The 55,397-nt window shown below is 67.0% G+C and carries 55 protein-coding genes and 1 pseudogene (1 of these 56 cut by a window edge); 27 read left to right on the top strand and 29 right to left on the bottom strand.

What is annotated here, in order from left to right:
- The 4 genes in view from P7L68_RS01705 to P7L68_RS01690 are tightly spaced (at most 29 nt apart) and all read left to right on the top strand, a layout consistent with a single transcriptional unit that may run on beyond the window.
- Positions 1-454: the 3' portion of a TRAP transporter small permease subunit gene (locus tag P7L68_RS01705; protein WP_371998705.1), read on the top strand. 149 nt of this gene lie to the left of the window's left edge; 454 of the gene's 603 nt are visible here — the last part of the coding sequence; the start codon falls outside the window, past its left edge; the stop codon is at positions 452-454.
- 12 nt (positions 455-466) lie between these two features.
- Entirely contained in the window at positions 467-1,756 is a 1,290-nt protein-coding gene (locus P7L68_RS01700) for a TRAP transporter large permease (protein WP_371998704.1), read from the top strand.
- Between the two features lie 29 nt (positions 1,757-1,785).
- Positions 1,786-2,667: an SDR family oxidoreductase gene (locus P7L68_RS01695; RefSeq protein WP_371998703.1), complete on the top strand. Its 882-nt coding sequence runs from the start codon at positions 1,786-1,788 to the stop codon at positions 2,665-2,667.
- Positions 2,664-3,683: an aldo/keto reductase gene (locus tag P7L68_RS01690; protein ID WP_371998702.1), complete on the top strand. Its 1,020-nt coding sequence runs from the start codon at positions 2,664-2,666 to the stop codon at positions 3,681-3,683. Before P7L68_RS01695 ends, P7L68_RS01690 begins: the two co-directional genes overlap by 4 nt.
- Before the next feature lie 31 nt (positions 3,684-3,714).
- Here P7L68_RS01690 and P7L68_RS01685 read toward each other — a convergent pair whose 3' ends face one another.
- Genes P7L68_RS01685 through P7L68_RS01665 form a run of 5 tightly spaced genes read right to left on the bottom strand, consistent with a single transcriptional unit; the run spans position 3,715 to position 8,016 of the window.
- The gene (locus P7L68_RS01685) at positions 3,715-4,716 is read right to left on the bottom strand and encodes a class I SAM-dependent methyltransferase (protein ID WP_371998701.1); all 1,002 of its coding nucleotides are present in this window, start codon (positions 4,714-4,716) and stop codon (positions 3,715-3,717) included.
- A gap of 23 nt (positions 4,717-4,739) precedes the next feature.
- Entirely contained in the window at positions 4,740-5,813 is a 1,074-nt protein-coding gene (locus tag P7L68_RS01680) for an NAD(P)H-dependent flavin oxidoreductase (RefSeq protein WP_371998700.1), read from the bottom strand.
- Complete coding sequence (locus tag P7L68_RS01675; protein WP_371998699.1) at positions 5,810-6,814, bottom strand: aminoacyl--tRNA ligase-related protein; 1,005 nt, start codon at positions 6,812-6,814, stop codon at positions 5,810-5,812. The genes P7L68_RS01680 and P7L68_RS01675 overlap by 4 nt, the downstream gene beginning before the upstream one ends.
- 42 nt (positions 6,815-6,856) lie before the next feature.
- On the bottom strand, positions 6,857-7,108 hold the full coding sequence (locus tag P7L68_RS01670) for an acyl carrier protein (protein WP_371998698.1): 252 nt from the start codon (positions 7,106-7,108) through the stop codon (positions 6,857-6,859).
- The gene (locus tag P7L68_RS01665; RefSeq protein WP_371998697.1) at positions 7,108-8,016 is read right to left on the bottom strand and encodes a diiron oxygenase; all 909 of its coding nucleotides are present in this window, start codon (positions 8,014-8,016) and stop codon (positions 7,108-7,110) included. Before P7L68_RS01665 ends, P7L68_RS01670 begins: the two co-directional genes overlap by 1 nt.
- Positions 8,017-8,963: 947 nt before the next feature.
- Here P7L68_RS01665 and P7L68_RS01660 point away from each other — a divergent pair.
- The 3 genes from P7L68_RS01660 (at position 8,964) to P7L68_RS01650 (ending at position 11,252) form a co-directional block, all read left to right on the top strand.
- Positions 8,964-10,241 (top strand): MFS transporter, encoded by a 1,278-nt coding sequence (locus tag P7L68_RS01660; RefSeq protein WP_371998696.1) that lies wholly within the window; start codon positions 8,964-8,966, stop codon positions 10,239-10,241.
- A 16-nt stretch (positions 10,242-10,257) separates the two neighbouring features.
- The gene (locus P7L68_RS01655; protein WP_371998695.1) at positions 10,258-10,695 is read left to right on the top strand and encodes a thioesterase family protein; all 438 of its coding nucleotides are present in this window, start codon (positions 10,258-10,260) and stop codon (positions 10,693-10,695) included.
- Positions 10,696-10,796: 101 nt separating this feature from the next.
- Positions 10,797-11,252: a hypothetical protein gene (locus tag P7L68_RS01650; protein WP_062770049.1), complete on the top strand. Its 456-nt coding sequence runs from the start codon at positions 10,797-10,799 to the stop codon at positions 11,250-11,252.
- A gap of 86 nt (positions 11,253-11,338) precedes the next feature.
- Here the strand turns inward: P7L68_RS01650 and P7L68_RS01645 are convergent, their stop codons facing one another.
- Positions 11,339-12,559, bottom strand: coding sequence for a DUF2599 domain-containing protein (locus P7L68_RS01645; RefSeq protein WP_371998694.1), 1,221 nt, complete (start codon positions 12,557-12,559; stop codon positions 11,339-11,341).
- A gap of 294 nt (positions 12,560-12,853) precedes the next feature.
- On the bottom strand, positions 12,854-14,173 hold the full coding sequence (locus P7L68_RS01640; RefSeq protein WP_371998693.1) for an ATP-binding protein: 1,320 nt from the start codon (positions 14,171-14,173) through the stop codon (positions 12,854-12,856).
- A 168-nt stretch (positions 14,174-14,341) separates the two neighbouring features.
- On the opposite strand from P7L68_RS01640, the gene P7L68_RS01635 reads away from it, so the two are divergent.
- The 3 genes from P7L68_RS01635 (at position 14,342) to P7L68_RS01625 (ending at position 16,788) form a co-directional block, all read left to right on the top strand.
- Positions 14,342-15,112 carry a MipA/OmpV family protein gene (locus P7L68_RS01635; protein ID WP_371998692.1) on the top strand — a complete coding sequence of 257 codons (771 nt, stop codon included), beginning with the start codon at positions 14,342-14,344 and terminating at the stop codon, positions 15,110-15,112.
- Positions 15,113-15,229: 117 nt separating this feature from the next.
- Positions 15,230-15,967: a response regulator transcription factor gene (locus tag P7L68_RS01630; protein WP_371999237.1), complete on the top strand. Its 738-nt coding sequence runs from the start codon at positions 15,230-15,232 to the stop codon at positions 15,965-15,967.
- A gap of 314 nt (positions 15,968-16,281) precedes the next feature.
- On the top strand, positions 16,282-16,788 hold the full coding sequence (locus P7L68_RS01625) for a hypothetical protein (protein WP_371998691.1): 507 nt from the start codon (positions 16,282-16,284) through the stop codon (positions 16,786-16,788).
- On the opposite strand, the gene P7L68_RS01620 is transcribed toward P7L68_RS01625, so the two are convergent.
- Positions 16,779-17,534, bottom strand: a complete 756-nt coding sequence (locus tag P7L68_RS01620) for an SDR family NAD(P)-dependent oxidoreductase (RefSeq protein WP_371998690.1) — start codon at positions 17,532-17,534, stop codon at positions 16,779-16,781. The genes P7L68_RS01625 and P7L68_RS01620 overlap by 10 nt on opposite strands.
- A 134-nt stretch (positions 17,535-17,668) precedes the next feature.
- Here P7L68_RS01620 and P7L68_RS01615 point away from each other — a divergent pair, with 134 nt between their 5' ends.
- The 5 genes from P7L68_RS01615 (at position 17,669) to P7L68_RS01595 (ending at position 20,872) form a co-directional block, all read left to right on the top strand.
- Positions 17,669-18,256, top strand: a complete 588-nt coding sequence (locus P7L68_RS01615) for a TetR/AcrR family transcriptional regulator (protein ID WP_371998689.1) — start codon at positions 17,669-17,671, stop codon at positions 18,254-18,256.
- A gap of 147 nt (positions 18,257-18,403) precedes the next feature.
- The gene (locus tag P7L68_RS01610) at positions 18,404-19,423 is read left to right on the top strand and encodes an AraC family transcriptional regulator ligand-binding domain-containing protein (protein WP_371998688.1); all 1,020 of its coding nucleotides are present in this window, start codon (positions 18,404-18,406) and stop codon (positions 19,421-19,423) included.
- 472 nt (positions 19,424-19,895) lie between these two features.
- Positions 19,896-20,213 carry a hypothetical protein gene (locus P7L68_RS01605; RefSeq protein WP_371998687.1) on the top strand — a complete coding sequence of 106 codons (318 nt, stop codon included), beginning with the start codon at positions 19,896-19,898 and terminating at the stop codon, positions 20,211-20,213.
- A complete protein-coding gene (locus P7L68_RS01600; protein WP_371998686.1) occupies positions 20,206-20,550 on the top strand; it encodes a hypothetical protein in 345 nt (114 codons plus the stop codon). The genes P7L68_RS01605 and P7L68_RS01600 overlap by 8 nt, the downstream gene beginning before the upstream one ends.
- A 28-nt stretch (positions 20,551-20,578) precedes the next feature.
- Positions 20,579-20,872: a GIY-YIG nuclease family protein gene (locus P7L68_RS01595; RefSeq protein WP_082828848.1), complete on the top strand. Its 294-nt coding sequence runs from the start codon at positions 20,579-20,581 to the stop codon at positions 20,870-20,872.
- A gap of 92 nt (positions 20,873-20,964) precedes the next feature.
- Here the strand turns inward: P7L68_RS01595 and P7L68_RS01590 are convergent.
- From P7L68_RS01590 to P7L68_RS01580, 3 genes and pseudogenes are all read right to left on the bottom strand, one after another.
- Positions 20,965-21,138: pseudogene (locus P7L68_RS01590) on the bottom strand (VapC toxin family PIN domain ribonuclease); the annotation flags it as partial.
- Positions 21,139-21,199: 61 nt separating this feature from the next.
- Positions 21,200-21,403 carry a plasmid stabilization protein gene (locus P7L68_RS01585; RefSeq protein ID WP_371998685.1) on the bottom strand — a complete coding sequence of 68 codons (204 nt, stop codon included), beginning with the start codon at positions 21,401-21,403 and terminating at the stop codon, positions 21,200-21,202.
- Entirely contained in the window at positions 21,390-22,106 is a 717-nt protein-coding gene (locus tag P7L68_RS01580; RefSeq protein ID WP_371998684.1) for a Crp/Fnr family transcriptional regulator, read from the bottom strand. The genes P7L68_RS01585 and P7L68_RS01580 overlap by 14 nt, the downstream gene beginning before the upstream one ends.
- A 244-nt stretch (positions 22,107-22,350) precedes the next feature.
- Between P7L68_RS01580 and P7L68_RS01575 the strand changes: the two genes are divergently transcribed.
- The 3 genes from P7L68_RS01575 to P7L68_RS01565 all read left to right on the top strand — a co-directional run bounded on the left by P7L68_RS01575 (position 22,351) and on the right by P7L68_RS01565 (position 25,729).
- Positions 22,351-24,006 (top strand): adenylate/guanylate cyclase domain-containing protein, encoded by a 1,656-nt coding sequence (locus tag P7L68_RS01575; RefSeq protein WP_371998683.1) that lies wholly within the window; start codon positions 22,351-22,353, stop codon positions 24,004-24,006.
- 12 nt (positions 24,007-24,018) lie between these two features.
- Positions 24,019-24,858: a helix-turn-helix transcriptional regulator gene (locus P7L68_RS01570; protein ID WP_371998682.1), complete on the top strand. Its 840-nt coding sequence runs from the start codon at positions 24,019-24,021 to the stop codon at positions 24,856-24,858.
- A 106-nt stretch (positions 24,859-24,964) separates the two neighbouring features.
- The gene (locus P7L68_RS01565) at positions 24,965-25,729 is read left to right on the top strand and encodes a siderophore-interacting protein (protein ID WP_371998681.1); all 765 of its coding nucleotides are present in this window, start codon (positions 24,965-24,967) and stop codon (positions 25,727-25,729) included.
- Between the two features lie 18 nt (positions 25,730-25,747).
- Here P7L68_RS01565 and P7L68_RS01560 read toward each other — a convergent pair whose 3' ends face one another.
- Positions 25,748-26,767, bottom strand: coding sequence for an NADP-dependent oxidoreductase (locus tag P7L68_RS01560; protein ID WP_371998680.1), 1,020 nt, complete (start codon positions 26,765-26,767; stop codon positions 25,748-25,750).
- A gap of 89 nt (positions 26,768-26,856) precedes the next feature.
- Between P7L68_RS01560 and P7L68_RS01555 the strand changes: the two genes are divergently transcribed.
- From P7L68_RS01555 to P7L68_RS01545, 3 genes are all read left to right on the top strand, one after another.
- Positions 26,857-27,405, top strand: coding sequence for a TetR/AcrR family transcriptional regulator (locus P7L68_RS01555; protein WP_371998679.1), 549 nt, complete (start codon positions 26,857-26,859; stop codon positions 27,403-27,405).
- Between the two features lie 106 nt (positions 27,406-27,511).
- A complete protein-coding gene (locus P7L68_RS01550; RefSeq protein WP_371998678.1) occupies positions 27,512-27,901 on the top strand; it encodes a DoxX family protein in 390 nt (129 codons plus the stop codon).
- An 89-nt stretch (positions 27,902-27,990) separates the two neighbouring features.
- Positions 27,991-28,428: a VOC family protein gene (locus P7L68_RS01545; protein ID WP_371998677.1), complete on the top strand. Its 438-nt coding sequence runs from the start codon at positions 27,991-27,993 to the stop codon at positions 28,426-28,428.
- An 11-nt stretch (positions 28,429-28,439) separates the two neighbouring features.
- Here P7L68_RS01545 and P7L68_RS01540 read toward each other — a convergent pair whose 3' ends face one another.
- The 4 genes from P7L68_RS01540 to P7L68_RS01525 form a co-directional block, all read right to left on the bottom strand.
- Positions 28,440-29,174, bottom strand: a complete 735-nt coding sequence (locus P7L68_RS01540) for a sulfite exporter TauE/SafE family protein (protein ID WP_371999233.1) — start codon at positions 29,172-29,174, stop codon at positions 28,440-28,442.
- Between the two features lie 151 nt (positions 29,175-29,325).
- Positions 29,326-30,156 carry an ABC transporter permease gene (locus P7L68_RS01535; RefSeq protein ID WP_371999232.1) on the bottom strand — a complete coding sequence of 277 codons (831 nt, stop codon included), beginning with the start codon at positions 30,154-30,156 and terminating at the stop codon, positions 29,326-29,328.
- Positions 30,157-30,160: 4 nt separating this feature from the next.
- Complete coding sequence (locus P7L68_RS01530) at positions 30,161-30,985, bottom strand: ABC transporter ATP-binding protein (RefSeq protein WP_371999231.1); 825 nt, start codon at positions 30,983-30,985, stop codon at positions 30,161-30,163.
- A gap of 37 nt (positions 30,986-31,022) precedes the next feature.
- On the bottom strand, positions 31,023-32,075 hold the full coding sequence (locus tag P7L68_RS01525) for an ABC transporter substrate-binding protein (RefSeq protein WP_371999230.1): 1,053 nt from the start codon (positions 32,073-32,075) through the stop codon (positions 31,023-31,025).
- Between the two features lie 228 nt (positions 32,076-32,303).
- On the opposite strand from P7L68_RS01525, the gene P7L68_RS01520 reads away from it, so the two are divergent.
- Positions 32,304-32,960 (top strand): isochorismatase family protein, encoded by a 657-nt coding sequence (locus P7L68_RS01520; protein WP_371999229.1) that lies wholly within the window; start codon positions 32,304-32,306, stop codon positions 32,958-32,960.
- Between the two features lie 58 nt (positions 32,961-33,018).
- Here P7L68_RS01520 and P7L68_RS01515 read toward each other — a convergent pair whose 3' ends face one another.
- The 9 genes from P7L68_RS01515 to P7L68_RS01475 all read right to left on the bottom strand — a co-directional run bounded on the left by P7L68_RS01515 (position 33,019) and on the right by P7L68_RS01475 (position 45,810).
- Positions 33,019-33,561 (bottom strand): TetR/AcrR family transcriptional regulator, encoded by a 543-nt coding sequence (locus P7L68_RS01515; RefSeq protein ID WP_371999228.1) that lies wholly within the window; start codon positions 33,559-33,561, stop codon positions 33,019-33,021.
- A gap of 116 nt (positions 33,562-33,677) precedes the next feature.
- Positions 33,678-34,874, bottom strand: a complete 1,197-nt coding sequence (locus tag P7L68_RS01510; protein WP_371999227.1) for an MFS transporter — start codon at positions 34,872-34,874, stop codon at positions 33,678-33,680.
- Positions 34,875-35,035: 161 nt separating this feature from the next.
- Entirely contained in the window at positions 35,036-37,213 is a 2,178-nt protein-coding gene (locus P7L68_RS01505) for a molybdopterin cofactor-binding domain-containing protein (protein ID WP_371999226.1), read from the bottom strand.
- Positions 37,214-37,226: 13 nt separating this feature from the next.
- Complete coding sequence (locus P7L68_RS01500; RefSeq protein WP_371999225.1) at positions 37,227-37,685, bottom strand: (2Fe-2S)-binding protein; 459 nt, start codon at positions 37,683-37,685, stop codon at positions 37,227-37,229.
- A 287-nt stretch (positions 37,686-37,972) separates the two neighbouring features.
- Positions 37,973-39,370 carry a dihydrolipoyl dehydrogenase gene (lpdA, locus tag P7L68_RS01495; protein ID WP_371999224.1) on the bottom strand — a complete coding sequence of 466 codons (1,398 nt, stop codon included), beginning with the start codon at positions 39,368-39,370 and terminating at the stop codon, positions 37,973-37,975.
- Between the two features lie 4 nt (positions 39,371-39,374).
- On the bottom strand, positions 39,375-40,715 hold the full coding sequence (locus P7L68_RS01490) for a dihydrolipoamide acetyltransferase family protein (RefSeq protein WP_371999223.1): 1,341 nt from the start codon (positions 40,713-40,715) through the stop codon (positions 39,375-39,377).
- Between the two features lie 3 nt (positions 40,716-40,718).
- Complete coding sequence (locus P7L68_RS01485) at positions 40,719-41,732, bottom strand: alpha-ketoacid dehydrogenase subunit beta (protein WP_371999222.1); 1,014 nt, start codon at positions 41,730-41,732, stop codon at positions 40,719-40,721.
- Positions 41,733-41,736: 4 nt separating this feature from the next.
- Complete coding sequence (locus P7L68_RS01480) at positions 41,737-42,969, bottom strand: 3-methyl-2-oxobutanoate dehydrogenase (2-methylpropanoyl-transferring) subunit alpha (protein ID WP_371999221.1); 1,233 nt, start codon at positions 42,967-42,969, stop codon at positions 41,737-41,739.
- 429 nt (positions 42,970-43,398) lie between these two features.
- Complete coding sequence (locus tag P7L68_RS01475; protein ID WP_371999220.1) at positions 43,399-45,810, bottom strand: transketolase; 2,412 nt, start codon at positions 45,808-45,810, stop codon at positions 43,399-43,401.
- A 140-nt stretch (positions 45,811-45,950) separates the two neighbouring features.
- Between P7L68_RS01475 and P7L68_RS01470 the strand changes: the two genes are divergently transcribed.
- The gene (locus tag P7L68_RS01470; protein WP_371999219.1) at positions 45,951-46,436 is read left to right on the top strand and encodes an Lrp/AsnC family transcriptional regulator; all 486 of its coding nucleotides are present in this window, start codon (positions 45,951-45,953) and stop codon (positions 46,434-46,436) included.
- A gap of 10 nt (positions 46,437-46,446) precedes the next feature.
- Here P7L68_RS01470 and P7L68_RS01465 read toward each other — a convergent pair whose 3' ends face one another.
- The 4 genes from P7L68_RS01465 to P7L68_RS01450 form a co-directional block, all read right to left on the bottom strand.
- Positions 46,447-47,139: an RNA ligase family protein gene (locus tag P7L68_RS01465; protein WP_371999218.1), complete on the bottom strand. Its 693-nt coding sequence runs from the start codon at positions 47,137-47,139 to the stop codon at positions 46,447-46,449.
- The gene (locus tag P7L68_RS01460) at positions 47,136-47,666 is read right to left on the bottom strand and encodes a hypothetical protein (protein WP_371999217.1); all 531 of its coding nucleotides are present in this window, start codon (positions 47,664-47,666) and stop codon (positions 47,136-47,138) included. The genes P7L68_RS01465 and P7L68_RS01460 overlap by 4 nt, the downstream gene beginning before the upstream one ends.
- Entirely contained in the window at positions 47,663-48,898 is a 1,236-nt protein-coding gene (locus P7L68_RS01455; RefSeq protein ID WP_371999216.1) for a DUF3696 domain-containing protein, read from the bottom strand. The genes P7L68_RS01460 and P7L68_RS01455 overlap by 4 nt, the downstream gene beginning before the upstream one ends.
- Before the next feature lie 107 nt (positions 48,899-49,005).
- Positions 49,006-49,737, bottom strand: coding sequence for a Crp/Fnr family transcriptional regulator (locus tag P7L68_RS01450; protein WP_371999215.1), 732 nt, complete (start codon positions 49,735-49,737; stop codon positions 49,006-49,008).
- 297 nt (positions 49,738-50,034) lie between these two features.
- Between P7L68_RS01450 and P7L68_RS01445 the strand changes: the two genes are divergently transcribed.
- From P7L68_RS01445 to drt3b, 4 genes are all read left to right on the top strand, one after another.
- Entirely contained in the window at positions 50,035-50,406 is a 372-nt protein-coding gene (locus P7L68_RS01445; protein ID WP_371999214.1) for a PRC-barrel domain-containing protein, read from the top strand.
- Positions 50,407-50,584: 178 nt separating this feature from the next.
- The gene (locus tag P7L68_RS01440) at positions 50,585-50,770 is read left to right on the top strand and encodes a transcriptional regulator (protein ID WP_371999213.1); all 186 of its coding nucleotides are present in this window, start codon (positions 50,585-50,587) and stop codon (positions 50,768-50,770) included.
- Between the two features lie 852 nt (positions 50,771-51,622).
- Positions 51,623-52,969: an antiviral reverse transcriptase Drt3a gene (drt3a, locus tag P7L68_RS01435; RefSeq protein WP_371999212.1), complete on the top strand. Its 1,347-nt coding sequence runs from the start codon at positions 51,623-51,625 to the stop codon at positions 52,967-52,969.
- Positions 52,962-55,031 carry an antiviral reverse transcriptase Drt3b gene (gene drt3b / locus P7L68_RS01430; RefSeq protein WP_371999211.1) on the top strand — a complete coding sequence of 690 codons (2,070 nt, stop codon included), beginning with the start codon at positions 52,962-52,964 and terminating at the stop codon, positions 55,029-55,031. Before drt3a ends, drt3b begins: the two co-directional genes overlap by 8 nt.
- The last annotated feature ends 366 nt before the right edge of the window (positions 55,032-55,397 follow it).

The raw sequence follows: 55,397 nt of genomic DNA, 5'->3' as shown, positions 1-55,397 counted from the left end.
CACCGAATTCTATCTGATGATGGCCGTGGTGTTCTTCGGCCTGGCCGGCACCGAACGGGTCGACGGCCATGTCCGGGTCGACATCCTGCTGAACCTGATGCCGGTGCGGCTGCGGCTCGGCCTGGACGTGATCTACATGATCGCGGCCGCCCTGCTGTTCGGCGCCATCGCCTGGAAGGCCGGCGACACCGCCTGGATGAACTTCAAGGCCAATCGCTGGACGGGCGGCGCCATGCCGCTGCCGACGGCGCCCAGCTGGGCGCTGGTGGCGATCGGCTCGGCGCTGCTGGCGCTGCGCCTGACACTGCGCGGGATCGCGCTGGTGCCGCATGTGGTGGACGGGCGTATGCCGGTGCTGCCCCATGACGCGCCGGCCGACGAGGCGATGCCCCAGGCCCCGGCAGATGCCGGGCCGACGGTGCCGGCGGGCGACCACCTGCCCCGGACGAATTGAGGAGACGCCCCGATGGAAGTCGCCCTCCCCATGATGGCGCTGGTGGTGCTGATCTGTATCGGCATGCCCATCGCCTATGCGCTGGGTGTGACCGGCGCGGTCGGTGCCGCGATGGCGATCGGCTGGATCCCGACCCTCGGCGTGCTGCAGACCACGCCCTATCGCACCGCCGCCAATTTCCTGCTCTCGACCATCCCGCTGTTCATCCTGATGGCGGAGCTGCTGGCCCGGTCGTCGATCGTGGCCAATCTCTACCGGATGTGCTTCCTGTGGATCGGCCATGTCCGCGGCGGGCTGGCGCTGGCCGCCGTGGTCGCCTCCACCGGTTTTGCGGCGCTTGCCGGCTCCAGCACCGCGGCCGCGGCGGCGATGGCGCGGATCTCGGTGCCCGAGATGCGCAAATACGGCTATGACGACCGGCTGGCGGTCGGCACGGTCGCGGTGGCGGGCACGCTGTCGATCATGATCCCGCCCTCGATGGGGCTGATCATGTATGGCGTGCTGACCGAAACCTCGATCGGCAGCCTGTTCATGGCCGGCGTCATCCCCGGCGTCCTGACCGCCATCGCCTATGCCACCGTCATCCTGGTCTGGGTGAAGCGCCGGCCCGAAATTGCCCCCGCGGCGCCCAAGGCCAGCCGGCAGGAGCGCATGGCCTCGATCCTGCCGGTCTGGCCGGCGGCGATCCTGGTCTGCCTGGTGCTGGGCGGGATCTATTCGGGCGCCATCACCGCGACCGAAGCTGCCGCCGTGGGGGCGGCCGGCGCGCTGGTCATCGGCCTCGGCTGGGGCGGCCTGGGGCGGAAGGAATTCGGCGTGGCGCTGCGCCACACGCTACGCTCCACCGCCATGATCTTCGCGATCATCATCGGCGCGATGATCTTCGGCTATTTCCTGGCCGCCACCCGCGCGCCCCAGAACCTGATCGACTGGGTCGGCACCCTGCCGCTGCCGCCCTGGGGCATTCTGCTGGTGATCATCGGCATCTATCTGCTGCTCGGCTTCTTCATCGACCAGCTGGCGATCATCATCCTGACCCTGCCGCTGACCTTCCCGCTGGTCATGTCGCTGGGTTACGACCCGATCTGGTTTGGCATCATCGTGACCAAGACCGCCGAAATCGGGCTGGTGACGCCACCGCTGGGCATGAACGTCTTCGTGGCCTCGGCCGCCGCCAATACCAAGGTCGAGGTGGGCTTCAAGGGGGTGATGCCCTTCCTGGTGGGCGAGGTGATCGTGCTGGGGCTGCTGATCGCGCTGCCGGAGCTGAGCCTGTATCTGCCGGGGCTGGTGGCGTATTGAGCCGTTATAAGAACTCAAGGAGCTGATCCATGTTCGCATCCGGGCTTCTTCAGGGCCGTCGGGCGCTGATCACCGGTGGCGGGTCGGGGCTGGGGCTCGCCATTGCGCGGCGCTATGCCGAACTCGGCGCCGATCTGGTGCTGGTGGGACGGCGGGCCGCCGTGCTGGAGGCGGCGGCAGAGGGTATCCGCGCCGATCACGGCGTGGCGGTCGACTGCCATTCCTGTGATGTCCGCCATGCCGATGCGGTCGAGGCGATGATGGACCAGGCCTTCCGGAGCCGGCCGGTCGACATCCTGGTCAATTCGGCCGCCGGCAATTTCCTGGCCCGGTCGGAGACGCTGTCGCCGCGGGCGATCGATGCGGTGGTCGATATCGTGCTCAAGGGCGGGGCCAATGTGACCCTCGCGGCCGGCCGGCGCTGGATCGCGGCCGGCATGCCGGCCGCGGTGCTGTGCATCCTGACCCAGTCGGCCCTGACCGGCGCGCCCTACAAACTGCCCTCGGCCATGGCCAAGGCGGGGGTGCTGGCGATGATCCGCTCGCTGGCGGTGGAATGGGGTCCGGCGGGGATCAGGCTGAACGGCATCGCCCCCGGCCCCTTCCCCACAGAAGGCGCCTTCGGCAGGTTGCGGCCCGCGGGCACCGACCTGCCGCCGGCCGAGGCCGGCGTCGCGCTGGGCCGCACCGGCAGGCCGCAGGAACTGGCGGATCTGGCCGCCTTCCTGGTTTCCGACGGCGCCGGCTATATTACCGGCGAGGTGCTGGCGATCGATGGCGGCCGGCGCCTGGAAGGTGCCGCCGGCCCCGATCTTCCCGCCCTGCGCAGCTGGACGCCCGACACCTGGGCGGCGCTGCGCAATCTTGGACGACAGCCCGCCACGCCGGCCGGCGAAAAGGAGACGGCATGATGCCCACCCCCCTGCCCACAGTCCCGCTCGGCCGCGGTGGCCCGGCCGTGCCGGTGCTGGGCCTGGGCTGCATGGCGATGACCGGCAGCTATGGCGCGCGCGACGGGCAAGAGGCCCTGCGCACCATCCACCATGCCGCAGACCGGGGCGTGACCCTGATCGACACGGCCGACATGTATGGCTGGGGCGCGAACGAGGAACTGGTCGGCCGGGCGCTCGCCGCCCGCCCCGGCCTGCGCGCAGAGGTGCAGATCGCGACCAAATTCGGCTTCGTACAGCCCGAGGGCGGCGGCAATCTCCGCGGCATCGACGGCCGGCCGGAACGGGTGCCGGCGGCGCTGGAGGCAAGCCTCCGCCGGCTGGGCACCGAGGTCGTCGACCTCTGGTATCTGCACCGGCTGGACCCGGATGTGCCGGTGGAAGAGACGGTCGGCGCCATGGCCGAAGAGGTCCGGAAGGGGCGGGTGAAACAGATCGGACTGAGTGAGGTTTCAGCCGCAACCCTTAGAAAAGCCTCAGGAATTCACCCGATCGCCGCGGTGCAGAGCGAGTTTTCCTTGGTCTCTCGCGAGCCCGAAAACGGCCTGCTCGCCGCCTGCGCCGAAACCGGCACCAGCTTCGTCGCCTATGGCGCGCTGGGCCGCGGCCTGCTCGCCGGGGCCGTCGGCGGCGGCGGGCTTGCGGCCGATGACGGCCGGAAGATCTACCCCCGCTTCGCGCCCGAAAACCTTGCCCGCAATGCCGATCTCGCCGGCCGGCTGGCGGCGCTGGCCGCGGAACGCAACACCACCCCCGCCGCCCTGGCGCTCGCCTGGGTGTTCTCTGCCGGCACCCCTGCCGCCCCGGTGATCGCCCTCTTCGGCGCCTCGCGGCCGTCGCGGGTCGACGACAATCTGGCGGCGCTGGCCCTGCAGCTGACGGAAGAGGACCGGGCGGCGATCAGTGCCGCTGTGCCGCCCGGCCTCGTTGCCGGGGAACGGTATGCCCCCGACCGTATGGCAGCCATTGATCGCTGACCCTCAGGCTCGGCTCTTCAGCCACGGGCCATCAGGGCCGGACCGCGGTCACCATCGACAGGCCGGACTTGCCGACCGGACCGGTGGTGATCCCGGTGAAGCCTGAGCGTTCGGCGAGTGCCGCCATCTCTTCCAACGTCCGGCTGTGGCCGCCGCTCCACAGCGCGAGCGCCGAAAGATTGTGCAGGGTGGCAAAGAGCGGCCCCGTCCGGTCGGGCTGGACGAAATGCCCCTGCACCACCACCCGCCCGCCGGGCCGGAGCGCATCGCGGGCGCGGCCGAGCATCGACAGGCAGACCATGTCGCTTTCCTGATGCAGCACATTCGACATCAGCACCAGGTCCAGATCCTCGCCGAAACGATCCAGGCGGTAGTCGATCACCCCGGTATCGATCCGGCCGGTAAGGCCGTGGGCATCGACCATCGCCCGGGTGATGTCGAGCACCGGGGCCAGGTCGAGGACGGTCAGCTTCAGCGCCGGCGCCGCATTGGCGAGCGCGATCGCATAGGTTCCGGCGCCACCGCCGACATCGACCCCACGCCGCAGCCCTTCAAGCGGAAGGGCGGACGGCAGTTCCGCCGCTCCGCGGCGGGCATATTCATGCATGCCCAGGATGAAGTCGCGCATATAGGCGGGATCGTCGCCCAGTCGCAGGCCCTGATCCTCGACCGTGGCACCGCTGCGCACGGCATCGGCCAGCCGGCTCCAGGGCCGGGACCAGCGGCCCATCACCCGCACCCAATGGATGAGGGTATCGGGCGAACCGGAGGTCAGCAGCTTCGTCGCCATCTCGGTATTGCGATAGCGGCCATCGGTCTCGGGGTCACGGGTCAGCAGCCGGAGCGCCACCCCGGCATCGAGCAGCCGGACCATGCCGTCGGTCGAGGCGGCAAGCCGGTCGGCGAGCGTCGCCGCCCGCGCCGGCCCTTCGGCCAGGGCGTCGAAGACGCCAAGCTCGGCCATGGCATAAAGCGGCTGTCCCTCCCAATAGCCGAAGGCGAGCCGGCTGAGGGTCATGAAGGCGATGTCCATCAGATATCTCCCGGAGGATCTTTTCAGCCGGCCCGCATCGTGACGGGTGCAGCCGCAACGGTCAGGTCCGTCGCCGCCGCGTTGCGGCCGGCCGCGAAACCTGTGGCCAGACGGGCGACGATGGCAGCGGCGGGCTCGATCCGGGTAACGGCATCGCACCCCGTGCCGCAATAGAGCGCCATTTCCTCGATCCGGCCCGAGCTGTGGATGGTCGGCACGGCCGCAGAGCCGCGCGGTACCGGATAGGGCCGGCCGAACAGGACCGTGCGGCCGATGAAGGCAGGCTCGGGTGGCACTGCCGCCTCGGTCACCGCATTGCGCAGCACCCGGTGCGGCCGGCCGGGCCAGCCGATTTCGAAGCGGTCGCTGACGACGGTATCTGCCGCGCGAGCCGCCATCACCTTTGCGCGGTAGACATCATGCGCCGCACTTTCCGCCGCGCAGATGAAGGCCGTGCCGGCAAGCACCGCATCGGCGCCGGCCGCGGCGGCGGCCGCCGCCGCGTCACCCGAGGAGATGCCACCTGCCGCAATCACCGGGATCGCGGGCAGGCGTTCGACCAGGGCTGCGACCAGATCGGTCATCGGCCGGCGCGACAGATGGTGGCCGCCCGCCTCGTGACCCTGGATGATCAGCTGGGTGGCGCCGCGGTTCACCGCCTCCACCGCATCGAACACGCTGCCGATCTGCACGATCACCTCGCGCCCGACATCGCGTGCGGGTGTGATCGCCGCCCGGGGCGGCAGGCCATAGAAGCTGACGAAGGGCGGCGTCTCTGCCGGTGCCGCCAGCACTGCCCGTACCTGATCGACCAGCACCGCTTCCGAGACGACCTCGGGCACCAGATTGATACCGAAGGCACGCCCGGTCAGCCCGGCCGTCTCGGCGATCAGGGCCGTGATCTCCTGCGGCGGATGCTTGTAGAGCCCGACGATGCCGGCGCCGCCGGCCTCGGCTACGGCTGCAACCAGCCGCGGCCCGGCGATACCGCCCATCCCCGCCTGGAAGACCGGCAGGGCTGCCCCGACCCTGCCGGCTGCCCGTCCGGCCGCCCCCTCACCGGGGGCGGACCGGAGGGCCGGAGCATCGGCGTTCACGCCTCCGCTCCGGCGGGGGTGCGCTTGCGCGGCGCCTGGGCGACATCGGCCGTGGGCGGCGACACCATCGAGCCGGCGTCGAGGCCGAGCGCGGCATCCTCGGCCGCCTCGTCGGCGATCGCGACCTCGAACGCTGCCCGGGCGCGTCGGGCATCGCCACCATGCTGATCCAGCAGGGCATGCATCCAGCGCTCCAGACCGAAGGCGACACAGCCGCTGAAGGCATGTTCACCATCGGCCGTGCGGATGTCGCACCGCTCGCCGAAGAAGTTGCGATGGAAGTTGACCGAGGCGATGGCGAGCGAGCCGCCATAGACGAACTCTTCCTTCACCGGGAACAGCTTCTGCATGGCGGTACGCGCCGCATCTGCCGAGAAGAACGGATCGGTCGCCGCCTCGATCCCGAGCGGCAGATCCAGCCGGTCGGCGAAGGCGCGGATCTTCGCCCGGAAGGTCTTCAGATGCGCCTTGACCGCATCCTGCGGACCGATGCAGACGATCTCGCGCATGCTGAAGCCCATCAGGCGGCGCAGACCGTCGTAATGGGTCTCGCGGCGGAAGCAGCGACCAATGGTGGTGGTGAAACGGGGGCCGTCGAGCCGGCTGCCGCGCAGGTCAAGATAGATGTTGTAGCAGGCGGCGGTGGGCAGCAGATGGGTGGCATCGGTCAGTCGATCGCCCGCGATCACGCCGACCGGGCCGGCCTTGGCCTCTGCCGCCACCGCCGCCTGATGCGGTTCGGCGATGCCGGCGGTCATCACGCCCAGATGCGGAAAGTTGTGGAAGAAGTCGAGCGTGTCGAGATCGGCCGCACGCATCAGCGGCGGATAGATCATCGGTCGGGCCGGAATCCTCCGGGCCCAGGACCGGATATGGTCGTCGAGCGCGGTCATCAGTTCGGTGACGTCGGGGCCGAGCGTCACCAGCCCGTCTTCGGCCGCACGATAAAGGGGGGTATCCGCCGCAGCCTGGCCGTGGCCGCAATCATGTTCGGTGCACATCGGGGGAACTCCTCAGGATCGTCCTCAAGAGGGTGCTGCAGATCAGCCGGCAAGGAAGGTGCTGCGGATGGCTGCCAGACTGCGAAAGGCATCGACCGAGACGCCGTCGAGCAGGTTCGACCGTCCGGTGACCTCTTCGAGCAGAAAGACGAATTCCATGAAGTCCAGGCTGTCGATCACCCGATTCTCGATCAGGTCCATGTCGTCGGGGATGGCCTGGAGTTCGGGATTGCGGGCCAGAAGCCAGTCGAGGATACGGGCCTCGGCATCGGCGGCGGGGGTGAGGTCGGTCATCATGCGGCCTCCCGTACGGGGCGAAGGATACCGGTGGCGGTCATGAAGTCGGTGGTCCGACGCAGCACCTTCGCATCGAATGCGGCGCGGGCCGGATCGGCCATCAGGCGACGGCGCAGCGCCAGCGGTTCGGCGATACCGGCATCGCGATAGACGTCGGGCGAATAGAAGCCGCGCACGCTGGCGGTCATGTAGCGGCGCAGATATTCCGACACCTTGTCGAGCAGGGCTTCGTCACCCTTGGCGCGCAGCTCGTCATGCAGCAGCACCATCAGCTTGCGGCCGAAAGCGATGTGGCGGCTTTCATCGACATGGTGGACGTGGTTGATCTTGCGAATGGCCGGGTCGAGCCGCTCGTCAGAGCCCATCGCCGTGTTGTAGAAGTCGACGATCTCTTCGAAGATCGTGATTCGGGCGAAGGTGAGGAAATTTTCGATCGCCGGATCAGTCGCGGTCTCGATCCGCACCTGACGATCGGGGTAGAGCTTGCCGGCATAGCGCATGCAGAACTCGGCGAAGAACCACATGTGGTCGTTCTCTTCGCCGACGAAATGGTGGAAGAACTTCGATGCCACTTCATAGCCGGGCTCGTGCAGGCGGGCGATGACCGCTTGAAGCAGCTCGCGGATGCCGTGCACGTTCAGGCTGTAGAAGTTGATGCTCTCCCACTTGGCGAGCCTGCGGAGGGTGTCCTCGTCCAGCTCGGCCCCCGCCTCGGTTCCCGAAACCGAGAGCAGTTCGGGCGACATCCACCAGCTGTCCGCGTCGATGGCGTCCGGCCAGTCGAAGCTGCGATAGGGGTTGTAGTAGCCGTCGACGGACAGCTGCGACAGCCGGTCGATGGCCCGGGCGAAGGCGGGTTGGGCGAGCACGCCCGGCGATGCTGGCACGGTGCTGGTCTGAAGCATGATGATCCCCTTGGCCGGCAGCACGGTCCAGGCCCGCTACCGGTTCGATCGATTCCAGATGTTCAGGGTGAAATGTCGATCTGCCTGCCGGGCCGGCAGCGGCACCTCCCGAATGCGCTCAGGAGGCACGGGCCTGGCCGGACCGTGGCAGCCGGCTCAGCGTCTCGTGAAGGCGAGCGGGAACATGATCATATCTTGCGTCTCCCCGTTCAGCCTGGAAATCGACCCGTTTTTTATTATGAGGCACAGTTTGCGACTTTGTGTCGCCCACAGCCGTTCGAGCGATCGTACCAGGCATTACCCTTTTCATAAATACAACCACAGGACGGGCGATTCAATCCGTCATCTCAAAATAATTGACGCATGGTCCATATAATGGACAATGTAAAGGCATGTCACAACAACCGCGGGTGACTCCGGTTTCCAGGGAAGCGGACACCGCCCTGACGGCAAATCCCGGGCATTTTCGCAAAAAAGGCCAGCATTTCTGTCCAATTCTCCAGGAATGGCGTCGATGTGCAGCTGAAATTGCTGGCCATGTTCACGTGCATGGCGGCGCCGAGGCCCTCTCATCCTCCGAATTCCCTCGTCGATCGAATTTTTTATTCCATATTATGGACTTTTTAGTGTGCGGCGCAATGTGCCCGGAGGTTATGTCGTGGCGTGGATATACGAGCAGGCCGCAGGATGTCTCGGGCATGCAGGCGACCCAGATTTCAGCCCGGCACACCACAGCATGAATACCGAACTTATTTGCAATGCAGCAAATATACATTCCGTAATGATGCTTACATTAAATCATATTTTTGACATGCCAGATTCTCGCCCCTAATCTTCGAGTCGAGGCTGGAATGAATATTCTCCCGGATCGGGTCCGAGGATCTCTGCGCCTGCCTCTCCTCCCGTCCATCCGCCCTCTCCCCCCTCCCAACAGGGATCACCGCCCGATGTCCACCCCTCCCGCCATCCCCGAGACGAGCCGACGGACCGCAGAGGTACCGCGCGCCGTAACGGTGATGCTCGGCATGCTTGTGGCCGGCTTCGCCCTCAGCCATCTCTACCGCACCCTTCCGGCGGTGATGGCGGGCCCGCTTCAGGCCGGATTCGGCATCGGGGCGGAAGGGCTGGGCGTTTTCGCGGCGGCCTTCCATCTGGCCTTCGCACTGGTCCAGCTTCCGGTCGGTCTGGCGGTGGACCGGTTGGGCGTGCGGCGCACGGCCACGCTGCTGCTGCTGATCACCGCCGCCGGTGCCGCGGCATCGGCTGTGGCGCCGGCTTTCGGCTGGCTGGTCGCCGCGCAGGCGGTGATCGGCATCGGCTGTTCCGGTCTGCTGATGGCGCCGCTGGTATTCGCCAGCCATGCCTGGCCGACCGAGCGTTTCGCGGCGGTCTCGGGTGCCGTGGTTTCCATTGGCGGTGCGGGGATGCTGCTTTCCGGCACGCCGCTCTCGCTTGCGATCGAGCTTGGCGGCTGGCGGGGCGCCTTCGCTGCCTGTTCGGTTCTGACGCTGGTCGTCGCCGCGGCCATTCATCTGGGCCTCGCCCGGGCGCCGGTTCCGGCACGGCGGCCGGTTGCGGCGGGGACCACCGGCACCCGGCTGGTGGAAGACATCCGCGGCACGCTGGCGATCCTGATCTCGCCGGCGATGCGCGGCACGGCGGCGCTCGCCCTCATCTCGTATCCGGCGCTGATCACGCTACGCGGCCTCTGGCTCGGCCCCTTCCTCGATGCCGCCTATGGGCTCGATGCGGTGACGATCGGCAATATCGTGCTGGTGGTTTCGGCAGTGATGGTGGTGGCCCCGCTGGGCTTCGGCCGCGCCGACCACCCCGGCGGCCGCCGACGGCTGCTGATGACCGGCGGCGGCCTGCTCGCCGCGACCGCGCTGGCGGCACTGGGCCTGGCCGGCGGCCGCATGCTGGCTCTCGATCTGGCGCTGACCGGCATCGCAGTCGCAGCCGGCTCGTTTTATGTGCTCCAGTTCGCCGTGGTGAGGGCCGGTTTCCCGCCTGAAACCATGGGCCGGGCGCTGGCCGGGCTGATCTTCTGTTTCTTTGCCGGCGTCGCTGTCTGGCAGGTCGCAACCGGCGTGATCGCGGGCGCTTCCGGCGCCGGCGCGGCCGATCTGGAGGGCATCCGCCGGGTCTTTCTGGTGCTGGGTCTGGCACTCGGCATCGTTTCGGTTGTAACTGGCCGGGGCCGCCCTGCGGCTGCCGCCCTCTGATCCGGAGGATCCAGACATGAGCGAGATCGGCGATCTGATCGCCACACTGCCCGGACTGACGCCCGGGCTCGAAGGCCGCATGACCCATCTGGTACGGCCACAGGATCTGGCGGATGCCTGGCAGGGAGAGGTCTCCGCCCTGGCCTCGGCACCGGTGATCTGGCTGGCCGAACTGGCCTGCATGCGCGCCGTGGCCGCCGCCCTGCCACCCGGCCACACAACCGTCGGGGTCGGCTTCGACCTGCGTCATCTGGCCCCCACCCCGGCGGGCGTCACCATAGAGATCACCGCCCGGCTGAACCGGGCGATCGGCCGTTCCCTGCTGTTCGAGGTCCGCGGGACCGATGGGGCGGGCATCATCCTTGATGGCCGCATGACCCGCCATATCGCCGAACCGGCCGTGGTGCTGCAGCAGATGACGCGACGGCATGGTGCAACCCGTCCGTCGGTATGACAGCCCCCCGCCCCCCGCATGCCCCACAGGGTGACATTCGCCCCCGCGATCGCTACATATTCCCGGTTCCGCAACCGGCGAGATGAAGGAGACGCGATCGCATGACCGCCATCGACCGCCTGCCTGCCACCGACCCCCGCGCTGCGCTGAAGCTGTTGTCGGCGGCGTTGATCAAGGTTCACAAGGCGATGCTCGATACCGAGCTGGAGCGGTTCGGCGCGGCCGCGGATCCGTATCAGCGGCTGTCGCTGGTGACCGGGCATCCGGATTTCGCCTGGCTGAAGGCGATTTCGGATCTGATCGTCGCGATCGACGAAACCCGCAGCCCGCGGCGCCTGCCGCCGCCGGGGCCCGGGGATGTGGCGCGGCATGCAGGCGAGGTTGCGGCCCTGGTGCGGCCGGGACCCGACAGCCTTGCGACCGCAGAGGCCGGCGAGGCTGCGGGCGCGCAGGCGCGCTATCATGCCCTGGTCGGCGAGGTCACCGAGGTGGCCGTGGCCCATGGCGTGCTGCGCAAGGTGCTGGACCAGCTGCACCCGCCGGCACAGGCGCATTGATCGGGGCCGACGACCGAAAGACCGGACAATCAAGACCGCCGGGGGCGATACGGCCCCGGCGGTTTTTCATGGGGGACGGGCAAGGCTCAGACGAAGGGCGGGTTGCAGTCTTCCTTACGGGTCAGCTCGGGGCTGTCGGCGCGGCGATCGGGTTCCAGGTTCCATTCATCCTTGTGGCGGGCAATCTCGATATGGCAGGTCAGCTGGGCCTGCATGCCGGCCGGGTTGTGCCACTGGGGCGTGTTGCCGAACCTGGCCTGGATCTCGGCGAAGACCGCAGGTGCCGCCTGGACCGCGATGTTGCGGGCGCAATCGGTCGGCACCAGGCTGAGGCTCAGATGCGGCGAGCCGGGATGGGTGGTCCAGCTGCCGCGCTCGATATATTGCGGGCAGGACGCCGCCGCCGCCGGCTTGATCGCCTGATCGGCATCGACATAGTGGAAGGTGGCGTTCTTGTTCGCCGTGGGCAGGGTCATCCGGATCACCGGCACGAAACGGCCGGTGGTGCGGTAATAGTCGGCCTGGTCGCCGCGCGCATCCAGCAGGGCCTGATCGCCGGCATCGGCCAGATAGAAGAAGGATTCGATCGGCAGCTTGTCGCCGATGCCCTGCGCCCAGGTGGCGGCGCGCATCTCGTTCTGCTGGCCCAGCGAGACCGCACCCAGCTGATTCATCGCCCGGATGACCTGCTGGAAGGCATAGGCCGTGCCCTGGGGCGGGCTGGTGTGATCGGCGACGGTGAAGCCGCAGGCGCGGAAACCGGTGCTGGAATTATGCGGCTGATAGCTGCTCAGCCACTGCTCGGCGCTCAGGATGCCGATCGACTGGCAGGGCGCGCTGCGATTGGTGGTGTCGTCGGTCCGCCTGCCGCAGCCCTGATCGGTGCGCGCATCGGTGGCGCCATCCAGCGGAAACGCGCAGACGAAGTTGAAATCCATCGCCCAGGACGGCGCGCCGAAAATCGGATAAACGGTGTAGCCGTTATGGTAGTTGAAGGCGAGGTTCTGGAACCGCGCATCGGCCCGCAGATAAGAGAAGGAAACGCCCCCCGTCCGCACCGAGGTCGGGCTGGGATCCCAGGAATGATAGGCGGTGGAATAGCGCGTGCCGCGGAAGATGACGCCGGAGCACAGGAAGGCCGGGCGCGACGGCCCGCCGCAATCGGCCGCGGTGTTGTAGTAACGGTCGGTCAGATCGGACGCCGTATGGGTGCTCTGCGCGCCCGCCGGCAGCGCCGCGGCCACGGCCAGCAGCAGCGCCAGCCCGATCCTTCGCCCAAAAGTGATCGTTTGCTGTAAAGAACTCATCGAAACCTCTCTATCCGAAGCGGGCATTACCCTCTTCGCCGTCTGATGCGCATCGATCCCTGGGGATGCCTGAAGCATCCACAGCAAATGAACCCGCGCCGGAGCACGGACGATACGGGCAGTGGCACAGGGTCACCCAGCCGAGGGGACAGGCTACCAGTTACCAAAGATGCACAGACAGCCACATGACATATGGATTGTTATCACTGCGTTTAATGTTATCAATCAATAATTGATTGATGCTTTAAATTTAAACCTCCGGGATTCCGATGAACGGACAGTCCGGAACGCCCGTCAACCCGTTGGGATCGTCAGGCGCACCGTCAGCCCGTGCAGAGGGCTGTCGAGCAGATCCAGCCGGCCGCGATGGGCCAGGACCACTTCGGCCACGATGGCGAGGCCCAGGCCGAAGCCGGTGCCGCCATCCCGGCGGGCGTTGTCGAGCTTGAAGAAGGGGTCGAGCACCCGGGCGCGCTGGTCCTGCGGGATGCCGGGGCCGTTGTCCGCCACCTCGATCACGAAGACGCCGTCGCCGGCGGTGAGGGTGAGGTCGGTGCGGGTGGCGAAACGGGTGGCGTTTTCGCAGAGATTGGCCACCGCCCGGCCCAGCGCCAGCGGCCGGCAGCGGGCGACCAGGCGGTTGGGGCCGTGGAAGCGGATGTCGTGGCCGATGTCGGCGAAATCGCTGCAGATGGTCTGCAACGTGCTGGCCACATCCACCCGCTCCACCGCCTCATGCGCATGGTCGTCGCGCAGATAGGCCAGGCTTTCATCCAGCAGCGCCTCCAGCCGGTGGACATCCGCCAGCAGGGCCATGCGCAGATCGGGGTCGGCGACGCGGTCGGCGCGCAGCCGGATGCGGGTCAGCGGCGTGCGCAGATCGTGGCTGATGCCGCGCAGCATGCGGGTGCGGCTCTCGACCATGGTCACGATCCGCCGGCGCATGCGGTTCAGCGCCCGGGCCAGCATCACGATTTCGATGCTGCCGCGTTCCTCGAAAATCTCGGGCCCGCCCGTCAGATCCGCCCCGGCCGCGGCGGCGGCGATGCGCCGCAGCGGCCGGGTGATCACCCGGCCCGAGAACACCGCAAACAGCAGGCACAGAATGACCAGGGCCAGAAGATAATTCGGCAGGGGCCCCGTCACCTCGCGCAGTTGCATCTGCGGCGATGCGAAATCCGCGATCAGCAGCGTGCGGTCGTCGACCTCGACCGCCATCACCCGCCGGCCGTCGAGAAAGGTCCGCCAGCCGCCGACCGGCGCCAGGACGTCGTCCGGCACCAGCAGACGGGCGCCGAAGCGATCGAGCAGACCGTCATCGGGCGCAGCGGTCGCAAAATCCGCGGCAAGCTCGCGCGCTGCCAGGTCGAGCCGCCATCCCGCCATCCCGGCCATCTCCAGCACCGCCGCGCGTCCCTCCGGCGGCGCATGCCCGACCAGACCGGCGAGGGTCCGCACCCGCTCGACGGCCTGCTTCAGGTCAGGCCGCACAGCGGACTGGCCGACCCAGCGATCCAGAGCCGGTTCCAGCGTGTCGAAAAGAAACAGGCCGGCCATGACGACGGCGATGATCTGCACCTGAAGGGTCAGCCGGGGAATGGTGAGGCGCGTCATCTCGGCTCCGGAGAGAGATGGTGGATGATGGATCGGGAACCGGGGCCATCTTCGCATATCGCGGGCCACGGCGGTTGCGCCGCAACAAAACGTAACAAATCGACACCCTCAAACCCGGCGCGATATGGGAAGCAGGGGCATCGGTCCTCATCGTCGCACGGAGCCGTCATGCGTCGTCTCACTTCACGGAACAGATCTCTTCTGCTGACTGCACCCGCCCTGGCCCTGCTCAGCCTGGCGCCCCGGGGCGCCGACGCCCGCGACTGGAGCCTGGTGCTGGGCGCCGGGGCCGGGCTCGTACCCGAATACGAAGGCGGCGAGGATCTGGAGGTCTCCCCCCTGCCGCTGGTGCTCTTCACCTGGCAGGACTGGCTGACCGTCTCGCCCGGCGGGGCCGAGGCGCGCGTCGCCCGCTGGGGGCAGCTGTCGGTCTCGGGCCGGCTCGGCTATGAACGCGGCCGCGACCAGGATGATGCCGACCGGCTGAGGGGGCTTGGCGATGTCGATGGCGCCGCCACCGCCGGGCTGAAACTCGCCTGGACCTCAGAGCCTTTCGAGGTGTATCTGACGGTCGACCGGGCGCTGGGCGGTAGCGACGGGCTGACGGGCAAACTCGGCCTCGACTACACGGCCAGGGTTTCCGACCGGCTGACGCTGACCGCCGGCATCGCCGCCGTGATGGCCGATGACGAGCATATGCAGAGTTATTTCGGCATCGATCCCCGCCAGTCCGCGGCATCGGGCCTGGCACGCTACGATGCCGAAGCCGGGTTGAAGCGGGTGGATTTCGAAACCACCGCCACCTGGATGATGGGGGGCAACTGGCTGCTGCGCGGCGCGGCCGGGGTGGGCGTGCTGACCGGCGATGCCGCCGACAGCCCGGTGGTGGAAGAAAAGGTCCAGCCAAAACTGTCGCTGGCGCTGGGCTACCGCTTCTGATCTGGTTGGGGAGGATCGGAGGATCGGAGGATCGGAGGATCGGCGGGGCCGTGCCTTGCGTCTGCGGCCCCGCTGACATGTTGCATCTGACCGGCGGATCGATGCGAGGTGACGACCATGCAGCCATGCGGGGGCATACAATCGGGCGGGGGCCCCCATATCCTGATCGTCGAGGATGATGCCGGGATCGGCGGGCTGCTGGCCCTGACGCTTCAGGAAAACGGCATGCAGGCGACCCTGGTCGGCGATGGTCGCGGCATGGCCGCAGCCCTGGCGCGCCGGGGGTTCGACCTGATCGTGCTGGACGTGATGCTGCCCGACGAAGACGGGATCAGCCTCTGCCGGCGCATCCGTGCCGGGATGACCATCCCGATCATCATGCTGACGGCACTGGGCGAGGAGATCGACCGGATCGTCGGGCTGGAGGTGGGCGCGGACGACTATGTCACCAAGCCGTTCAGCCCGCGGGAACTGGTCGCCAGGATCCGCAGCCTGCTGCGCCGCGCCTCTTACGGCGCGACATTGCCCGACGGCCGCCGCCGGCTGCGCTTCGACGGCTGGGAGATCGACCCGCTGCGCCGCCAGCTGCACGACCCGTCCCGCGCCCGCATCGCGCTGACAACCACCGAGTTTGATCTGCTGCTCGCCTTCTGCCGCAATCCCGGCCGGGTGATCGCGCGCGAAGAGCTGCTGTCGCTGACCCATGCCGGGCTGGCGGGGCCGATCGAGCGCAGCATCGACGTGCATATCAGCCGGCTGCGCCAGAAGATCGAAGCCGACCCGAAAGAACCCGCCCTGCTGCGCACGGTGCGCCTGGGCGGCTATGTCTTTACGGCGGTGGTGGACGAGATCTGATTGCCCGGCTTGCGCGCCGGCGGGCGGACGGTCAGGATCGACTGACGGATCACCTGCCGCTCCGGACGACACCGCCTTGCCGTCCGACGCCCCACGCTGCCCGCTGGAGGCCACCGGCGACGAACTGGTCACGATCTTCCGCCGCACCTTTCAGCTGCCGCGCCCTGACGGATCGCTGCCGCGCACCTTCCACGACCTGGAACATGGCTGCCTGGACGGCGTGTTCACCGTGCCCCCGCCCGCGGATCCGGCGCTGGCGCAGGGGCTGTTCGCCCGGCCAGCAGGACGGCCATCTGAAGCCGACGCCTGGCCGCATGCTGCTGCCCGGCGCGGTGGTGCCACGGGGACGGCCGCGCCTGCACTATCTGCAGATGATGGCCGATACGCTGCGCAGCCATCTGAAAGGCCGCGACCTGGCCGGGCGGATCTATTATTCGGTGGCGCCCTTCGCGCTGGGCGCGGGGGAGATGAAGTTTCAGTGCCGGCCGGATGCCGCCTGGCGGAATGTGCGGGGCGGCAGCTTCGCCGAACGGCTGCGCAAGGCCTTCGCCCGCGGGCCGATCGGCTTCGACTTCCTGATCCAGCCCCGCCAGGGCGAGCACGAGCTGCTCGACGACGGCATCGCCCGCTGGACCGGGCCGTTCACCGCCGTGGCCCGGCTGGAGCTGCCACCCCAGCCGGTGGTGGCGGGGCGCGGCCGCGACACCGCCTTCACGCCCTGGAACGCCCTTGCCGCCCACCGGCCGCTGGGAGAGCTGAACCGGCTGCGGCGGGTGACCTATGCCGCATCGGCAGCAAGGCGGGGGGCGTCTCAGACCTGAACGCCGCCGGCGATGTCGACGACGCCGCCGGTCATGTAGCCGCCATGGGGTCCGGCCAGGAAGCAGACCAGCCCCGCCACCTCGTCCAGCGTCGCGATCCGGCGGATGGGATGCAGATCCATCACCGCATCGGGCACGCTGTCGCCCACCTCCGCCGCCATGTCGGTGGGCATGATGCCCGGCTGGACGACATTGACCGTGATGTTGCGCGGCCCCAGATCACGCGCCGCCCCGCGGGCATAGCCGGCGATCGCCGCCTTGCTGCCGGCATAATCGGCGACGCCCGGAAAGGGCACGCGGCTGCCGAGCGCCGAGCCGATGAAGATGATCCGGCCGCCATCCGACAGCACCGGCGCGGCCGCGCGCGTGGTCGCCACGGCCCCCGCGACATTGGTCTGCCACAGCCGGTCGAGCCGGGCCGTGTCGGCGGCCGGATCGTCCACCATCCGGCCCAGCACCGAAATGGCGGCATTGTTGACCAGAATGTCGAGCCGGCCGAATTCGGCCATCACCCGGCCGATCAGCGGTGCCGCCGCGGCGGTATCGGCCTGATCGCTGCGAAACGCGGCCGCGCGCACCCCCCTTGCCTTGAGATCCGCGACCACCGCCGCCGCCTTGTCGGCCGAGGCGACATAGCTGATCGCCACATCCGCCCCCCGATCGGCCAGCGCCCCCGCCACCGCGGCACCAAGCCCGCGGGACCCGCCGGTGACCAGTGCCACCCTGCCCGTCAGCATCTTCGACATGAGACCTCCGTTTTCGACGCTCCAGAGAGCGTTTCATTTCGTACTGATCATTATAGTAATGATTGGTATGAAATATGGACAGGGGTTGTCAAGCGGCATAGGATGCAAGCCGTGATCAATTCCGGGCGGGACTGATGGGGCGCCATCGCGAATTCGACGTAGATCAGGCACTCGACGCCGTGATGTGCGTGTTCTGGCGCAAGGGCTTTGAAGGCGCGTCCTATACCGATCTCACCCGGGCGGCCGGGGTGGAGCGGCCGGCGCTGTATTCCGCCTTCGGCAACAAGGAAGCGATGTTCCGCAAGGCGCTCGCCCGCTATTACGAGCGCCATCTGGACTACATCCCGGCGGCGCTGGAGCTGAAGACGGCGCGGGAGGTGGCGGCCCATATCCTGTTCAGCGCGATCGACCTCAACACCCGATATCCCGACCATACCGGCTGCCTGGGCATCAACGGCGTGCTGGCCGGATCGGACGAGGCGGAGCCGGTACGGCAGATGCTGATCGAGGCCCGCGCCGCCGGCGAGGCGCAGCTCGCCGCCCGGTTCGAGCGGGCGAAGCGCGAGGGCGATCTGCCGGCTGCCGCCCGCCCCGAGGTGCTTGCGGCCTTCCTTCTGACCACCCTGCACGGCCTGGCGGTGCAGGCCAAGGCCGGATTCAGCCGCGAGAAGCTGACGGCGATCGCCGAACAGGCCCTGGCCGCCTGGCCCGCGGCCGGGTGATCCGGCGCGGCATTCCGCACTGGCCGCTTTACGCCGGCCGACTTCCGGTTTATCCCCTGACCGCAGGGACAAGGGGTGGGGGAAAGGCCGGCGGAACGTATGACAACGGAGAACGGATCCGGATCACGGAACACGGGCGAGGGAGACGTGCCGGCCGGCACGATTTCGGCCCATCTGGTGGCCGAAGCCCTGGAAGGCGCCCATCGGCTGCGGCTGGATACCGGGCCGGTGCTGCGATCGGCCGGCATCGACCCGGTCGCCCTGACCCGGCCGGGGGCGCGGGTGGATGCAGAGACCTATGCCCGGCTGTGGCGCGGGCTGACCCGGCTGCTGGATGACGAATTCTTCGCGATGAACCGGCGGCGGATGAAGCGCGGCAGCTTCGGCTTCATGTGCGCCACCGCCCGCGAGGCGCCGGATCTGGGGGCGGCGATCCGGATCATGACCCGGTTCATGATGCTGGTCTTCGACGATATCGATCTGCGGCTGCTGCGCAGCGGCGACCATGCCCAGCTGGTGATGCGGGGCCGCCGCCCGACCGGCGGGGCGCCCCTGCCCCCGCCGCGGGCCTTCGCCGATTTCACCATATGGCTGATGCTGCACGGGGCCGCCTGCTGGCTGGTGGGCCGGCGGATCCCGATCCGCTGGATCGACGTCCGCGCACGGGTGCCGGCCTATACCGACGATTACCGCCGGTTGTTCTGCAACGATCTGCGCTTCGGCCAGGCCGACAGCCGGCTGGTCTTCGATGCCGAGCTGCTGGACCTGCCGATCGACCGCTCGCGCCGCTCCCTGACCCGCTTTCTGAAACAGGCCCCGGGCAATATTCTGGTGCGCTATCGCAATGCCGATGCCTGGCTGGTGCGGGTGCGCCACCATCTGCGCGGCCTGCACCCCGACGACTGGCCGGATATCGACAGCCTGGCCGCCGCCTTCGGCATCTCCACCGCCACCCTGCACCGCCGCCTGGCGGCCGAGGGCCAGAGCTACCGGGCGATCAAGGACGCGCTGCGCCTGGACATCGCCATCGACGTCCTCCGCGACCCCACCGCCTCGGTCGCCGACGCCGCCGCCGCGGCCGGCTTCGCCGACCCCAGCTCCTTCCACCGCGCCTTCCGCAAATGGACCGGCCAGAGCCCGGGGCGGTATCGGGCGGAGGGGGGGTAGGAACAGAGGGGGCGATATGGCAGAGCCTGACGACACGCTCGCTGCGGGACCTGGTGCAGGGCCTGGCTGACGGTGGAGATGTTTGTGCGCAAGATGGCCGGGGCGGAGCCGGACACAGGCGTTACCTGACCGGCCAGCGAGGGGTTGTCCGCGGCACCCTCGATGTCTGACTCCGGCAGTTCCGGCGCACGCCCGGAAGAGACCACCGTCATCCCGGCGAAGGCCGGGATCCAGGTTGGCTGCCACGAAAATGAATGCCGGATATCCGGAGAGACCGAACTGTCGGGCATCGGACTGGATGCGGTCATCAGGGCCGGCACGCGTAAGTCCGGCAGCCGTCACGCGGCGGCAAACCTGGATCCCGGCCTGCGCCGGGATGACGGTGGAGGTGTTTGTGCGCAAGATGGCCGGGGCGGAGCCGGACACAGGCGTTACCTGACCGGCCAGCGAGGGGTTGTCCGCGGCACCCTCGATGTCTGATCCCGGCAGTTCCAGCGCACGCCCGGAAGAGACCACCGTCATCCCGGCGAAGGCCGGGATCCAGGTTGGCTGCCACGAAAATGAATGCCGGATATCCGGAGAGACCGAACTGTCGGGCATCGGACTGGATGCGGTCATCAGGGCCGGCACGCGTAAGTCCGGCAGCCGTCACGCGGCGGCAAACCTGGATCCCGGCCTGCGCCGGGATGACGGTGGAGGTGTTTGTGCGCAAGATGGCCAGGGCGGAGCCGGACACAGGCGTTACCTGACCGGCCGGCAAGGGGTTGTCCGCGGCACCCTCGATGTCTGACTCCGGCAGTTCCGGCGCACGCCCGGAAGAGACCACCGTCATCCCGGCGAAGGCCGGGATCCAGGTTGGCTGCCACGAAAATGAATGCCGGATATCCGGAGAGACCGAACTGTCGGGCATCGGACTGGATGCGGTCATCAGGGCCGGCACGCGTAAGTCCGGCAGCCGTCACGCGGCGGCAAACCTGGATCCCGGCCTGCGCCGGGATGACGGTGGAGATGTTTGTGCGCAAGATGGCCAGGGCGGAGCCGGACACAGGCATCACCTGACCGGTGGTCCTGCGCATCCCAAGGAATTTTCGCAGAGTGACGATGGCCTCTTGAAGGTTAAACAATAATACACAGGCCCAAGCAACAGAGATACGAATGACCTCACGTCAACCCTGTGTCTACATTCTTGCCAACGGTTATCATGGCACGCTCTATGTGGGCGTGACTACAGACCTTGCTCGCCGAATATTCGAACATCGAGAATCAACGGGGGATAGCTTTGTAGGACGGTACGATGTCCGGCGGCTGGTCTATGTTGAATTTCATGACAGGATCGATGATGCGATTCAGCGGGAGAAACGGCTTAAAGACTGGAAACGCTCGTGGAAAATTCGACTGATCGAAGAGCAGAATCCAGAATGGCGTGACTTATTTGACAATATCATTTGACCACATGCTTATTCCATAGGGATGACTGCCCCCTCACCCCCCGCATAAGCCTCTTCCACCAGTTCCCTTCCCGCGCGAGACGTCGCGCTGCCTCAGCGCCAGGGATCTATCACCGTCAAGCCTGCGGCATCGAATGCAGCCGTATCGCACGATGCGACGGCGAATCCGCGTGCAGCGGCGATCGCGGCGATATAGCCGTCGGGGGTAAGGAAACCCTTTCCGGCTGCACGTGCCTTGACGGTGAGATCGGCATGGGACCGTGCGGCCGGGTCTCCGGGTCGCAGGTCACCTTTCGAAGACGGCACCGGCACCCGGCAGGATCACGCGTCAATCGAACGCCATGGGTTCGGCAGGCCGCTTATCCCGCGCCCCTTCGATGGCGTCGATGTCGTCACGGGTGATGCCGTGCCTTTGCCCGATGTCCTGCAAAACCGTGCCGAGCCGCAGGCGACCTTCGGGACGCATGGCGGCGTCGAGACCGGCGCGCGTCTCCGCTTTGGTGTTGCGGCTATCCCCCTCACCCCCCCGCATAAGCCTCTTCCACCAGCTGGCGCAGGCGGGCCGGGTCGAGCAGGACCAGGGCGCCGCGGCGGCGGTCGAGCAGGCCGGCGCGGGTGAGGGCCGCCAGTTCGCGGGACACGGCTTCGCGGTGCGAGCTGATCCGCGCGGCGAGGTCGGCCTGGATCGGCGGGGGCGAGATGATCGCATGGGCGGGGTCGCGCGGGTCGGGGCGGGAGAGGCGGAGCAGTTCGGCATAGAGCCGGTGGCGGACATTGAGGGTGGAGAATTCGGTGACCCGGGTCGCCAGCATCCGCACCTGGCCCGCCAGAAGGCCCAGAACCTGATCCGAGACCGAGGGGTGGTCGTGGATCGCGCGGCGGAAGATGGCGGCGGGCATGCGCGCGACGGTGGCGGCCGTGACCGCCTGGATGCCGGCGGAACGCGGCTGGCCGTCGATCGCCGCGAGTTCGCCGAAGAATTCGCCGTCGCCAATATCGCGCAGAATGACGCTCTGCCCGCCGGGCTGGCGGATCATCACCCGCACATGGCCACGGACCACGAAGAAAACATCGGTCCCGTCGTCCTGATGATCTATGATCGCCGCGCCGGCCTCTACCCGCCGCCAGCTGCAGGCGGCATCGAGGGCGGCGATCTCGTCGGGCGACAGCGCCCCGAACAGAGGAATACGTGCCAGGCTGTCCCTGGCGGAACGAGGGTCGGTGCGTCTGACCATGCTGGGTCGCATATCTTTCCGGTGGTCGTTCGGCGCCCGGCGTCCGGCGCAGGGCCGGCGGTCGCCTGGCGGCGCGGATGCGGCGGAGACCGGCTCAGCCCGAACCGGCTCAGCCCGAACCGGCGCAGCCCGGCCGCCCGCGCCGGTTCTGGCCCGGCTGCGCATCATATCGGGCCTCATCCTCTTCCTCTATGCAAGCTGTCACTTTCTCACCCACGCCTCGGGCATCCTGACCGCACCGGCCATGGAGGCAACCAGCCGGGTGCTGCTGGCGCCGTGGAAGGGCTGGATCGGCCATACCGCGCTCTATGGTGCCTTCACCATCCATGCGGCGCTGGGGCTGCACGCCCTGTGGCGGCGGCGGCATCTGCGCATGTCGGCCGTGGAGGCCTGGCAGCTGGGGCTGGGGCTGCTGATCCCGCTGATCGTGATCCGCCATGCGGTGAGCGTGCGGCTGGGCGAGATGCTCTACGGGCTGGACGACAGCTACTGGCGGCTGCTCGCCGGCTACTGGCTGCCCGAGGCGGGCATCAACCTGTTCCTGCAACTGCTGCTATTGGTCGTGGTCTGGGTGCATGGCTGCATCGGCCTCTACCGCTGGTTGCGGTTCAAGACCTGGTTCATGGCCCGGTCGCATCTGCTGCTGGTCGCCGCCTGCCTGGTGCCGGTGCTGGCGGTGATCGGCATCGCCATCGCCGGGGCGGATATCCAGGCGCGGGCGGCCGCCGGCGATCCGGAGCTGGCCCGCATGACCGCGATCGCCCCCGAGGTGGCGGCCGCAGCCCGCGCGGGCCTTGGCCCCTGGGTCGAATGCCTGACCGGCGCCTGGGTGCTGCTGGTGGCGACGGTGCTGACCGGGCGGCTGCTGCGCGACGGCCATGCCCGGCGTTTCCGGGCGGTCCGGATCCGCTATGCCGGCCCGGCGGCCGCCGATGGCGGCGACACCACCGTCACGGTGCCGCGGGGCTGGAGCGTGCTGGAAGCGAGCCTCAGCGCCCGCATCCCCCATGCCTCGATCTGCGGCGGCCAGGGGCGCTGCTCCACCTGCCGGGTGCGGGTGCTGGACGGCGGGGACAGGCAGCCGCCGCCCCAGGCGGTGGAGGCCGGGATGCTGCGCCGGATCCGGGCCCCCGCGGATGTGCGCCTTGCCTGCCAGCTCCGGCCGCTCACCGATCTGACCGTGCAGCCGCTGATCCCCCCCGGCGCCCGCTTCACCGGCACGATGGTCGAGGATCGCACCGGCGCCGCCGGGCTGGTCGGCCATGCCCGCGAGGCGATGGTGGTGGCGCTGTTCACCGATCTGCGCGCCTCCACCCGGCTTGCCGCCGAACGCACGGCCTATGACGCGCTCTATCTGATCGAACGCTATGTCGATGTGGTGACCGAAGCGGTCACCGCCGCCGGCGGCCGGGTCACCGGCATCGCCGGCGACGGGGTGATGAGCGTGTTCGGCGGCACCGGACCGGTCGACGACGTGCCCGCCACCTGCCGGGCGGCACTGGCCGCGGCGGCGGCGATCTGGGACGGGGTGGATGCCCTGTCGGCCGAACTCCGCCACGAACTGGACGAGCCGCTGCGGATCGGTATCGGCGTGCATCTGGGGCAATCGGTGGTGGGCACCACCGGCATGATCGCCCCCAGGCCGATCCAGTTCCTGGGCGATACCGGCAATGTCGCGGCACGGCTGGAAGAGGCGACCAAGGCCGAACGCTGCACGGTGATCCTGTCGGAGGCGACGGTGGCCGGCGTGGTGGCCGGCGGGCGCGGCCCGGGGCCGGCCGATCTGGGGCGGATCGGGCATCGGGTGCTGGACATCCGCGGCCGCGGCGGCGCCATCGCGGTCCGGATCGTGACGACACGGGCCGAGCTGGACGTGATCCGCGGCCACCGGCCCGGTTGAGCGGAGGCGGCGATGCCCTTCTACCGTTTCGATCATGCGCCCGACCCGATGGAAAAGGCCGGATTTTCCCCCGAAGAGGTGCCGCGTGCCATCACCGCCATCGGCGCCGATCTGGCGGCCGGCATGGGGCTGACGGAAATGGGCGTCCATTTTCATCGCAAGGCCCAGCTGATCTTCACCCTGAAAGGCATCGTGCGGTGCGAGGCCGATGACGGGGTATGGATCGTGCCGCCGCACTGCGCGGTGTGGATCCCCGGCGGCGTTCCGCATACCGCAACCATCGCGGGCGCGGTGGAGGTCTACTGCCTGTTCGTCGCGCCCGATGCCGCCCCCGCCCTGCCCGCCGGCTGCTGCACGGTGGCGGTCTCGCCACTGCTGGAACAGCTGCTGCTGCATGCCGCCCGCATGCCGGTGCTTTACGACGAAGACGGGCCCGACGGCCGGATTGCCGCGGTGCTGCTGGACCAGCTGGCACGGGCACCGGTGGAGCAGCTGAACTTTCCGATGCCGAAGGATCCGCGGCTGCGCCGGATCGCCGCCGCGCTGATGGCCGATCCGTCGGATCGTGCGACGATCGAGACCTGGGGCAAGCGCATGGCCGCCGCCCCGCGCACGCTGACCCGGGCCCTGACGCGCGAAACCGGGCTCAGCTTCGGCCGCTGGCGCCAGCAGCTGCATATCCTGATCGCCCTGCAACGGCTGGATCAGGGCGCCGCCGTGCAGAGCGTGGCACTGGATCTCGGCTATGAAAGCGCCGGCGCCTTCGTGACCATGTTCCGCAAGGCCCTGGGCAAGCCGCCGGCGCGCTATCTGGCCGAGCGGCGGCGGCAGGATGGCAGCGGCGCGGATTGACCGGATATCGTAATATTTTGTCTGGTTGAACGAATGTGGTCAGCGCCGGGGCTACCTATCTTGCCCCTGACGCCAAGATTCGACGCCCGACCACAGGAGCGCTGCCATGACCTCGACCTTCGAACCGCGCACTGATGCCGCACCGCAGCCCGGCCGGATCGCCCGCACCTTGCAGAGCTGGTTCATGCGCCCGGCACGGGTCGCGGCGGTGGAGACGCTGTCGCCGCATTTCCGGCTGATCACGCTGGAGGGGGCGGCGCTCAAGGATGTCGCCTGGACCATCGGCCAGAAGCTGCAGGTGGCGATGGGAACCGGCATGACCGCCCGGACCTACACGCCGATTTTCTGGGATGCCGCCGCCGGGCGGACGCAGCTGCTGGCCTACTTGCACGACCGGGACGCAGGGCCGGATGCGACACCCGGCAGCCGCTGGGCCGCCGGGCTGACGGTTGGTGCGGAATACCGTGTCTTCGGGCCGCGCCGGTCGCTGGATCTCTCCGATCCCGGCAGCGGATGGCCGGTCGTGGTGTTCGGCGACGAAACCTCGTTCGCCCTCGCGGCCTCGCTCGGGCCCCGGAGCGACGAGAGCGCACATCTGTTCGAGGTGTCGGATGTTGCCGAGGCACGGCTGGTGCTGGCGCGGATAGGGCTGGACCGTGCGCGGGTGATCGGCCGGCAGGCGGGGGATGCACATCTGGCGGCGGCCGAGGCCGAGCTGATCCGCCTTGCCGCCCGGGGCGCCCGCTTCGCCCTGACCGGCAAGGCCGGATCGATCCAGCGGATAAGCCGGGCCCTGAAGGCGATCGGCGTGCCGGCGGCACGGATCCGGGCCAAGGCCTATTGGGCGCCGGGCAAGACCGGGCTGGATTGAGCCGCCGGCGCCCGACCGTCAATCGACGGTGAGCACGATCTTGCCCTGGATATGCCCGGCTTCGGCCCGCTCATGCGCCGCACGGGCCCGGGCCAGCGGATATGTGCTGTCGATCACCACCCGGATACGGCCGTCGCTCAACAGCGGCGCCAGCTGCCGCAGCTGCGCGCCGCTGGAACGAACCTGGGTGGTGGAGACGACGACACCCTGCCGCGCGGCATCGGCAGCGCCGGTGAAACCGAGCGGAAAGATCGGGAACAGGGCGCCGCCGGGCTTCAGGGTCTTCAGGAAACGGCCGGTCGCCGCACCGCCCACAGCATCGACCACCAGATCGAGATCGCGGACGACATCTTCCGGCGGGGTCTCGCGATAGTCGATGACCCGGTCGGCGCCCAGATCATGCAGCAGCGCCCGGTGCCGGCCAGAGGCGGCCGCGACCACCCGGGCGCCTTTCAGCTTCGCGATCTGAAGCGCCAGATGCCCCACGCCACCGGCGGCGCCGTTGATCAGCACCGTCCGGCCATCGAGCGGTACCGGTCGGTGGGGGGCCGGCTGAAGCGGGTTCGGCACGTCGTGGCCCGGATCGACCAGGAATTGCCAGGCGGTGAGCAGCGACATCGGCGCGGCGGCGGCATGGACATGATCGATGCCGGCCGGCTTCGGCGCCAGCTGCGCGGCCGGCACGCTGACATAGCCGGCATAACCGTTGCTGCCGCCGAAGACGCCTTCGGGGAAGCGGACCAGCGCATAGACCGCATCGCCTGCGGCAAAACCGCCGACGCCTTCGCCGAGGCCCGCGACCACGCCCGAAACATCCGTGCCGGGGATGATCGGCAAGCCGCCATCGGGCCGCCATGCGGGCGGCAGGCTGCGATAGCCGTCGCGCAGATACCAGTCGGGCGGGTTCAGCCCCGCCGCATGCACCCGCACCAGCACCTCGCCCGGGGCAGGCCGGGGGCGCGGCACCTCTTCGTAAACCAGAACCTCAGGGCCGCCGAAACGGTGGATCCTGACCGCCTTCATCATCGCGCCCGACATGGCTTTCTCCATCATGGCATCTGTGCTATCAAATACGGAGCAGTGCACCGGTTATATCCGGATCGGTGCTCCGTTTTTCAAGAGGCCGGATGAGAGCGGACGCACAGAAAAACTACGAACAGCTGCTGGCCGTGGCGCGCCAGGTGATCGCTGACGAGGGCGCCGAGGCGTCGCTGCGCGACATCGCCCGCCGGGCGGGTGTGGGGCTCGGCACGCTGTATCGCCATTTCCCGACCCGCGAGGCCCTGCTCGACGCCCTGCTGCGCAACGGTTTCGACGCGCTGGCCGGGCGGGCGGCAGAGCTTGAAGCCCGGGAAGATCGCGGCGCCGCCCTGGTCGCCTGGCTGCGCGAGGCGGTGGCGATGACCCATGAATACCGGGGCGCGATCGCCCTGATGGTGGCGGCGATCGCCGACGAAGAGTCGGCGCTGCACGGGTCCTGCACGGGGCTGCGCGCCGCCGGCACGCAGCTGCTGCACCGCGCCCAGGAAACCGGCGCCGCCCGGGCCGATATGGACGGCAACGACCTGTTCGCCCTGATCAGCGCCCTGGCCTGGCTGGCCGATCAGCCGCCTCTGGTGCCGCGGGCGGATCATCTGTTCGACATCATCACCGGGGCGATCCTGACACGCGGATGAGCGGGGCTGTGGCGAAGGCCACTGCGGCGGACCCCTGCCGGGCGCAGGATGCGGGCGACGCGGCAGATTGCCGCACCACGCGCCCCTCCCTCCCCGGAGACATCCGATGGACAAACTGCTCAGGCCCTTCCAGCCCCAGGCCTATGCGCTGCTGCGCATCGTGACCGGCTTCCTGTTTCTGTGGCACGGCACCCAGAAACTGTTCGGCCTGCCGCCGGCGGGCTTCACCCCGCCCGCCTGGATCGTCTACACCGCCGGGCCGATCGAGCTGATCGGCGGCGCGCTGGTGATGATCGGCCTGTTCGCCACCCCGGCCGCCTTCCTGTGCAGCGGCATGGCGGCGGCGGCCTATTGGGTGGGCCATGCCAATGGCGGGCTGCTGCCGATCGTGAACAAGGGCGAGCTGGCGGCGCTTTACGCCTTCGTCTTCCTGTTCATCGCCACCGCCGGCCCGGGCATCTGGAGCCTGGACCGGCTGCGCGGCAAGGCCGGCTGACGCCGGGCGGCCGAAGGTCTATGGTGAAGGCGGGCGCCCCCCTGGCGCCCGCCTGCACCCGTTCAAGACTGCCGGAAGGACTGTTTCCCGTGCGCTATCTGCACAGCATGATCCGCGTCCGCGACCTCGACGCCGCCCTCACCTTCTTCTGCGACCAGCTGGGGCTGAAGGAGGTGCGGCGGAAAGAGTCCGAGGCGGGGCGCTTCACCCTGGTCTTCCTTGCCGCCCCGGACGACGTGACCGGCCCCGATCAGACCGCGCCGCTGATCGAGCTGACCTGGAACTGGGATCCGGAAGATTATGGCACCGCGCGCAATTTCGGCCACCTGGCCTTCGCGGTGGACGACATCTATGCCACCTGCCATAGGCTGATGGAGGCGGGCGTGACCATCAACCGCCCGCCCCGCGACGGCTATATGGCCTTCGTGCGCTCCCCCGATCTGATCTCGGTGGAGCTGTTGCAGAAGGGCGAGCCGCTGCCCAAGGCCGAGCCCTGGGCGTCGATGCCCAATACGGGGGTCTGGTAGGGACAGGGTCTTCAGATCACCTGCTTCACCAGCAGCAGCCCGGCCGCCGCCGCCGACAGCGCCAGCACCAGCCAGCGCATGGCATCGCGCGGCAGCCGGGCCGCCAGCGGGCCCGAGATCCAGAACCCCACCGCCAGCGGCAGGGCCAGCCAGGCACCCAGCGCCAGATCATGCAGGCCGAACCGGCCGACGGCCGCAAGGGCCCCGATCGAGATCAGCGTGCCGGCGACCAGATAGGCACCGATGGTGGCGCGCAGCGCCGCCGCATCGGCGTTCTGATAGACCAGCGCGATCGGCGGCGTGCCGACCGAGGTGATCGTGCCCATGAAGCCCGAGACCAGGCCGGCGGCGAAAAGCTTCGCCGGCGAGGGCACGATCTGCCGGCCGCGCAGCGACACCGCGACACTGATCGCCACCCCGCCCAGGATCACCAGCGCAAAGACGATCGAGAGTTCCCGGACCGGCAGGATGCCGATGAGCGTGGCGGCGGCGATGGAGGTGGGCAGCCGCCCGGCCAGCGCAAAGCCCAGCCCCTTCGGATCCAGCGCCGCCCTCTCCCGCCTGACCGCGAGCACGGCGACCAGCAACCCCAGCAGCAGCATCGGCCCCGGCAGCAGTTCGGGCATCAGGATCGCCATCACCGGCGCCGCGATCATGCCGAAACCGATCCCGCCGGTGCCTTGCAGGCAGGCCGCCACGGCGATCACCGCGCCCGCGATCAGCCAGTCCTGCGTGAAGAACGGCATCGATGCCTCCGTCTGTTTCTGGTTTTTCCATACTGTATACGATTTTGACGACAAGACGAGGGGCTTGTCCGGCCCGCCGGAGCACAGCCCCGCCAATCCCCCGTCACTGTCCGCTCAATGCCCCGGCCCGCTGCGCATCAGCCGCGCCGCATCAGCCGCCCCGCGTCAACCGGGTCTCGGCCAGCTGGATGGCCAGGTAGATCAGCAGCGACAGCAGGGCCAGGATGACGATCGCGGCCATCACCATGTCCATGCGGAAGATCTGGCTGCCATAGACGATCAGATAGCCGAGCCCGGCCTTGGCCGACTGGAACTCGCCCACGATCACGCCCACCAGGGCCAGGCCGGCATTGGCCTTCAGCGTGGCGATGAAGGTGGCGAGATTGGCCGGCAGCACCACCTTGCGCAGGATCTGCGCGCGGCTGGCCCCCAGCGTGCGGACCAGCTTGATCTTGTTGGGGTCGGTCTGCACGAAGCCGGTATACATCATCAGGATGGTGATGAAGACCGCGACCGCGACGGCCACCGCATAGATCGACTGGGTGGGGCCCAGCCAGATGTAGAAGATCGGCACCAGCGCGATCTTGGGCAGGGCGTTGGCGACCACCAGGAAGGGATCCAGCACCTTCTGCACCATCGGCCAGGACCAGAGCGCAAGTGCGGCGGCGGTGCCGATGATCATCGACAGCGCGAAAGCGGCAATGGTTTCCATCACCGTGACGCCGATGTGAAGGCCCAGATCGCCCTCGTCGATCAGCAGCAGGAAACCCTGCCAGACCGCACTCGGATGGCTGGTCAGCATCGGGTTGACCAGGCCGAGGCGGGGTGCCGCTTCCCAGAGCGCCAGCACCGCCGCCACCAGCAGCACCCGCCAGCCCAGCACGGCGACCCGCTCCCGCCGCCGTGCCGCCACCCAGGCGCGGTATTCGGGGCTGGCCGCCGGTGCGGCGGCCGGGCTGCCCTTCACGGCGTCACTCTGCATGGCCTCACTCCGCATGAACTTCAAGCTCCTCCCAGACCAGGTTGAAGAGATGGGGAAATTCCGGGGTCTCGCGCACCGCCATCGCCCGCGGGCGCATGCCGCCGGCGCTGGGGAAGGCGATGTCGTGGATGGCGCGGATCCGCCCCGGGCGCCGGCTCAACACCACCACCCGGTCGGCCATCGAGATGGCCTCGGGGATGTCGTGGGTGACCAGGATCGCGGTCTTGCCCTCGCGCCGGATGATGTCGGCGATCTCGTCGGCCAGCATCAGCCGGGTCTGGAAATCGAGCGCCGAGAACGGCTCGTCGAGCAGCAGGATGTCGGGCTCCAGACACATGGTCCGGGCCAACGCCGCGCGCTGGCGCATGCCGCCCGACAGCTGGCCGGGCTTGTGATGCATGAACTCGCCGAGGCCATAGCGGATGAGCAGCGCCTCGGCCCGGCGGCGGGCGGCCGCCATGTCGCCGCCCTGAAGTTCGGGCCCGAGCAGGGTGTTTTCCAGGATCGTGCGCCATTCGAACAGCGTGTCCTGCTGGAGCATGAAGCCGACCCGCCGGCCGGGGCCGGTGACCGGCACGCCGTCGATCGCAACCGTGCCGCTGCCCGGCGGCACGAGCCCTGCAAGGAGAGAGAGCAGCGTGCTCTTACCGCAGCCCGACTGGCCGACGATGGCGACGAATTCCCCCGGGCGGATGTCGAGATCGATGCCCCGCAGCGCCTCGGTCTCGCCGCGCGGGCTGAAATAGCGCAGGCCGACATTGCGGAACGAGATCCGCGGCGGCGCCTCTGCCGCCACGGGGCCCCGATCCAGGACGGAACCGATGGTCATGCCCTGTCTCCCCTCGATGAACGATGTGCCGGCCGGCTCATTTCGCGGCGACCGCCTTGGGTGCGGCCTCGGCGAAACGGGTGATCACGACATCGTCATAGGCGACCCGCGCCTCGGGCTTCAGGATGCCGGCCTCGGTCAGCAGGGTCTGGAGGCCGTCGATCGCCGCCGGCTCGACCAGGGGCGAGGTCTTCCAGATCCCGGCCGCGCGATGGCGCTCGACGCTGTCCGCCAGAAGCCCCTGGTCGACGCCCGGGAAGTAGGGCGCGAGCACGCCTGCCACCTCGGCCGGGTCGGCGCTCGCCGTCCAGGCAAGGCCGCGGGCGATGGCATCGGTCCAGCCCTGGATGACCTCGGGATGGTTTTCGATGAAAGGCTCGGTGGCGACGAAAACGGTGTAGTCGATCGGGCCGACCGCGCCGCCGACATTGGCCAGTGCGGTGGCCTTGCCCTCGGCCTCGATCCGCGACACGTCGGGTTCGAAGAAGGTGCCGTAATCGGCGGTGCCGGCCATGAAGGCGCCGACCCGCGCCGGAATGGCGGTGTTGGTGATCAGCGTGACGTCGGTTTCGGGGTCGAGCCCGGCCTTGCGCAGCGCCGCCTCCATGAACAGCGCCGGCGCACTGCCCTTGCGCCAGGACATGATCGTGGCCCCTTTGAGCGTCGACCAGTCGAAAGCGCCGTCGGCCCCCACACCCGGCGCCCCCTTGCGCCCCATCAGGAACGAACCGTCGGTGGCCGTCAGGCCCGAGAAGATTCTGGTCTTCACCGGCGAGCGGCCGCCCGCGATATAGACCGCCGTTTCAGGACCGACCAGCACCACATCGGCCGAGCCCGAGAGCAGCGCCGCGGTCGCCTTGTCGCTGCCCTGCGACACCGCGAAATCGACCTTGATGCCCTCTTGGGCGAAGAAGCCCTTGCCGTCGGCCACATAGAGCGGCGCGTAGAACAGCGAGTGGATCGGCTCCATGAAGCTGACTTCGGTCAGCTCTTCAGCCGCAGCCGGCAGCGCCGCCACCGTCATGGCCAGCATCGCACCCAGAACCGCCGCAGCGGCACCACCCTGCCGATCCCCGATCCGGTTGATCATCCGTCCCTCATTCCCCTGAGCCGGCCTCCGCCTGCGGAGGCATGTGATGAGCCTGGGAGCGGAGGAATGCAAACCGCGGGCCAGATGGCCGTTGCTCGCCTACTGTCTACTGTATACGATTTTAAGACCCCCGCCTCCCGGATCCGGAACCCGTTTCCGGACCAAAACTGCACAAGGTTTGATCAGATGCACGAGTATTTGATGCCAGATTGGGCATTGGAGCGGATTGTGGCCCGCCAGGGGGCGCCGCTGGTCCATCACCGCCTGCCGGCGCGGGAGACGGCGCTGGTGGTGGTGGACCTTCAGATCTGGTTCATGGAACCGGGCATGCCGGCAGAGGTGCCGGCGGCCCGCGCGATCGTGCCCAATGTCAACCGGCTGGCAGCGGCGCTGCGCGCGGCCGGCGGCACGGTGGTGTGGATCCGCACGCTCTATACCGATCAGGCCCTGGCCGAAATCCCGCATTTCCACCGGGTGCTGATGCGCCCGGAACGCATGCAGGCCCGATCGGCCGCCCTGGCCGAAACCGCGCGGCCCTCTTTGCTCTGGCCCGAACTGGATGTGCGGCCGGAAGATCTGGTGGTGGGCAAAACCCGTTACAGCGCCTTCATCCAGGGCGCATCGGATCTGGATGCTGTATTGAAGGCGCGCGGCATCACCGCGGTCGCGGTGGCCGGCACCATGACCAATGTCTGCTGCGACAGCACGGCGCGCGATGCGATGATGCTGAACTACCGCACCACCATGGTGGCGGATGCCAATGCCAGCCTGACGGCCGAAGAACATTGCGGCGCGCTGACGAATTTCGCGCTGCAGTTCGGCGACGTCACCACGACGGATGAGATGGTGGCGCGCTGGCAGGCCGAGGCGGAGGCGGCGGCCTGAGGGGTGGTCCCGGCGGGCTTGCAATCCGGGCACGCCCGCCGCCCCCGATCACCGACGCTCAGCCATGAGGGAGGGCAAGTGCCCGGCGGTAGAACGACGTCACCAGATCGATGAGATCTGCCCGGTTGACCGGGGTTTTCGAGGCGAGACTGTCGTCGACCGCCCCATGCAGGGCGTCGAACAGCATGACCGCGATCAGGCGCGGATGGTCGATCGTCCAGGCCCCCGCCTGCGCGCCCTGTTCCAGCAGCGAGGCGAGCCGGAGGATCACGAGATTGTCGGCCTTCATCTCCCGATTGGCCGGCGCGTGCTGATGAAACACCAGATCATGCCGCGCCACGCCGTCGAGCCAGGCGTTCACGCTGGTCCTGACCCAGATGTCGATGCGGCCGGGCCAGTCCCCATCCTCGACCGCAAGGGCCGTGTCCAGCTTTTCGCAGAACCCTTCGATGAATCGGGTGCGGAGGGCGTCCAGAACATCGTCCTTGGTCTTGAAGTACAGGTAGAAGGTGCCCTTGGCGACCCCGGCTTCCACGACGATTTCACCGACACTCGTCGCCGCAAAACCCTTGCGCAGAAACAGGGCCTCTGCGGCATCCATCAATTCGTCCCGACGGATGTCCGCCGGCTTTGTCCTTGGTCGCTTTTCGGCCGCCCCGGTCATCTGCCGCCCCCTTCGGATCGCTTTCGAAGTGATAGCCCATCCGCCCACGGGTTTCACCCACGCTCCGCGCCGATGACGTGATCGCGGCCGCCCCGCAGCCCGGCAAAGCCGTTGAAGACGAGCAGGGCAAGCAGGAAACCGATCGGCCAGTCCCAGCCGCCGCGCCAGTCGTGCAGCGCCGCCGCGATCACCGGCCCCGTGGCAGCCATCAGATATCCGAAACTCTGCACCATGCCGGACAGCTGCATCATGCCGATCTGGTCGGCGGTCCGTCGGGCGTAAAGAACGCCGGGGATCCCCTGCCCCGCCCCCATCCCGACCCCGAGAACGACCGACCACACGGCCCCCATATCCGCCGGCGCCAGAAGAATACCGGCGAGGCCGATGATGCAGAGCACGATGCAGGCGATGATATGGCGGCGATGATCCGGCCGGCGCGCCGCCAGCATGGGCCCGAGGAAGCCCCCACCCGCAACCGCCAGGATGCAGAGGGCGAGATAGAGGCCGGCCGTGGCGGGCGCGGCGCCCTTGTCGACATAAATCGCGGGCAGCCAGGCGAGGATCACATAGAACACAAGGCACTGGATGCCGAAGAAGCAGACCAGGCTCCAGGCCGTGGGATGCCTGAGCAGCCAGTGCGCACGCCGCGCCGCGCCGCCGGAACCGGCCGGCGGACGGGGCGCGCCAAGCAGGGGAACCAGTGCCGCCAGCGCCATGACGGCGGGCACCGCCGCACTGACCAGCGCAACCGGCCAGCTGTCGCCGGCGGCATGATAGATGGGCACCGTCAGCGCGGCCATGATGCCGCCACCGCCACCCATCATCATGGCATAGACCCCCATCATCACCCCGATCCGGGGGCCGCCGAAATTGCGGCGCACGAAAACCGGTGTCAGCACGTTCAGCGCCGCAACGCCCAGGCTGGCAACGACGGTGCCCGCCAGAAGCCCGGTGATCCCGCAGGACCGGATCAGGATCCCGGCGGTCAGGATGGCCATGGCCGCGAACAGGGCACGCGGCTCGCCCAGCCGTCGCCCTGCCATGGCGCCGAGGGGCGCGAACAGGCCCATGCACAGCGGCGGAAAAGCGGTGAGCGCGCCGGCCGTCAACGGGTCGAGCGACAGATAGGGCAGGAGCGGCCCCACCCCGCCGAAAACAATGCGAAGGTTGAGGCAGACCAGGACGAAAGCGATCGTGATCGCCGCCCGGCCCGGCACCCCTGAGGCTATGGCAGGTTCAGTTGTCTGCATGATGCGGCTTCCATCCCCGACGGCCCTTGCGCCGGCGGTCGTCGCCGGATCGCTCCATCTGTCTATATTATGACTGACGGTCAGTCAATTTCGATGGAAAGGCGCGGCGGCGGCTTCGGAAGCCGCCGCCGGATCAGGGGATCAGACGGGCCGGGCCGCCATCACACCCGCTTCAGCGCCGCCGGATCGATCGGCAGGCGGCGAAGGCGTTTACCGGTGGCGGCGAAGATGGCGTTGGTGACGGCGGGGGAGACCGCGGCGGTGGCGGTTTCGCCGATGCCGCCCGGGGCCTCGCTGCTGTCGATCAGATGGGTTTCGACCACCGGCACCTCGTCGATGCGCATCGGCAGACAGGTGTCGAAATTGCCCTGCGCCACCCGGCCGTCGGTGATGGTGATCTCGCCATGGAGTGCGGCGGTCAGGCCGAAAATGGCGCCGCCTTCCATCTGGGCGCGGATCTGATCGGGGTTGACCGCACGGCCGCAATCCACCGCCACGACCAGGCGGTGGACGCGCACCCCGCCATCGGCCGCGACCTCCACCTCTGCGACCATCGCCAGATAGCTGCCGAAGGCGTATTGCAGCGCCACCCCGCGGCCATGGCCGGCCGGCAGCGCCCCGCCCCAGCCGGACGCCGCGGCGGCACGGTCGAGCACGGCGCGGGCGCGCGGATTGGCATCCAGCAGGCTGCGACGCCAGGCGACCGGATCGGCGCCGGCCGCGGCCGCCAGCTCGTCGACGAAGCTTTCGACCACGAAGACGTTGTGGGTGGGGCCGACGCCCCGCCACCAGCCGGTCGGCACATGGCGCGGCTCGACCCGCTGAAATTCCACCCGGATGGCCGGGAAGGCATAGGGTGGTTCGGCGGCACCCTCGACGCCATCCGGATCGACGCCGTTGACCACCGCGGCCGGCGCGAAGCGGGCCATGATCGACGAGCCCGAAACCCGATGCGTCCAGGCCACCGGGCGGCCCCCGGCATCGAGCCCCGCCTGCAACCGGTCGTAGTAATACGGCCGATATACATCATGGCGGATGTCTTCCTCCCGGCTCCACACCAGCTTGACCGGGCCCGAAACCTGACGGGCGATCTTCACCGCATGGGCGATGCCGTCGGCCTCCAGCCGCCGGCCGAAACCGCCGCCGATCAGATGGTTGTGGATCACGACCTTCTCCGCCGGGATGCCCAGAATGCCCGCCGCCACCGCCCGGGCGATGCCGGGGATCTGGGTGCCGACCCAGATGTCGCAGGCGCCGTCATGGACGTGCACGGTGCAGTTCATCGGCTCCAGCGCCGCATGGGCCAGGAAGGGCAGTTCATAGACCGCCTCCAGCCGCTGCGCCGCCCCGGCCAGCGCCGCATCCACCCCGCCCTCGTCGCGGGCAATGGCACCGGGACGGCGCGAGGCGGCGTCCAGATCGGCACGGAGATCGGCCATGCCGACGCTGCCGTGGTCGCCATCGTCCCAGCGGATCGCGGCCGCCTCCAGCCCCTTATGGGCCGCCCACCAATGGTCGGCGATCACGGCCACCGCCTCGTCGGTGGTCACCACCTGATGCACGCCGCGCACCGCTTTTGCCGCCGCCTCGTCCAGCCCGGCGGGGCGGCCGCCGAAGACCGGGGCGATGGCGATCGCGGCGATCTTCATGCCCGGCAGCCGGGCATCGATGCCGAACTGCGCCCGGCCGTTCACCTTGTCGGCCGTGTCCAGCCGGTGGAGCGGCCGGCCGATCAGGCGGAAATCGGCGGGATCCTTCAGCGCCACGGCGGCGGCATCGGGCAGCGGCAGCCGGGCGGCATCGTCGACCAGCGCGCCATAGCCGAAGCTGCGCCCGCCTGCGGCATCATGCACGCGGCCGTCACGCGCGGTGCAGCCGGCGGCATCCACGCCCCAGCGCGCGGCGGCCGCCTGGACCAGCAGGGTACGGGCCACCGCCCCGGCCTGCCGCAGCGGCAGCCACATCGCCCGGATGGTGGTCGACCCGCCGGTGATCTGGCCGCCGATCAGCGGATTGATATAGGCGGGGTCGGCCGGCGCATGCTCCAGCCGGACCTGATCCAGGCCGATCTCCAGCTCTTCGGCGATCAGCATGGCCTGGCCCTGATACACGCCCTGGCCCATCTCCACCATCGGCATCACCAGGGTGGCGATGCCCTGATGATCGATGCGGATGAAGGCGTTGGGGCTGAAGCGCGCGGCATCGGCGGTGGCGGTGCCAGCATCGGCGGGGCGGGTGCCCAAAGGCAGGGTCAGCGACACGACCAGGCCGCCGGTCACGGCGGCGCCGGCCTTCAGGAAGCTGCGCCGGTTCATGCGGGTCGTCGCGATATGAGTCATCGGATCGCCCCCCTCAGGCCGCGCCGGCGGCGCGATGGATGGCCGCACGGATGCGGGGATAGGTGCCGCAGCGGCAGACATTGCCCGACATGGCGCCGTCGATCTCGGCATCGGAAGGCTTCGGCGTCGCGGTCAGCAGGGCCGCGGCCGACATCAGCTGGCCCGACTGGCAATAGCCGCATTGCGGCACGTCCAGCGCCACCCAGGCCGCCTGCAGCGCCGGGCCGACCGGCAGGGTCTCCAGCGCCTCGATGGTGGTGACCGGTGCCTCGCCCACCGCCTCGACCGGCGTGATGCAGGACCGGACCGGCTGGCCGTCCATGTGGACGGTGCAGGCGCCGCAGAGTGCTGCACCGCAGCCGAATTTGGTGCCGGTCATGCCCAGCACGTCGCGCAGCACCCAGAGCAGCGGCGTGTCGCCGTCGACGTCCACCCGATGGCGGGCGCCGTTGATCGTGATCTCGAAGGCCATGGCTCTTGTCCCCATTCCGCCTTGTCGTCGTCTCGCCCCCCGTCCCGCGCCCCCGTCCTTGAGGTTATTGCTCCGCCAGCCATGGCGGATGCGGGTCCGGTAGATGAAGAAGATGGCACAGCGGCGCCGGGCGGATCAGGGGCGATTTTCCGATCGGCTTTATGACCGTGGTTCATTAATCCTGGTGAGACGCGTCACAAGGTGGGCCGCTTACAGGCCGGAACGACGACGGCCACGCCCCCCAAGGGGAGCGTGGCCGCGGCGTCGATATGCAGGGCGTTACCCGGTCAGATATGCAGGGCGTGGCCCAGGCCCTTGAGCGCCGCCTCCTGGAAGGCCTCGCCCTGGGTGGGGTGGGCGTGGATGGTGCCGGCGATGTCTTCCAGACGCGCGCCCATTTCGATGGCGAGCGCAAAGGCGGCGGAGAGTTCCGAGACACCCTGGCCGGTGGCCTGGATGCCCAGCACCAGATTGTTGTCGGCACGGAAGACCACCCGCACGAAGCCCTGCTCGCCCAGCTTCGTCATCGCGCGGCCATTGGCCGTGAACGGGAACTGGGCGGTCCTGACCTCGGTGCCGAGGCGCTTCGCCTCTTCCGGCGACAGGCCCGCGGTCACGATTTCAGGATCGGTGAAGCAGACCGCCGGGATGCAGCGCTTGTCCCAGACGCGCTTATGGCCGGCGATGATCTCGGCGACCATCTCGCCCTGGGCCATGGCACGGTGGGCCAGCATCGGCTCTCCGGTCACGTCGCCGATGGCATAGATGCCGCGCATCGAGGTCTGGCAGCGCTCGCCGACCGAGATGAAGGGGCCCTGCATGTCGAGCACCAGCTCCTCGATCCCCCAGCCGCGGGTGGCCGGGCGGCGGCCGACGGTGACCAGGATCTTGTCGGCCGGCAGGGTGATCTCGTCCCCGCTTTGGGTTTCGACCACGAGACCGTCGCCGCCGCGCGACAGGCCGCGCGCCTTCGCACCCGTCAGCACCTCGACGCCCAGCTCTTCCAGCCGCTTCGCGGCCGGCCTGGTCAATTCGGCATCATAGAGCGGCAGGATGCGCGACTGGCTTTCCACCACCGTCACCTTCGCACCCAGCTTGGCATAGGCGGTGCCGAGTTCGAGGCCGATATAGCCGGCACCGACCACCACGAAGCGCTCCGGCACCGCCGGCAGCGCCAGCGCCTCGGTCGACGAGATCACCCGGTCGCCGAAGGGCAGGAAGGGCAGTTCCACCGGCTCGGAGCCCGTGGCGATGACCACCGCTTCGGCCTTGATCACCTGAAGGCCGGTTTCGGTTTCGACCTCCACCGTCTTGCCGTCGCGGAAACGGGCATGGCCCTGAACCACCTTGACCCGCGCCTTCTTCAGCAGGCCCGAGACGCCGCCGGTCAGCCGGCCGACGATCTGGTCCTTCCAGGCGACGGTGCGGGCAAGATCGATCCTGGGCGCCGTGGCGGTGATGCCGAGCGGCGACGTGCCCCCGGCCATATGCACCAGCTTCTCGAACTCCTCGGCGGCATGGATCAGCGCCTTGGAAGGGATGCAGCCGACATTGAGGCAGGTGCCGCCCGGCTTCTTCGCCTCGACGATCACGGTGTCGACGCCCAGCTGGCCGGCGCGGATCGCGCAGACATAACCGCCCGGGCCGGCGCCGATCACCAGCAGCTTGCAGGAAATATCCTTCATCGTCTCAGCCCTCGATGAAGATGGTCGCCGGGGTTTCCAGCAGCGACCTGATACGCTGGACGAAAACGGCGGCATCCCAGCCGTCGATCACGCGATGATCGAAACTGGACGACAGGTTCATCATCTTCCGCGGCACGAAGGCAGACCCGTCCCAGACCGGGCGGATCATCATCTTGTTGACGCCGATGATGGCAACTTCCGGATGGTTGATCACCGGCGTGGTGACCACGCCGCCAAGCGCCCCCAGCGAGGTGATGGTGATGGTGGAGCCGGTCAGCTCTTCGCGCGTTGCGGTGCCGTTCCGGGCGGCCTCGGCCAGGCGCGAGAGTTCCGCGGCGCAGGCCCAGATGTCGCGGGCCTCGGTATGCTTCACCACCGGCACGACCAGGCCCGTGGGGGTCTGGGCGGCAACGCCGATATGCACGCCGCCATACTGATGGATGATGCCCGCCTGATCGTCATAGCGCGCATTCAGCCGCGGCTGTTCGGCGATCGCCTTGACCATCGCCCGCATCAGGAAGGGCAGGATGGTGAGCTTGGGCCGGTCGCGGCCCTTCTCGGCGTTGAGCTTGCCGCGCAGCTCTTCAAGCGCCGTGACGTCCACCTCTTCCACATAGGTGATGTGGGGGATGCGCGACTTCGACAGCGTCATCTGCTCGGCGATGCGCCGGCGCAGGCCCACCACCTTGATTTCGCTGACGCTGGTATCGGCCACCAGCCCGCCCGCGGCGGGGCGCTGGTCCTGGCCGGCAAAGAAGCGGTCCAGGTCTTCATGGGTGATGCGGCCGGCCGGGCCGGTGCCGCGCACCTGGCGCAGATCCACCCCGGCCTCGCGCGCCCGATGGCGCACGGCGGGAGAGGCGATCGGCTTTTCGTGCTCCCCCCGGGGGGCACCCGGGGCCATGGCGACTGTGCCGGCACCAGCTCCCAGCGGCTTCGCAGCCGGCTGCGGCTTGGGCACGGTCTTCAACTCGGGCGCCGGCTCCGCCGCCTGGGCGGGGGCGGCCGGCGGGGCGCCGTCTTCCTCGTCCGCAGGCTGGGCCGCGGCGGGCTTTGACGCCGCGGCGGCCGGTGCCGCCGCACCGGCGGCGACATTGCCCTCGCCTTCCACCTCCAGCCGGATCAGCGGCGCGCCGACACTGACCACGTCGCCGATCTCGGCGCCCAGCCACAGCACCTTGCCGTCGACCGGCGAGGGGATTTCCACCGTCGCCTTGTCGGTCATCACCGCCGCCAGGACCGCGTCCTCACGGACGATCTGGCCGACCTCGATATGCCATTCGACCAGCTCGGCCTCGGCGATGCCTTCGCCGACATCGGGCATCTTGATGATATGCTCGCCCATGGGTCAGCTCTCCAGGATCTCTTGAAGGGCACGGCCGACACGCGCGGGGCCGGGGAAGTAATCCCATTCCTGGGCATGCGGATAGGGCGTGTCCCAGCCGGCGATGCGGGTGACCGGCGCCTCCAGATGATGGAAGCAGTTTTCCTGCACCAGGGCGGTGAGTTCCGCGCCATAGCCCGAGGTGAGCGTGGCCTCGTGCACCACCAGGCAGCGCCCGGTCTTGCGCACCGAGGCGGTGATGGTGTCGAGGTCGAGCGGCACCAGCGTGCGCAGGTCGATGATCTCGGCATCGATGCCGGTATCGGCCGCGGCCGCCTGGGCGACATAGACCATGGTGCCGTAGGCGAGCACCGTGACGGCAGAGCCAGGACGGACGATATTGGCCTTGCCCAGCGGCACGGAATAATGGCCCGCCGGCACCTCGCCCGCCTCGTGCTTCGACCAGGGGGTCACCGGGCGGTCGTGATGGCCGTCGAAGGGGCCGTTATAGAGCCGCTTCGGTTCCAGGAAGATCACCGGATCGGGATCTTCCAGGGCCGAGATCAGCAGACCCTTGGCGTCGTGCGGGCTGCACGGCACCACCACCTTCAGCCCGCAGACATGGGTGAAAAGGGCTTCCACGCTCTGGCTGTGGGTCTGGCCGCCGAAAATGCCGCCGCCGGTGGGCATGCGGATCACCAGCGGGCAGGTGAAATCACCATTGGAGCGATAGCGGATGCGCGCCGCTTCCTGGGTGATCTGGTCATAGGCGGGGTACATATAGTCGGCGAACTGGATCTCGACACAGGGGCGCAGGCCATAGGCGGCCATGCCGATCGCCGTGCCGACGATGCCGCTTTCACTGATCGGCGCATCGAAGCAGCGGGTCTTGCCGTATTTCTGCTGCAAACCCTGGGTGCAGCGGAAGACGCCGCCGAAATAGCCGACATCCTCGCCATAGACCACCACCCGGTCGTCGCGGCCCATCATCACGTCGAGCGCGTCGCGGATGGCCTCGATCATCGTCATGCGTGGCATGGGGTCAGACTCCCGCCTGCTGGCGCTGCCGGCGCAGATGGGCCGGCATCTCGGCGAAGACGCCGTCGAACATGTCGCGGGCCGAGGGCTTGGCACCCGCATGCAGCGTGCCGTGGCTTTCGGCTTCCTTCTGGGCGGCGATCACGGTGTCCAGGATTTCGGCCTCGGCCTGCTTGTGGCGGTCTTCCGACCAGACACCACGGGTGATCAGATGGTTCTTGAGCCGGATCACCGGGTCGCCCAGCGGCCAGGCGGTGCTTTCCGCCTTGGGACGATAGGCGGAGGGGTCGTCGGACGTGGAATGCGCGCCCACGCGGTAGGTGACGTATTCGATCAGCGTCGGGCCCAGATTGCGCCGCGCCCGCTCCGCCGCCCATTTGGCGACGGCATGGACCGCCAGATAATCGTTGCCGTCGACGCGCAGCGACGGGATGCCGAAGCCCAGGCCGCGGGCGGCGAAGGTGCCCGAGCCGCCGCGGGCGATGCCCTGGAAGGTGGAAATGGCCCACTGATTGTTGACCACGTTCAGCACCACCGGCGCCTTGTAGGTAGAGGCGAAGACCAGCGCGGCATGGAAATCGCTCTCGGCGGTGGAGCCGTCACCGATCCAGGCCGCGGCGATCTTCGTGTCGTTGCGGATGGCCGAGGCCATCGCCCAGCCGACCGCCTGCACGAACTGGGTCGCGAGATTGCCCGAGATGGTGAAAAAGCCGTGCTCGCGCGAGGAATACATCACCGGCAGCTGCCGGCCCTTCAGCGGGTCGCGGGCATTCGAATAGATCTGACACATCATGTCGACCATCGAATAGCCGCCGGCGATCAGCAGCCCCGCCTGCCGGTAGGTGGGGAAGTTCATGTCGCCGTCGACCAGCGCCTTGCGGAAGGCGCAGCTGACCGCCTCCTCGCCCAGATGCTGCATATAGAACGAGGTCTTGCCCTGGCGCTGGGCGATGAGCATGCGCGCATCGAAGGCGCGGAGCGTCATCATATGGCGCAGGCCGTCCAGCAGCTCGTCATCGGTGAGCGCACCGGCCCAGGGGCCGACGGCTTCACCATTGCGGTTCAGCACGCGGATGATCGAGAAGGCGAGGTCGCGCATCTGCTCCGGATCGGCATCGACCTCGGGTCTGGGCACGGCCCCGGCTTTGGGAATCTTGACGGTCGAGAAGTCGGGTGTGTCGCCCGGCCGGACCGCCGGCTCGGGCACATGCAGGCTAAGGTGTTCGGATGTGGACATCAGCGTCGAACTTCCCAGACGAGGATGGCATCCCAGACGAGGATGGGGCGCTCCGAGTGGCCAAACTATGACAGCGAATTATCGGGCCTGTCATCCCCGCTCTTTACACCAAGAGTGGCGGCGGCCTGCCGGCGCCTGCAACTCTGGCGGCATTCAGTCGACCGCCCCCAATGCCCGCGGCGCGAGTTGCACTGCACCTAGAACGGTTCACGGCACCGGAGGGTCATAAAATTACCGAACGAGATCCGGGCCGAAAAAATTTCGTCGTGAATTGAATGGGGTCGGTTTTCCGGCCCGGGCAGGCCGCATGCCGCCGCGCGCGTAAAAAAATTTCGCGGACTGGCCGCCGGCCTCAGGAAAGCCGAGGCCGGCTGACACCGCCGGCCAGGACTCCGGGGGATCGCCCCCCCGGATCCGGGCCGGCGCCGCTCAGCGCCGCCGCCGGCCGCCGATGAAGCGCCGGGCGGCGGCGACGATGCCCTCGGCATCGATGCCGTAATGGGCATAAAGATCCTCGACCGTGCCGGTCTGGCCGAAATGGTCGACGCCCAGCGCCGCAACCCGGTGGCCGTTCACCCCGCCCAGCCAGGCCAGCGTCGCCGGGTGGCCGTCGATCACGGTCACGAGGCCGGCATGGTCGGGCACCTGGTCGAGCAGGCGTTCGACATGCGACACCGCCCCGGGCTCACCCTCGGCACGGGCCTTTTCGGCCGCGGTCCAGCCGGCATGCAGCCGATCGGCCGAGGTGACGGCCAGCACCGCGACATTGCGGCGGCTGCCGCCGATCATGCCCGCCGCGGCGATTGCCTCGGTGATCGTCACCCCCTGACAGGCGATCACCACCTCGCAGCCGGGCTCCGGCGCCCGCAGCCAGTAGCCGCCGGCCAGGATGTCGGCCGCAAGCCGGTCGGTCATCTCGCGCCGGATCTGCTCCACCGGCCGGGTCGACAGGCGCAGATAGACCGAGCCGCCGGCGGCATCGGGCAGGAAGGTATCGGGGTCGGGCGTCTTTTTGCCCGCGCGCTGCATATGGGCGAAGCCCCAGTCCATGATCACCGCCAGCTCGTCGGCGAACGCCGGCTCGAACGAGGCGAGCCCGTCCTGGCTCATGCCGATCAGCGGCTGGGCGATCGACTGATGCGCCCCGCCCTCGCCCGCCAGCGACACGCCCGAAGGTGTGGCCACCACCATGAACCGGGCATCCTGATAACAGGCGTAATTCAGCGCATCGAGCCCGCGCGAAATGAACGGATCATAAAGCGTGCCGACCGGCAGCAACCGTTCGCCGAACAGTTCATGGGCAAGCCCGGCGGCGCCCAGCATCAGGAACAGGTTCATCTCGGCGATGCCCAGTTCGATATGCTGGCCCTGGGGCGAGAAATGCCATTTCTGGGTGCTGGGGATGCGCTGGCGCTGGAAGATGTCGGCGATCTCGTCGGCGGCGAACAAGGCCCGGCGGTTCACCCAGCCGCCCAGATTGGTCGACACCGTCACATCGGGCGAGGTGGTGACGATGCGCTCTGCCAGATCGCTGTCGGTTTTGGCGATCGCATCCATGATCCGGCCGAAGGCCGCCTGGGTCGAGGTGGTGCCGGTGGTGGTGAATTGCGGGCCGATCGGGGCCGCGACCGGTGCCGTCAGCCGGCGGCTCTCCGCGGTGTTGAACGGCACCCGGTCCAGGACGTCGCGCAGCACCGCTTCGTCCAGGTCCAGCCCTTCGAAGGGCTCCCATTCATGGCCGGCGCGGATGCCCATGGCATCGCGCAGCGCATGGATCTGCGCCTCGGTCATCTGGCCGGAATGATTGTCCTTGTGGCCGGCGAGCGGCGTGCCCCAGCCCTTGACCGTATAGGCGATGAACACCGTCGGCCGGTCGTCCCGGATGCCGTGGAAGGCATCGAGCAGGCTTTCCAGGCAGTGACCGCCCAGATTGGCCATCAATTCCGCCAGCTCGGCATCGCTGCGCCGGGCCAGAAGCGCGCTCACCTCGCCCTGATCGCCCAGATCATCCTCCAGCCGCTCGCGCCAGGCGGCGCCGCCGCGGAACATCAGCGCGGAATAGAGCCCGTTCGGGCAGGCATCGATCCAGGCGCGCAGCTTTTCGCCGCCGGGCTCGGCAAAGGCGGCGCGCTGCAGGGCGCCGTATTTCACCGTCACCACCCGCCAGTCGAAGGCCTTGAAGATCGCTTCGATCCGCTCGTACAGCCCCTCGCGGACCACGCCGTCCAGGCTCTGGCGGTTGTAGTCGATCACCCACCAGGTGTTGCGCAGCCCGTGTTTCCAGCCTTCCAGCAGGCATTCATAGACATTGCCCTCGTCCAGCTCGGCATCGCCGACCAGCGCGATCATCCGGCCTTCGGGCCGGTCGGTGCGCGCCCAGGATTTGGCGCGGATATAGTCCTGCACCATGGATGCGAAGGCGGTGAAGGCGACGCCCAGCCCGACCGAGCCGGTCGAGATGTCGACATCGTCGGTATCCTTGGTGCGCGAGGGATAGGACTGCGCACCGCCGAAGCCGCGGAAGGCCTTCAGCTTGTCCAGGCTCTGGCGGCCGAACAGATACTGGATGGCGTGGAAGACCGGGGCGGCATGGGGCTTGACGGCGACCCGGTCTTCGGGCCGGAGCACGTCGAAATACAGCGCGGTCATGATCGCGGTCATCGAGGCCGAGGACGACTGATGGCCACCCACCTTCACGCCCGAAGCATTGGGCCGGATGTGGTTGGCGTGGTGGATCATCCAGTTCGACAGCCACAGCGCCTTGCGGTTCAGCGCCTCCAGCACGGTCATATGCTGCCCCGCCATCTTCTCTTCAGTCTCGCGCGTCACCATGCCGGTCATGGGCGTTTCACTCCTCCCGTCGCACCGGTGGCCTCTGCCACCGAACGTCCTATTCTGCGCCGGGTTGAGCAGCGGTTCTTGCCTATTTTCGGTCCCAAAGACAGACTGCACGCAGTGTTCTGCTAAAAAGGGGCCCCCGCATGGCAGCATCTGCCGAAGCCGATCTGGACGCCGTCGACCGCCGGATCTTAAGGGCGCTGCAGGAAGACGGCCGCACCACCGTGCAGGCCCTGGCGGACAAGGTCGGCCTCTCCCCCTCCCCCTGCCTGCGCCGGATCCGGATGCTGGAAGAGGCCGGCGTGATCACCGGCTATGCGGCGCTGGTCAACCAGAACGCGGTCGGCCTGCCGGTTTCGGTCTTCGTCTCGATCAAACTGGAACGCCAGCGCGCCCCCGAACTCGACGCCTTCGCCCGCGCCATCACCGCCTGGCCCGAGGTGATGGAATGTTACCTGATGACCGGCGCCCGCGACTTCCTGCTGCGCGTGGTCTGCGCCGACCTTGCGGCTTACGAGGCGTTTCTGAGGGACCGGCTGACCCAGCTGGACGGGGTGGGCTCGATCGAATCGAGTTTTGCGTTGGGGCAGGTGAAGTATTCGCGGGTTTTGCCGGTGGGGGGCGGGTGACGCGGTCGGCTCAGTGTCGTACGCGGTTCCACTCGATCGCCCGGCGGCGCCAGTGCTCGCCGATCGCCTGGGTGAAATCGGCGCGGACCAGCTTGGCGCGGGCGATGAGGTGGGTATCGTCCTCGCGCCGGATCACGATGCCTTCGGGCGGGCCGTCGCGATAGCGGCTGCGGGCGCCGGTCAGGATGCGCAGAAGCCCGGCGACGCCGTCGGTGACCCGGCCGGTAAACAGGGCGGGCACGGTTTCGATGCCGATCTGCTGCGCCAGGCGGTTGCGGGCCGTGGTGCTGCGGAAGCGGCCGGTTTCACGCTCGTAAACGTCGAAGGCCAGGAACAGATCGGGCAGCGCGTCATAGCCCAGGGAATGCCGGGCGGCCAGCCATTCGCCGAACAGGATCAGCCGGTCGATGGCCAGCGCATCGAACAGCCGGTCTTCATGCAGCGCCAGCCAGTCGCCCAGCCGCTCGAACTGGCCGGTGAAGGGGGCATGAAGATACTGGCCGCGGTTCTGCGCGCGCACCAGCCCGGTGTCGGGATCGACCGACAGGCCCAGATTGGCGCCGTCGACCTTCTCTTCGATCACCACCGGACCATCCAGAAGGTGATCGATCTCGTCGGGCGAGAGCAGCTTGTCGTCGCGCGGCGCGCCTGCCCCCAGCCAGGCGACATGGGCGGTCTGGGGAAAGCGGAAGAACCCTGTCATCGGCCGAACTTGTTGTGGTGGAAACGCTGCGCCTCATCCTTGCAGATGAAGCGGACCTCCACCCCGTGATGCGCCAGATCCGGCGCCCAGTCGAGCCATTTCGAATCCGCCGCCTGCAGGATCGGCGGATGGGCGGGATGGGCTGCGGCCACGGCGACGAATTTCCGGTCGGGCGGATCGAAATTGCCAAGGGCCGGATCGTCGGGGAATTCGGCCCAGCCCCGGGCCTCGTCGGGGGTGATGGCCACCTGTTCGCAGCGCGCCGGATTGCCCGTCTGGCGCAGCAGCCATTTCAGGAACACATCCCCCGGCCCCTTGCCGCGATTGGGGCGCAGCTTGTGGCCGTATTCCTCCAGGATCGCCCAGCCGTCATCGATCACCACCCGGCCGGATTGCAGGATCTCCTGCAGGGTGAGCGCGCAGGCCGCCACGCAGTCGGGCCCGACATCGTCATGGGCGCCGTTGGCGATCAGCAGAACATTGGTGTCGATGATCCACCGCGGGCCGGGCATGCGTCCCTCGCTCATGCCCCGCCCTCCCGGCGCGCCTTGCGCCGGGCGGCAGCCGCCACCGCGCGGGCGGTGACATCGGCCATCTCGTCGCCGAAAACATCGTCGGGCCAGTTCAGGATCTCGCCGGTCTCGTCCATCTCCAGCCGCTCGATCGTGGCCGGCACCGTGCCCGGGCACCAGTGCACCGCCACCCGCTCCGCATCCAGCCGCGCCTCGGCGATGCGCCGCTGGATGCGGTTCAGCAGCGGTTCGGAATGGGTTTCGACCAGGATCTGAAGCCGGCGCGCGCGGCCGCCCTCGCGGGCGTCGAGCGCATCGATCAGCAGATCGCCCAGCCCCGCCTGGGCGGCGGCATGCAGGTGCAGTTCGGGCTGTTCCAGCCAGAGCGTGGAGCCCGCCGGCACCAGAAAGGCCGCAACCGCCGCCGGCAATACCTGCGACAGGCCGAACCCGGCTTCGGCAAAGGGGGCTTGGCCGCCGCGCCGGCCGCGGGCCATCAGCGCCACCCCGCCCGGGGCATCGACCAGGTCCACGCCTTCCACCAGCCCCAGGGCCGCCAGACGGTCGGAAATGACATCGGCAAAGCCGCGCTCCGCCCCATCGTCCACCGACAGCCGACGGCCGGCGCGGTCGGCCGCGGCCATGGCCGGCACGGCGCCCTGCCCGCGCGGCCCCACGCCCGCCGGCACCCGCGCCGGCACGGCATAGCTGCGCCGCGGCCGGGCGCGCAGGGGGCCCAGCATCACGAAACGGCCGGCCGCGGCGGCGGTGGCGGCGGCCAGCACATCGATGGCAGCGGCATCCTTGTCCACGGGGTTGCCGTCATGAACCGCCACCACCCGCAGCGGGCGGTCGGCCCTGTCGGTCACGGTCCAGTGAAGCCCGTGCAGCCGCGGCCGGCCGGCCGGATCGAGGCCCAGTTCAACCGACACCGCCAGCCGGCGCGCGCCCTGCACCAGGGCCGCCTGCATCGATGCATCCGGCTGCCAGGCCAGATCGATGCCGATCAGCCGCCGGGCGTCGCGGTCGCGGATCATGTCGTGCACGGCATCGCCCGGCAGGGCGGCGACCAGGGCCGCCGGATCGGTAAGACCACGCCCGGCGATGCGGGCCAGCGCGTCGAGCGCCTGGGCGATGCTGCTTTTGCCGGCACCATTGGCGCCGTAGAACAGGGTGAGCGGGGCCAGAGCGATCTCGCCGCTATCGGCCCAGGCCCTGACATTGCGCAGACGGATGGTGGTGTACATGGGGGGCAGATCTCCGGCCGGGTCCGCATGATGCGGAACGGGCCGACCCTATCAAGCCCGCCCGCCCATGGCCAGAGGACCCGGGGTCGCAGCCTGACGGCGGCGGCTCAGGCGCCCGCCGACAGCTTCTCCAGCGTGCCGCCCGGGAACCACGAGGTGTCGATGCGGTAATAGCGGTCCTGGAAATCCGCCATGTCGCGCAGGCCCTGCTCGTCGGCGATGCGGATCGAGCGGTCGATGCGCTCGATCAGCCCGGCGCGTTCCATCAGCGACAGGGTGCGGCTGACATAGACATTGGTCAGCCCCAGCGTGTCGCCGATCAGCTCCTGGCTGAGCGGCAGTTCGAAACTGTCGCCGACATCGGGGTTGGTGATGCGCAGCCGGCTGAGGATTTCGAGCAGGAAATGCGCCACCCGCTCATCGGCATTCATCCGGCCGATGGTGCGGATCCGGTCGAGCAGAACCACATGGTCGATCATGCCGAGCGTCATGATCAGCGCGGTCAGCCTGGGGCTGTCGGTGAAGATCGTGTCCAGCCGGCTTTTCGGGAACGGGCAGAGACAAAGGTCGGTCGCCGCCTGCAGGCCGGTGACGGCATGTTCATAGGCGATGTCGGGAATGCCGATCACATCGCCCGGATGATGGATCTGAAGCACCTGCCGGCGGCCATCGGCCATGATGGTGTAGGAAAAACACCAGCCGGTCTTGACGACATAGAACATTTCCGTGGGGGCGCCCATCTCGCGCACCACATCCCGGATCCGCCATGTCTGTTCCTGGCGCTGAAGATCGGTGAGGTGTTCCACATCCTGTCGGGAAAGCTCAAGATAATACCCCATCTTATCGATGAGGCAGTCACCCGATCGCGGTGATTTTCTTGTATAAAGATCTCTCATACGAGGATTCGCCCGTGCCACAGTTCGTAGATACCTTTTTTTGTAAGTAGCATACCGGCATTCTGGTTCCGAAATCTCTGCATCTGATGCAAAATGACATGTTTTAACAGTCCAGGCCAGCCGAAAATAAATGTCAGGGTTTAAACCGGTTTAAAGCCCGGAACAAAAGATGCGGGCAAGTGTTGAGCCGTCCGTACCCGCCAGCCGGTGGGCATGGACAGCAAGAGGAAGGACGCTCCCATGGCGACCCCTGCGACGACCGAAACCTCGAACCTCATCTCGGCCGACCGGGTCGAGGGCACATCAGTGTATGGGGCCGACGGCGAGAAGATCGGCTCGGTCTACGGCGTGATGCTCAACAAGCTGAACGGTCGCGTGGCTTACGCGGTAATCTCGTTCGGCGGCTTTCTCGGCATCGGCGAGAAGTACCACCCGGTTCCCTGGGAGGTGCTGAAATATGATACCTCAAAAGAAGGTTATCTGGTCAATCTGACCCGCGATCAGCTTGAAAACGCCCCGACCTATGATCGCGGCGACGAGCGGCGGCTCTATGACCGGACCTATGAGGAATCGGTCCACCGCCATTACGGCGTGCCGCCCTACTGGATCTGATCTTCGTCTTACCCGAGATCGGCACGGCCAAAGCGCAGCCCCGCCCTCGCCGTGCCGATCGGTGGAGGAAGGCCCGGACACCCTTGGGGAGCCGGGCTTTTTTCGGGTGGGGCCTCCTCGCAGATGCCACGGGCGTGTTAGGCTGTTCAGGCGACGCTCATTCCAGGGAACAGGCCCGATGGCAGGCGATCCGCCGATTGATGATGTCCACGACACCGCGGACGACCGCACCCGGGCAATCCGGGAGATCGTGCGCCTGTGGGACGAAGGCCTTGCGAGCGGCCCCGCCATTGACGGGGAAGCGGCGTTCGAAGAGATCCGGATCATGCTGGAGGGGCGGATGGGGTGCGGTTCCAGGCCATAACATTTCCCGCGGCGAACGATATTGCCGGCCTGAAGATTGCAGAAACACGCTCCTCGGCCCCAGGCTCCATCTCCCCAGAATGCGACGATAACGATGAGATCGTCATGGCGGGGTGCGAGATGATTGAAATCCTTGCATATCCGTCAGGAGGTAGATTTATGGCTCGCCCCCGCGACCTGCCGATCGCCTGAACGTTTGCCCCCTTCTTCCCCCATGTGCAGCGCCGGTAGGCCGAGCCTTCACACAACTTGCGTCTGATAGCGTCGAACGGCCCCAAGGCCTTCACTCAGTCTATCAAGGAAAGACGCCCGGACCATCCGCGGTAGCGGATTATAGACGATTGTAGGAAGTCCCATGGTCGGCCAGGCAGCCACACCACCGACACACGGTCCGCACTACGCCGATGGTCCTGCGATCAGCCGCCGCTCATCTGCATGTCGGACGCCCTGCTGGTTCCTGGGTAGGTGCGGTTCTAGCTGCGCCCACTGTTCGTCCGACAGCCAGAAAACTGAGACAATCACATTCCTCGTGGTTGCGAGCCACGAGAATCACGTGATGCTCACTTATCAGAAGGTTGGTTGGGTTCGGGCCCTATAACGTCGACCGCCGCTGCTGATATGCATTCGAGAAAAATAACAGTAGACTTTTTCTACTCAAGATGTTTCAAAATTACTGTTTGGCGAGATGTTCTCCCGTCTTAGGAAAAAGTGCCGACCGTCATCTCAGGATGTGCTCCTTGTAAGCCGCGCTCAATCTACAAACATCCCTACACAGAAGACCCGCAATGGAGCCTTGCGGGACAACTTTATTCTCGAACACCGTCGCAACCGAGCACAGGATGTTACCTTAGTAATGCTCGATCAGATGTTCACAGCGGAGAACTTCCGCCGCATTTATGACGCCGAGAACCGCAAAGGCCTGGACTTGGTTAGCCGTTACTTTCCCTCGCTCAAACCACTCACTCTTGCTGTTCGCGCAAAGGTGCAGGACATTCGTGATCTTCGCGCCGCCCGGGCGACAATGAATGTGAAAGAGTTTGAAGCGACGTTGCTGGTTCTGCAAAATGAACTCAACGCCCTTAAGGCGGACAAATCGGCCGCCATCGATGCCCTGATGGATGAGTTGAGCCATAAAGTCCTCAAGTCCAGCTTCAAGATCGAGCTGTCTAAAAAAGACGGCCCGAATGGAAAACCGGTGTTTTGTATCGATGCAGAGCCTGAGACATTTTTTGTCATCAAGCAACTGCAACGTAATATCAATAAGATCTATAAAGTTAAACCAGCAAATCGGCACGACCTTGTCTGTCAAGTTCGCGACATGCTGGGCAGCCCCTTCCCCTTCGAGTTGGTCCGAACCGATATTTCTTCTTTCTACGAAAGTATCGACAGAAAGAAGCTTCTCGAAAAGCTCGACGGCGACCAGCTCCTAAGCCCGGCATCGAAGAAGTACATCAAACAGATCCTGGAATCCTATGGCGTGAAATCCGACGCTACAGTCGGCATACCACGCGGGGTGGGTATCAGTGCCTACCTCGCCGAATTTTACCTGCGCCCCATTGATAGCGCGATCCGGGCAATCCCCGGTCTGGTTCTTTATTGCCGGTTCGTCGATGATATCGTGGCTGTCTTTGCACGGCCCCCGGCTGGCGACAGCTTCGGCTCCTACAAGGACCGGATCATCGACATCTTCGGCAAGAACGGGCTTACGCACAATGCAGAGAAGACGCACGAATTTGCTTTTCCGGACCAGAGTTCGCAACATTTTGAGTATCTCGGTTACAAATTCAACATAGACTCTAAAGGATGCGAGATTTCACCTAGCACGACGAAGATAAAAAAATATCGTGCGCGGATGGAAATCGCATTCAATGAATATCAGCGGGAGAGGCCGTTGCGTCCGCGGTGCGCCTACCGCAAATTGATCTCGCGAATCAAATTCCTGACCGGCAACACGCGGCTTAAAAACAGCAAATCTTGCGCGGTTACCGGCATCTACTACAACAACTCGATCGCCACCGACCTGACAAGCCTCCAACAGCTGGACCGGGAACTGAAGGTGCGGATCAAGTCCCTACGTAGCAGCAGCCTGCAACAGAAATTGAAGAATCTCGAATTTACTACGGGATTCGAGCAACGCCGGTACCATAATTTCAGCGTTGAGGAATTGCAGACGATCGTGAGAGCATGGAAATATGTCTAAGCGTCGTGTTTCGCTCACCCATCGAAAACAACGGTCTATCCTCACGGACATGCTACCGTTCGAGGTGCCCCCCACGTTTTCAAACCGGGGCTATTATCGCTTCCTGCGCGACAACAGCGTAGAGATCAAGAAAGATCAATTGTGCTGGGTTTGCGAGACTGACGCGCTCGACCGCACGATGCAACTTCTGTTCGGTATCAAAGATATCAGGTCCATCACTGCCGAAGTGGCGATCGAATGGGGCAAGACCAAGACCAGACGGTCGGTGCCCTATAACAAGTGCCAGATGGCCACGATCCCGTTCAATTTTCGGGTCGCGCATAATTTAGATGGCCGCACCCTGAGCGTCGTCCACCCGCGCAATCAGGTCGCAGTCGCGAACTTCTACGCGACCCACAGCGCACTGATCATCTACCACACGTCGATTAGCGAATTTTCAATCCGCCGCCCGGTGTCGGTGTCACGATATGTCTATTTTAAGGACAAGCTTCATGAAGAGCGGCTGGAGTCAGTCGCAGGGCTGGAAGAGGAAGATCGCGAGTATGAGCAGGTAGGATCCTATTTCGTTTACCGGAAATATCGGAATATCCATCGCTTCTTCGAGTCCTACCAATACCATCGCAGCGAGAAGAAGTATAATGCGATGGTACAGATCGATATCAGCAAGTGTTTCGACAGCATCTACACTCACTCGCTTCCCTGGGCCGTTCTTGGCAAAGATCAAACGAAATTCAAACTGAATGAGTCAAAAAGAACTTTCGCGGGGCGTTTTGACGCCCTTATGCAGAACCTAAATCATAAAGAGACAAACGGCATTGTTATCGGTCCAGAATTTTCGCGAATTTTCGCCGAAATCATTTTACAGTCGGTGGATGACGATTTGCTCAAGCAATTGACGAAAGCTAACCTCCACCACAAGGTGGATTATGAGATTTTTCGCTATGTCGATGACTTTTTCATTTTCTACAATGAGGAATCGACGCAACTCAAGATTTTTGAGGCGCTCCAGCAAATCCTCAAGAGCAAGAAGCTCAGTATCAACACCGGAAAGATTAAATATTACCAGAAGCCGATCATCACCGAGATTACGATCGCCAAAGAGCGTATTTCTGCACTCCTAAACAACGAAATTGACCCGGCGTGCGAGGAAGAGCCGCTGGTCGATCCGGCCGAGCCGCCAAAGAAGAAACTTGTCTGCGCGATCAATGCTAATCGGCTGACCATTCGCTACAAAGCCGCGATCAAGGAAGCCAGCGTCACTTACGGCGACCTTCTGAATTACACCTTCGCGATCATCGAGAACAAAATCGAGAAGCTTTTCAAGACCTACGTTGAGAGCGACAAATCGGACCGGGACCGCAAGCGTTTGTCCAATGCTCTCTTGGCAATCATGGAGTTTGCGTTCTTCGCCTATTCCGCGAGTCCCAAGGTCAATCACACCATCCGCATCTGCCGGATGATCGCGACCTCGGTGGACTTCGTCCACGCGCAAGGGCTGCCCTACGAGCAGAAGCATCTTTTGTTTAAGTACGTTCACGATAACGTGATGCAACAGCTCGAAAAAAACACGATGAGCGAATATCGCGAGGTAGAAAGCCTGTACTTGCTGATATCGCTCTCGCAGATCGGGCGAGAATATTGGCTGCCAGTCTCTGTGCTACTGCGGCACTTTCTGATCAAGGAGGAAGAGGGGACCGGAAATTACATTCGGCCGACCGGCTTCATGAACCATTTCTCGGTAACGATCCTACTTTCCTATATCAAACATAAGGTCAGATACGCGAAGCTGAAAGACTTCGTGGAAGCCCAAATCCTCGCCAAGCTTCAATACATGAAGGCACATTGCCCGAACGACGCCGAGACGCTGATCATGCTACTCGACCTGATCGTGTGCCCATACATCAGCAATGCAACCAAGGGCAAAATCGGGGCAATCTTCGGGCTGGACGCCGCCGGCCTCGCCGCTGTTCAAGCGACCAATGACCATTGGTTCACCGCATGGGGCGATAAATTCGACCTCGGTAAGGAGCTGGACGCCAAGCGCAGCCGTGAGGTATATTAATGTCGGCGCTCCGCTCTACCCTTAATGGCTGTTGGCAGCTCACACACAAGCGCCCACCCTTTCCCCTGTATCAATCGGGGGGTGGGGTAACGGAACGGTCGGAGCGGGCCGTTCCCCCCATTTTAAGCGACTATTATCAAAAATCTGTCGCCGCGTTTGCGGGCATTATGAGATTTGTCATCTTGTCGAGATCATTGATCATGGCAAGGGTAGCGAGCTGTTTGTCGTTCGGTGTGCCGAACCACGTCCCGGCGACAAGGGCCAGTTCACAGCTTGGCAGGGTGATCAAATCGCCGGTGGCAATCAGGCTAAGGGACGCACCAACCGAAAACGGAAGGTGGCGCACGACGTAAGCGCTATTGCAAT

The organism is Tistrella mobilis (assembly GCF_041468085.1).
GTDB classification, from domain to species: domain Bacteria; phylum Pseudomonadota; class Alphaproteobacteria; order Tistrellales; family Tistrellaceae; genus Tistrella; species Tistrella mobilis_A.
Note: the sequence above shows the minus strand (reverse complement) of the source record. Positions and strands in the feature narration are given on the sequence as shown.

Excerpts from the sequence above, each read along its gene's own strand:
- P7L68_RS01500 (WP_371999225.1), bottom strand. The coding sequence starts at position 37,685 with ATGGCCTTCGAGATCACGATCAACGGCGCCCGCCATCGGGTGGACGTC.
- P7L68_RS01465 (WP_371999218.1), bottom strand. The coding sequence starts at position 47,139 with ATGACAGGGTTCTTCCGCTTTCCCCAGACCGCCCATGTCGCCTGGCTG.
- P7L68_RS01695 (WP_371998703.1), top strand. The coding sequence starts at position 1,786 with ATGTTCGCATCCGGGCTTCTTCAGGGCCGTCGGGCGCTGATCACCGGT.
- P7L68_RS01505 (WP_371999226.1), bottom strand. The coding sequence starts at position 37,213 with ATGACTCATATCGCGACGACCCGCATGAACCGGCGCAGCTTCCTGAAG.
- P7L68_RS01650 (WP_062770049.1), top strand. The coding sequence starts at position 10,797 with ATGACCGCCATCGACCGCCTGCCTGCCACCGACCCCCGCGCTGCGCTG.
- P7L68_RS01550 (WP_371998678.1), top strand. The coding sequence starts at position 27,512 with ATGGACAAACTGCTCAGGCCCTTCCAGCCCCAGGCCTATGCGCTGCTG.
- P7L68_RS01515 (WP_371999228.1), bottom strand. The coding sequence starts at position 33,561 with ATGGATGCCGCAGAGGCCCTGTTTCTGCGCAAGGGTTTTGCGGCGACG.
- P7L68_RS01630 (WP_371999237.1), top strand. The coding sequence starts at position 15,230 with ATGCAGCCATGCGGGGGCATACAATCGGGCGGGGGCCCCCATATCCTG.
- P7L68_RS01640 (WP_371998693.1), bottom strand. The coding sequence starts at position 14,173 with ATGACGCGCCTCACCATTCCCCGGCTGACCCTTCAGGTGCAGATCATC.
- P7L68_RS01635 (WP_371998692.1), top strand. The coding sequence starts at position 14,342 with ATGCGTCGTCTCACTTCACGGAACAGATCTCTTCTGCTGACTGCACCC.
- P7L68_RS01685 (WP_371998701.1), bottom strand. The coding sequence starts at position 4,716 with ATGGACATCGCCTTCATGACCCTCAGCCGGCTCGCCTTCGGCTATTGG.
- P7L68_RS01620 (WP_371998690.1), bottom strand. The coding sequence starts at position 17,534 with ATGTCGAAGATGCTGACGGGCAGGGTGGCACTGGTCACCGGCGGGTCC.
- P7L68_RS01530 (WP_371999231.1), bottom strand. The coding sequence starts at position 30,985 with ATGACCATCGGTTCCGTCCTGGATCGGGGCCCCGTGGCGGCAGAGGCG.
- P7L68_RS01660 (WP_371998696.1), top strand. The coding sequence starts at position 8,964 with ATGTCCACCCCTCCCGCCATCCCCGAGACGAGCCGACGGACCGCAGAG.
- P7L68_RS01560 (WP_371998680.1), bottom strand. The coding sequence starts at position 26,767 with ATGTCGGGCGCGATGATGAAGGCGGTCAGGATCCACCGTTTCGGCGGC.
- P7L68_RS01600 (WP_371998686.1), top strand. The coding sequence starts at position 20,206 with ATGTCTGACTCCGGCAGTTCCGGCGCACGCCCGGAAGAGACCACCGTC.
- P7L68_RS01490 (WP_371999223.1), bottom strand. The coding sequence starts at position 40,715 with ATGGGCGAGCATATCATCAAGATGCCCGATGTCGGCGAAGGCATCGCC.
- drt3a (WP_371999212.1), top strand. The coding sequence starts at position 51,623 with ATGCTCGATCAGATGTTCACAGCGGAGAACTTCCGCCGCATTTATGAC.
- P7L68_RS01565 (WP_371998681.1), top strand. The coding sequence starts at position 24,965 with ATGACCTCGACCTTCGAACCGCGCACTGATGCCGCACCGCAGCCCGGC.
- P7L68_RS01525 (WP_371999230.1), bottom strand. The coding sequence starts at position 32,075 with ATGATCAACCGGATCGGGGATCGGCAGGGTGGTGCCGCTGCGGCGGTT.
- P7L68_RS01690 (WP_371998702.1), top strand. The coding sequence starts at position 2,664 with ATGATGCCCACCCCCCTGCCCACAGTCCCGCTCGGCCGCGGTGGCCCG.
- P7L68_RS01595 (WP_082828848.1), top strand. The coding sequence starts at position 20,579 with ATGACCTCACGTCAACCCTGTGTCTACATTCTTGCCAACGGTTATCAT.
- P7L68_RS01510 (WP_371999227.1), bottom strand. The coding sequence starts at position 34,874 with ATGCAGACAACTGAACCTGCCATAGCCTCAGGGGTGCCGGGCCGGGCG.
- P7L68_RS01615 (WP_371998689.1), top strand. The coding sequence starts at position 17,669 with ATGGGGCGCCATCGCGAATTCGACGTAGATCAGGCACTCGACGCCGTG.
- P7L68_RS01570 (WP_371998682.1), top strand. The coding sequence starts at position 24,019 with ATGCCCTTCTACCGTTTCGATCATGCGCCCGACCCGATGGAAAAGGCC.
- lpdA (WP_371999224.1), bottom strand. The coding sequence starts at position 39,370 with ATGAAGGATATTTCCTGCAAGCTGCTGGTGATCGGCGCCGGCCCGGGC.
- P7L68_RS01535 (WP_371999232.1), bottom strand. The coding sequence starts at position 30,156 with ATGCAGAGTGACGCCGTGAAGGGCAGCCCGGCCGCCGCACCGGCGGCC.
- P7L68_RS01625 (WP_371998691.1), top strand. The coding sequence starts at position 16,282 with ATGCTGCTGCCCGGCGCGGTGGTGCCACGGGGACGGCCGCGCCTGCAC.
- P7L68_RS01665 (WP_371998697.1), bottom strand. The coding sequence starts at position 8,016 with ATGCTTCAGACCAGCACCGTGCCAGCATCGCCGGGCGTGCTCGCCCAA.
- P7L68_RS01540 (WP_371999233.1), bottom strand. The coding sequence starts at position 29,174 with ATGCCGTTCTTCACGCAGGACTGGCTGATCGCGGGCGCGGTGATCGCC.
- P7L68_RS01450 (WP_371999215.1), bottom strand. The coding sequence starts at position 49,737 with ATGGGGTATTATCTTGAGCTTTCCCGACAGGATGTGGAACACCTCACC.
- P7L68_RS01485 (WP_371999222.1), bottom strand. The coding sequence starts at position 41,732 with ATGCCACGCATGACGATGATCGAGGCCATCCGCGACGCGCTCGACGTG.
- P7L68_RS01700 (WP_371998704.1), top strand. The coding sequence starts at position 467 with ATGGAAGTCGCCCTCCCCATGATGGCGCTGGTGGTGCTGATCTGTATC.
- P7L68_RS01445 (WP_371999214.1), top strand. The coding sequence starts at position 50,035 with ATGGCGACCCCTGCGACGACCGAAACCTCGAACCTCATCTCGGCCGAC.
- P7L68_RS01670 (WP_371998698.1), bottom strand. The coding sequence starts at position 7,108 with ATGACCGACCTCACCCCCGCCGCCGATGCCGAGGCCCGTATCCTCGAC.
- P7L68_RS01555 (WP_371998679.1), top strand. The coding sequence starts at position 26,857 with ATGAGAGCGGACGCACAGAAAAACTACGAACAGCTGCTGGCCGTGGCG.
- P7L68_RS01675 (WP_371998699.1), bottom strand. The coding sequence starts at position 6,814 with ATGTGCACCGAACATGATTGCGGCCACGGCCAGGCTGCGGCGGATACC.
- drt3b (WP_371999211.1), top strand. The coding sequence starts at position 52,962 with ATGTCTAAGCGTCGTGTTTCGCTCACCCATCGAAAACAACGGTCTATC.
- P7L68_RS01580 (WP_371998684.1), bottom strand. The coding sequence starts at position 22,106 with ATGGTCAGACGCACCGACCCTCGTTCCGCCAGGGACAGCCTGGCACGT.
- P7L68_RS01440 (WP_371999213.1), top strand. The coding sequence starts at position 50,585 with ATGGCAGGCGATCCGCCGATTGATGATGTCCACGACACCGCGGACGAC.
- P7L68_RS01460 (WP_371999217.1), bottom strand. The coding sequence starts at position 47,666 with ATGAGCGAGGGACGCATGCCCGGCCCGCGGTGGATCATCGACACCAAT.
- P7L68_RS01455 (WP_371999216.1), bottom strand. The coding sequence starts at position 48,898 with ATGTACACCACCATCCGTCTGCGCAATGTCAGGGCCTGGGCCGATAGC.
- P7L68_RS01655 (WP_371998695.1), top strand. The coding sequence starts at position 10,258 with ATGAGCGAGATCGGCGATCTGATCGCCACACTGCCCGGACTGACGCCC.
- P7L68_RS01480 (WP_371999221.1), bottom strand. The coding sequence starts at position 42,969 with ATGTCCACATCCGAACACCTTAGCCTGCATGTGCCCGAGCCGGCGGTC.
- P7L68_RS01605 (WP_371998687.1), top strand. The coding sequence starts at position 19,896 with ATGTCTGATCCCGGCAGTTCCAGCGCACGCCCGGAAGAGACCACCGTC.
- P7L68_RS01470 (WP_371999219.1), top strand. The coding sequence starts at position 45,951 with ATGGCAGCATCTGCCGAAGCCGATCTGGACGCCGTCGACCGCCGGATC.
- P7L68_RS01575 (WP_371998683.1), top strand. The coding sequence starts at position 22,351 with ATGGAGGCAACCAGCCGGGTGCTGCTGGCGCCGTGGAAGGGCTGGATC.
- P7L68_RS01585 (WP_371998685.1), bottom strand. The coding sequence starts at position 21,403 with ATGCGGGGGGGTGAGGGGGATAGCCGCAACACCAAAGCGGAGACGCGC.
- P7L68_RS01645 (WP_371998694.1), bottom strand. The coding sequence starts at position 12,559 with ATGAGTTCTTTACAGCAAACGATCACTTTTGGGCGAAGGATCGGGCTG.
- P7L68_RS01475 (WP_371999220.1), bottom strand. The coding sequence starts at position 45,810 with ATGACCGGCATGGTGACGCGCGAGACTGAAGAGAAGATGGCGGGGCAG.